General features: G+C 36.0%; 35 protein-coding genes (1 of these 35 only partly in view). 28 read left to right on the forward strand and 7 right to left on the reverse strand.

The window, feature by feature from the left end; genetic code table 11:
- The first annotated feature begins 261 nt into the window (after positions 1-261).
- The 20 genes from HNP25_RS11835 to HNP25_RS11930 all read left to right on the forward strand — a co-directional run bounded on the left by HNP25_RS11835 (position 262) and on the right by HNP25_RS11930 (position 39,680).
- Positions 262-3,435, forward strand: a complete 3,174-nt coding sequence (locus HNP25_RS11835; RefSeq protein WP_229202846.1) for a DUF6298 domain-containing protein — start codon at positions 262-264, stop codon at positions 3,433-3,435.
- Complete coding sequence (locus HNP25_RS11840; RefSeq protein ID WP_184134381.1) at positions 3,432-4,829, forward strand: glycoside hydrolase family 140 protein; 1,398 nt, start codon at positions 3,432-3,434, stop codon at positions 4,827-4,829. Before HNP25_RS11835 ends, HNP25_RS11840 begins: the two co-directional genes overlap by 4 nt.
- Positions 4,830-4,841: 12 nt before the next feature.
- The gene (locus HNP25_RS11845) at positions 4,842-5,762 is read left to right on the forward strand and encodes a glycoside hydrolase family 43 protein (protein ID WP_184134382.1); all 921 of its coding nucleotides are present in this window, start codon (positions 4,842-4,844) and stop codon (positions 5,760-5,762) included.
- 6 nt (positions 5,763-5,768) lie between these two features.
- Complete coding sequence (locus HNP25_RS11850; protein ID WP_184134384.1) at positions 5,769-7,613, forward strand: sialidase/neuraminidase family protein; 1,845 nt, start codon at positions 5,769-5,771, stop codon at positions 7,611-7,613.
- Between the two features lies 1 nt (position 7,614).
- Complete coding sequence (locus tag HNP25_RS11855; RefSeq protein ID WP_221432456.1) at positions 7,615-9,030, forward strand: sialate O-acetylesterase; 1,416 nt, start codon at positions 7,615-7,617, stop codon at positions 9,028-9,030.
- On the forward strand, positions 9,030-11,804 hold the full coding sequence (locus HNP25_RS11860; RefSeq protein ID WP_184134387.1) for a glycoside hydrolase family 2 protein: 2,775 nt from the start codon (positions 9,030-9,032) through the stop codon (positions 11,802-11,804). The genes HNP25_RS11855 and HNP25_RS11860 overlap by 1 nt, the downstream gene beginning before the upstream one ends.
- Before the next feature lie 26 nt (positions 11,805-11,830).
- A complete protein-coding gene (locus HNP25_RS11865; protein WP_184134388.1) occupies positions 11,831-14,587 on the forward strand; it encodes an alpha-L-rhamnosidase in 2,757 nt (918 codons plus the stop codon).
- Positions 14,588-14,637: 50 nt separating this feature from the next.
- Positions 14,638-15,768 (forward strand): sialidase family protein, encoded by a 1,131-nt coding sequence (locus tag HNP25_RS11870; RefSeq protein ID WP_184134390.1) that lies wholly within the window; start codon positions 14,638-14,640, stop codon positions 15,766-15,768.
- Positions 15,769-15,772: 4 nt separating this feature from the next.
- Positions 15,773-17,161 (forward strand): alpha/beta hydrolase family protein, encoded by a 1,389-nt coding sequence (locus tag HNP25_RS11875; RefSeq protein ID WP_184134391.1) that lies wholly within the window; start codon positions 15,773-15,775, stop codon positions 17,159-17,161.
- A 5-nt stretch (positions 17,162-17,166) separates the two neighbouring features.
- Positions 17,167-18,045 carry a sugar phosphate isomerase/epimerase family protein gene (locus tag HNP25_RS11880; RefSeq protein WP_184134393.1) on the forward strand — a complete coding sequence of 293 codons (879 nt, stop codon included), beginning with the start codon at positions 17,167-17,169 and terminating at the stop codon, positions 18,043-18,045.
- Positions 18,046-18,048: 3 nt separating this feature from the next.
- On the forward strand, positions 18,049-20,565 hold the full coding sequence (locus HNP25_RS11885; RefSeq protein WP_184134395.1) for an L-rhamnose mutarotase: 2,517 nt from the start codon (positions 18,049-18,051) through the stop codon (positions 20,563-20,565).
- 36 nt (positions 20,566-20,601) lie between these two features.
- Positions 20,602-21,690, forward strand: coding sequence for a Gfo/Idh/MocA family protein (locus HNP25_RS11890; RefSeq protein WP_184134396.1), 1,089 nt, complete (start codon positions 20,602-20,604; stop codon positions 21,688-21,690).
- On the forward strand, positions 21,690-23,273 hold the full coding sequence (locus HNP25_RS11895; RefSeq protein ID WP_184134397.1) for a sodium:solute symporter family transporter: 1,584 nt from the start codon (positions 21,690-21,692) through the stop codon (positions 23,271-23,273). The genes HNP25_RS11890 and HNP25_RS11895 overlap by 1 nt, the downstream gene beginning before the upstream one ends.
- A gap of 18 nt (positions 23,274-23,291) precedes the next feature.
- A complete protein-coding gene (locus HNP25_RS11900; RefSeq protein WP_229202847.1) occupies positions 23,292-25,484 on the forward strand; it encodes an alpha-L-rhamnosidase-related protein in 2,193 nt (730 codons plus the stop codon).
- A gap of 323 nt (positions 25,485-25,807) precedes the next feature.
- Positions 25,808-28,570, forward strand: a complete 2,763-nt coding sequence (locus HNP25_RS11905; protein WP_184134398.1) for an alpha-d-galacturonidase — start codon at positions 25,808-25,810, stop codon at positions 28,568-28,570.
- A gap of 298 nt (positions 28,571-28,868) precedes the next feature.
- Positions 28,869-30,416, forward strand: coding sequence for an MGH1-like glycoside hydrolase domain-containing protein (locus HNP25_RS11910; RefSeq protein WP_184134399.1), 1,548 nt, complete (start codon positions 28,869-28,871; stop codon positions 30,414-30,416).
- A gap of 124 nt (positions 30,417-30,540) precedes the next feature.
- Positions 30,541-33,348 carry a glycoside hydrolase family 95 protein gene (locus tag HNP25_RS11915; protein ID WP_184134400.1) on the forward strand — a complete coding sequence of 936 codons (2,808 nt, stop codon included), beginning with the start codon at positions 30,541-30,543 and terminating at the stop codon, positions 33,346-33,348.
- The gene (locus tag HNP25_RS11920) at positions 33,348-36,866 is read left to right on the forward strand and encodes a malectin domain-containing carbohydrate-binding protein (protein WP_184134401.1); all 3,519 of its coding nucleotides are present in this window, start codon (positions 33,348-33,350) and stop codon (positions 36,864-36,866) included. Before HNP25_RS11915 ends, HNP25_RS11920 begins: the two co-directional genes overlap by 1 nt.
- Before the next feature lie 167 nt (positions 36,867-37,033).
- Positions 37,034-38,584, forward strand: coding sequence for a sodium:solute symporter family protein (locus HNP25_RS11925; protein WP_184134402.1), 1,551 nt, complete (start codon positions 37,034-37,036; stop codon positions 38,582-38,584).
- Between the two features lie 157 nt (positions 38,585-38,741).
- Positions 38,742-39,680, forward strand: coding sequence for a dihydrodipicolinate synthase family protein (locus HNP25_RS11930; protein WP_184134404.1), 939 nt, complete (start codon positions 38,742-38,744; stop codon positions 39,678-39,680).
- Between the two features lie 21 nt (positions 39,681-39,701).
- Here HNP25_RS11930 and HNP25_RS11935 read toward each other — a convergent pair whose 3' ends face one another.
- The 4 genes from HNP25_RS11935 to HNP25_RS11950 form a co-directional block, all read right to left on the reverse strand.
- Entirely contained in the window at positions 39,702-40,193 is a 492-nt protein-coding gene (locus HNP25_RS11935) for a Fur family transcriptional regulator (protein WP_184134406.1), read from the reverse strand.
- Between the two features lie 212 nt (positions 40,194-40,405).
- Entirely contained in the window at positions 40,406-40,804 is a 399-nt protein-coding gene (locus HNP25_RS11940; protein ID WP_184134407.1) for a hypothetical protein, read from the reverse strand.
- Between the two features lie 13 nt (positions 40,805-40,817).
- Positions 40,818-42,125, reverse strand: a complete 1,308-nt coding sequence (locus HNP25_RS11945) for a hypothetical protein (RefSeq protein WP_184134409.1) — start codon at positions 42,123-42,125, stop codon at positions 40,818-40,820.
- A gap of 7 nt (positions 42,126-42,132) precedes the next feature.
- Positions 42,133-44,445, reverse strand: a complete 2,313-nt coding sequence (locus HNP25_RS11950) for a TonB-dependent receptor (protein ID WP_184134410.1) — start codon at positions 44,443-44,445, stop codon at positions 42,133-42,135.
- Positions 44,446-44,532: 87 nt separating this feature from the next.
- Here HNP25_RS11950 and HNP25_RS11955 point away from each other — a divergent pair, with 87 nt between their 5' ends.
- Genes HNP25_RS11955 through HNP25_RS11965 form a run of 3 tightly spaced genes read left to right on the forward strand, consistent with a single transcriptional unit; the run spans position 44,533 to position 46,781 of the window.
- A complete protein-coding gene (locus tag HNP25_RS11955) occupies positions 44,533-44,844 on the forward strand; it encodes a hypothetical protein (protein ID WP_184134412.1) in 312 nt (103 codons plus the stop codon).
- Complete coding sequence (locus HNP25_RS11960; protein ID WP_184134413.1) at positions 44,834-45,115, forward strand: hypothetical protein; 282 nt, start codon at positions 44,834-44,836, stop codon at positions 45,113-45,115. The genes HNP25_RS11955 and HNP25_RS11960 overlap by 11 nt, the downstream gene beginning before the upstream one ends.
- A 1-nt stretch (position 45,116) precedes the next feature.
- Positions 45,117-46,781 carry a PepSY-associated TM helix domain-containing protein gene (locus tag HNP25_RS11965; RefSeq protein WP_184134416.1) on the forward strand — a complete coding sequence of 555 codons (1,665 nt, stop codon included), beginning with the start codon at positions 45,117-45,119 and terminating at the stop codon, positions 46,779-46,781.
- A gap of 10 nt (positions 46,782-46,791) precedes the next feature.
- Here HNP25_RS11965 and HNP25_RS11970 read toward each other — a convergent pair whose 3' ends face one another.
- Positions 46,792-47,667: a helix-turn-helix domain-containing protein gene (locus tag HNP25_RS11970; RefSeq protein WP_184134417.1), complete on the reverse strand. Its 876-nt coding sequence runs from the start codon at positions 47,665-47,667 to the stop codon at positions 46,792-46,794.
- Positions 47,668-47,808: 141 nt separating this feature from the next.
- On the opposite strand from HNP25_RS11970, the gene HNP25_RS11975 reads away from it, so the two are divergent.
- From HNP25_RS11975 to HNP25_RS11990, 4 genes are read left to right on the forward strand one after another with little or no spacing between them, the layout of a single operon-like run.
- The gene (locus HNP25_RS11975; RefSeq protein ID WP_184134419.1) at positions 47,809-51,030 is read left to right on the forward strand and encodes a DUF1553 domain-containing protein; all 3,222 of its coding nucleotides are present in this window, start codon (positions 47,809-47,811) and stop codon (positions 51,028-51,030) included.
- A gap of 3 nt (positions 51,031-51,033) precedes the next feature.
- Positions 51,034-52,551, forward strand: a complete 1,518-nt coding sequence (locus tag HNP25_RS11980) for a DUF1501 domain-containing protein (protein WP_184134421.1) — start codon at positions 51,034-51,036, stop codon at positions 52,549-52,551.
- A gap of 27 nt (positions 52,552-52,578) precedes the next feature.
- Positions 52,579-53,688: an NHL repeat-containing protein gene (locus tag HNP25_RS11985; protein ID WP_184134423.1), complete on the forward strand. Its 1,110-nt coding sequence runs from the start codon at positions 52,579-52,581 to the stop codon at positions 53,686-53,688.
- A gap of 25 nt (positions 53,689-53,713) precedes the next feature.
- Complete coding sequence (locus tag HNP25_RS11990; RefSeq protein ID WP_184134424.1) at positions 53,714-56,005, forward strand: DUF5703 domain-containing protein; 2,292 nt, start codon at positions 53,714-53,716, stop codon at positions 56,003-56,005.
- A gap of 45 nt (positions 56,006-56,050) precedes the next feature.
- On the opposite strand, the gene HNP25_RS11995 is transcribed toward HNP25_RS11990, so the two are convergent.
- Positions 56,051-56,326 carry a hypothetical protein gene (locus HNP25_RS11995; protein WP_184134426.1) on the reverse strand — a complete coding sequence of 92 codons (276 nt, stop codon included), beginning with the start codon at positions 56,324-56,326 and terminating at the stop codon, positions 56,051-56,053.
- A gap of 333 nt (positions 56,327-56,659) precedes the next feature.
- Here HNP25_RS11995 and HNP25_RS12000 point away from each other — a divergent pair, with 333 nt between their 5' ends.
- Complete coding sequence (locus HNP25_RS12000) at positions 56,660-57,394, forward strand: 3-keto-disaccharide hydrolase (RefSeq protein WP_184134427.1); 735 nt, start codon at positions 56,660-56,662, stop codon at positions 57,392-57,394.
- Positions 57,395-57,517: 123 nt separating this feature from the next.
- On the opposite strand, the gene HNP25_RS12005 is transcribed toward HNP25_RS12000, so the two are convergent.
- Positions 57,518-57,671, reverse strand: the end of a protein-coding gene (locus tag HNP25_RS12005; RefSeq protein WP_184134429.1) for a PhzF family phenazine biosynthesis protein. It continues 635 nt past the right edge of the window; only the last 154 of its 789 coding nucleotides appear in the window; its start codon lies beyond the right edge, outside the window — the gene reads right to left on this strand; its stop codon occupies positions 57,518-57,520.

The raw sequence follows: 57,671 nt of genomic DNA on the forward strand, positions 1-57,671 counted from the left end.
GAAATTATAGGGAATAACACTTCAAAAATCCAGTTGATACACATCGCTTTTGACCTGATTTATAGGGTAGTTTTCTAAGAAAAGATTTGATAATATTGTATAATAGCTTGAGAAAATGATATAAATACATGAGATTGATTCTTTCTAATTTTGTATTGAAGTATAGAAATAGCAAAATAATAAATCAAATAAATTATATTCTTTGACGAACTTGTGCCTGTTCTTAGATAAAGAGCTAATTACAAGCGAATTTTAAATAGATTGATTGGTAGAAATTACCCAAGTAATATGACGGGTTTAACATATAAAATATATTTTATTATCACGGCTGTTTTATTGAACAGCTTTCAAATTTTTGCACAAAAGCCAAAAGTTGAAAAGCCGCTTCCGCCTGTTTATCTTGGTGCTAATTCAACACTTGCCTATACTCCCGATGCCCAAGGTAATCGTATTCCAGATTTTTCATATTGTGGTTATATGGCTGGCGAACAAGCCATTCCTACAGTTGACATTAAAGTAATTGTTGCTGCCAAAGCTGGTGATGCAACGCTTCGTATTCAATCCGCCATTGATTACGTCGCTACTTTGGTTCCCGATAAAGATGGTTTTCGGGGTGCAGTTTTGTTGGAAAAAGGAATTTTTGAAGTATCAGGCAGTTTAAAAATAAATACTTCAGGAATTGTTTTGCGTGGAAGTGGAGTCGGAGAGAAGGGAACAATAATTTTAGGAACAGGCGAAAGTCGTGAAAACTTGATTACGATTGCTGGGAAAAATGATAAGTTAAAAGAAACAGAAGATAAAATTATCAATCCATATATTCCTGTCAATTCAACTAAAGTAAAGGTTGAGTTTGCTAGTAAATATAAAATTGGAGATAAAGTAATTATTCATCGTCCTTCCACAAAAGAATGGATTGGAAAATTAGGTACAGACCATTTTGGCGGTGGAGTAACAGCTTTGGGTTGGAAGGCTGGTCAGCGAGATATTTTTTGGGATAGAACCATTGTTGCCATCGACGGAAATGAAATTACGTTAGACGTTCCTCTCACCACTGCTTTAGACGAAAATTATGGTGGCGGATTTATTTCAAAATATGCTTGGAATGGAAGAATAGCCCAATGTGGCGTTGAGAATCTTAGTTTAGAATCAACTTATGACATTGCAAATCCCAAAGATGAAGACCATCGTTGGGTGGCGATTGCCTTTGAAAATATTACGGATGCTTGGGTAAGACAAGTTACTTTCAAGCATTTTGCAAGTTCAGCAGTAAACGTGTTGGAAACGGCAAAAAGAATTACGGTAGAAGACTGCCAATCTTTAGCACCAATTTCAGAAATCGGTGGTCAGCGTCGTTTTACTTTCTTTACAACTGGTCAGCAAACACTTTTCCAAAGACTGTATTCCGAATTTGGCTATCATGATTTTGCGGTTGGTTTCTGTGCTGCCGGCCCAAATGCTTTTGTGCAATGTGAAGCACATTTACCTTTTAGCTTTAGTGGAACGATTGATAGTTGGGCTTCGGGAGTTTTGTTTGATATTGTCAATATCGACGGACAAGCTTTGAGTTACGCTAATCGTGGACAAGACGGACAAGGTGCAGGTTGGACGGCAGCGAATTCTGTTTTTTGGCAATGTTCAGCTTCAAGAGTTGACTGTTTTCAAGCACCAACAGCACAAAATTGGGCATTTGGTACTTGGTCACAATTTACTGGAAATGGTTATTGGGATATGTCAAACGAACATATCAATCCAAGAAGTTTATATTATGCACAGTTGAAAGACAGAATAGGTTTGAAATTAGCCAACAGAGCCATTTTATTTGCTGTTCCTTCAGAAGCATCAAGTAGCCCGAAGGTGGAAGTAGCAATGGCTTTGACGAAACAAGCAGAAAATCCAGTTCAAACATTGCAAGAATTTATTGCTCAAGCTGCGACTAGAGAAAGTATTCCCACCCAAGCCAATGTATCAACTATCGACCAAATCGGCATCAAAAAAGTTAATCCAATCAAAAAATCTGACATTTTACAGATTCAAAATGGTTGGTTAGTCCGTGGCAATCGTCTTGTTTCAGGCAGAAAACAAGAAGTACCTTGGTGGTCGGGAAGTGCCAGACCTTATGCTTTAGAAAATGCAAAAGCACATATTACACGTTTCGTTCCGAGACAAACTGGCAAAGGATTGACGGATAATTTGGAAAGTTTAACGGATTGGATGAAAGAAAATAACGTAACTGCCATCGACCATAATTATGGACTTTGGTATGAACGTCGCCGTGATGACCATGAACGAATCCGTAGAATTGATGGTGATGTTTGTCCACCATTTTATGAATTGCCTTTTGCTAGAAGTGGGAGAGAAACAGCTTATGATGGTTTAAGTAAGTACGATTTAACAAAATACAATAAATGGTATTGGAACAGACTAAAACAATTTGCCGATTTAGCTGACCAAAAAGGATTATTACTAATACACCAAAATTACTTCCAACATAATATTATTGAGGCTGGCGCACATTATGCCGATTTCCCGTGGCGACCAGCCAATAATATTAACAATACAGGTTTCCCCGAACCTGTACCTTATGCAGGCGATAAACGGATTTTTATGGCGGAACAATTTTATGATGTTTCGCATCCTGTTCGTCGAGAAATTCATAGAGCTTATATCCGTAAATGTCTTGAAAATTTCAAAGAAAATGATGGAGTAATTCAGCTTATCAGTGCTGAATACACAGGGCCATTACACTTTGTACAGTTCTGGATAGACGTTATCAAAGAATGGGAAAAAGAAACAGGAAAAAAAGTAATTGTTGGTTTAAGTACCACAAAAGATGTACAAGATGCGATTTTGGCGGATGCAGAAAGAGCTGCTGTAATTGATGTAATCGACATTCGTTATTGGCATTTTCAAGCAAATGGAATGACTTATGCACCTTTAGGCGGACAAAATTTAGCACCACGCCAACATGCAAGATTGTTGAATCCTAAAAAAAGCTCGTTTGAACAAGTATATCGTGCCGTGAATGAATACAAACAAAAATTTCCAGAGAAAGCTGTGATGTATTCTGCCGATAGTTTTGATGCAATGGGTTGGGCAGTTTTAATGGCAGGAGGTTCTCTACCTAATATTCCTGTCGTTCAAAATCCTCAATTTTTACAGGATGTAGCAACGATGAAACCTGTTGAATTGGCTGAAAAAACTATCAATCAATGGGCAATGGCTAATCCTGAAAAAGGCTATTTAATTTATAATGAAGGACAGAACGCTGTAAAACTTGATTTAACCCAGCAAAAAGCGACTTTCAAAGTAAATTATATCAATCCTAAAACTGGAGAAATTAGCAAACAAGAAGAGAAAGTAAAAGGCGGAAAAACGGTTCAACTAAATAATAAATCCTCTGAAACAACAGTCATTTGGCTTAGAAAAATATCATGAAACACTATTCTCTATATAAAATATTAAGTATTCTTTTTAGCTGTTTGATATTGCTTTCAGCTTGTCATTCTTCAAAACTAGCTGATTTAAAAGTATCAGAAAATGGAAGATTTATTGCCACAAAAGATGGAAAACCTTTCTTTTGGTTGGGTGATACAGGCTGGCTTTTATTCAATAAATTAACTCGTGAAGAAACCGAAACATATCTTGAAGACAGAAAACAAAAAGGTTTTAACGTAATTCAAGTAATGGTTTTACATACCACAGAAGCCGTAAACGCTTATGGAGATTCTGCTTTGGTGAACCGAGATGTAGCAAAACCAAAATTGACAAAAGGCAATAATTCTACGAATGAAGAGGAGTATGATTTTTGGGATCATGTAGATTTTGTCATCAAAAAAGCGGAAGAAAAAGGCATTTATATGGCATTGGTTCCTGTGTGGGGAGGAAATGTAAAAGCTGGTCATGTTTCACAAAAACAGGCTGAAATATATGCGTCTCTTTTAGCGAATCGCTACAAAAATCAATCAAATATTATTTGGCTAAATGGCGGAGATATAAAAGGAAGTGACTCGTTGGCTGTTTGGAAAAAGATTGGAAAAACCATCAATGATATTGATAAAAAGCATTTAATTACTTTCCACCCAAGAGGAAGAACGTCTTCTTCTGATTGGTTTCACAACGAAAATTGGTTGGATTTCAACATGGTTCAATCAGGACATAAATCGTATGAACAAGATACTTCTGCCAACGAGAAACGTCATTTTGGGGAAGATAATTGGAAGTTTATCAACGATGATTATCGCATGAATCCGATTAAGCCGACTATTGATGGTGAACCATCTTACGAAGGAATTCCACACGGTTTACATGATTCTCTAGCAACAAGATGGACGGCAGATGATGTCCGTCGATATGGATATTGGTCGGTTTTTGCAGGAGCATTTGGTTATACTTATGGGCAAAACGAAGTAATGCAAATGCACAAAGGTTATTCTAGCTCTACTTCTTTTGGCCCAAGAGAAAAATGGTCGGTTGGGATAAAAGCTTTAGGTTCAAGCCAGATGATTCATTTAAAAAATCTCATGCTTTCAAAACCATTTTTTGATTTTGTACCAGACCAAAGTTTAGTACTAGACCAAGGTTCAAGATATGATTACTTAGTGGCAACGAAAGCGAAAAGTACCGCTTTGATTTATACTTATACGGGTAGAAATTTTAAAGTAAATATGGAAAAAATAGCTGGAGAACAAGTAAAAGCTTCTTGGTATAGTCCAAGAGATGGGAAAACGCTTGAAATTGGTGTATTCGATAACAAAGGAGAACAGGCATTTAATCCGCCAGCTGAACCTAAAAATGGCAATGATTGGGTATTAATCTTGGATTCAAAATAGCCTGAAAATCAAATGAAACGTTTATTCGGAATATTATTAATTACGCTTTTATTGAGTGCTTGTTCAAAAGAAGTTTACATGTTTAGTTCATTTCACGAACCAGCAACCGACGGTTTACGATTTTTATACAGTGAAAATGGCTACCAATGGAAAGACTTAAATCATGTTTTTTTGAAACCCAATGTCGGTACTCAAAAAGTAATGCGTGACCCTTCGATTGTACAAGGATCTGACGGAACATTTCATTTGGTTTGGACAAGTAGCTGGAAAGGTGATAAAGGTTTTGGTTATGCGAGTTCAAAAGATTTGATTCATTGGTCAGAACAAAAAATGATTCCTGTCATGGAACATGAACCTACTACAGTAAATGTTTGGGCACCAGAATTATTTTACGATGATGAAACAAAACAATTTGTAATTATTTGGGCTTCGTGCATTCCTTTTCGTTTTCCAAAAGCCTTGGAAGCAGAAGACAATAACCATCGAATGTATTATACAACGACAAAGGATTTTAACAATTTTTCGCCCACAAAACTGTTGATTGATCCCAATTTTAGTGTAATTGATGCCGTGATTGTGAAACGAAAAGCAAAAGATTATGTCTTGGTTTTAAAAGATAATACTCGTCCGAACAGAAATATTAAAGTTGCTTTTGGCGAAAGTGCAATTGGCCCTTTTACAAATGTTTCAGCACCATTTACGAAAAATTTTACAGAAGGACCAAGTGTTGAAAAGGTAGGAAAAGATTGGCTGATTTATTATGATTCTTATCAAGATAAAACTTATGGGTCGATGAAAACGGCTGATTTTAAGACTTTTACTGAAGTTTCGGCACAAACATCCGTTCCAGAAGGGCATAAACACGGAACAATTTTCAAAGTAAAAAAACGAATCTTAAAAGCTATTCAGCAAGAGATTCAATCAAAGAAATAATCAAGCATGAATCATTTAAAATATATACTTTCTTCTTTGTTGCTTATCTTGAGTTTTGCCGCTACAAATGCTCAAGATACGGTGCGTTATACTGGTGAAACACTCTCAAATGTTGATTATCATCACGGACAATTAAGTCCAGCCGTTGGTGTGCATAATATTCAGGTTTTTCATGCGAACAGAGAAAACTCTGCATTGGCTGGTGGGAGTAATTGGACTTACAATCATGCCCCTATGTTGGCTTATTGGAATAATACTTTTTACTTACAATACCTCAGCGACCCCGTTGGTGAGCATATTCCTCCTGGACAAACACTTTTGTTGACTTCAAAAGACGGTTATCATTGGTCAAATCCTACTGTTATTTTTCCTCCATACAAAATTCCTGACGGCTGGAAAAAAGAAGGCTATCAAGGTATAGCCAAAGATTTATATGCCGTAATGCACCAACGCATGGGCTTTTTTGTATCGAAGAAAAAACGCTTATTGACTTTAGCGTATTATGGTATTGCGATGGATGCCAAAGACGACCCAAATGATGGAAAGGGCATTGGAAGAGTAGTGCGAGAAATTTATGCAGATGGGAAATATGGCGAAATTTATTTTATCAGAAATAATTCTTCTTGGGATAAAAGTAAATCGATGTATCCTTTTTACAACACAAGTAAAGACAAAGGCTTTATCGAAGCTTGCGACGAATTGTTGGCAACGCCTTTGATGATGCAACAATGGGTAGAAGAAGCCGACCGAAACGACCCATTGATTCCACTAAAAAGAGAAGCAAAAGCTTTTAGTTATTATCATTTGCCAGATAATAGAGTAGTTGGTTTATGGAAACACGCTCTGACTTCTATCAGTAATGACGAAGGAAAAACGTGGCAATATAATCCTTTAAGAGCACCAGGTTTTGTGAATAGCAACGCTAAAATTTGGGGACAAAAAACTTCTGATGGAAAGTATGCAACTGTTTATAATCCCTCAGAATTTCGTTGGCCTTTGGCGATTTCAACCAGTAAAGATGGTTTGAATTATACGAACTTATTATTGGTAAATGGAGAAATTTCTACCATGCGTTATGGTGGGAATTTTAAGTCTTACGGCCCACAATATGTTCGTGGAATTATTGAAGGAAATGGCTTTGTGCCTGACGGAAATATGTGGCTTACTTACAGCATGAACAAAGAAGATATTTGGATAAGTAAAGTGCCTGTGCCTGTAAGCGACGAAGTAAAAAGTCATCCGAATGAAGTTTTTGCACAAATGAAAAATGGTGAAGAACTAAAGTATTGGAATATTTTCAGCCCAATGTATGCACCTGTGGCAATTGAGAAAATCGCTGATGGAACGAAAGCCTTGGTTTTGAGAGATAAAGATAAATTTGATTTTGCCAAAGCAGAAAGAGTAATTCCCGAATCAAAAAAAGTAGCGGTTGAATTTACCATTATTCCGCAACAAGCGGACAAAGGTTTGCTACACATTGACTTCCAAGATGCTAAAGGAACAACGGCGGTAAGATTAATTTTTGATGCCGACTCCGCTTTTAAAGCAAAAGTAGGCTACAGAAATTCTGGTATTATGAAGTACGAAGCAGGAAAAGAGTACAACGTTCGCATTGAATTAGACCGTCACAAACGCATGTTTAACATTTTTGTCAACGGACAAAGTAAAGGGACAAAACTCTTTTTTGCACCTTTAGCTACTTTCAAAAGAGTAACTTTCAGAACGGGAGAAATTCGTCGATTCCCTGATGCAGATACGCCAACTGACCAAAATTTTGATTTGAAAAATGCTGGAGAATTAGACAAAGAAGCGGTTTACATCATCAAATCATTCAAAACGAGTCCATATTAAGATGTTCAAAAAAAGTATCATATTTTTCCTTTTTTGTTTGCTTTCGCTGAATGTTCAAGCACAAATTGTGTTGCCTAGAATTCTGGGACACAACATGGTTTTGCAACAAAATAAACCGATTACCATTTGGGGAAAAGCTTCTGTGGGCGAAAGAGTAAGTGTACAGTTTGCAGGACAAGAAAAAACAACTTTTGCCGATGAAAATGGAAAATGGGCGATTGTCTTAAAACCTTTGAAAGCGTCTTCTACAGAATCCGAAATGACTATTTCTGGAAAAAATGTTATCAAGCTTGAGCATATTCTGGTGGGTGAAGTATGGCTGTGTTCGGGGCAGTCGAACATGGAATATACCATGCGTAAAAATAGCAAAGTAAAACGACCGAATATCGCCATTGAAAATCCTGTCGATGAATTGGAATTTGCTAAAAACCCACAAATCCGTATTTTTTTAGTGAATCGTAAAGAATTAATTAAGCCAGATTCACTGCATTGTGGTTGGAGTATTGCCAAAGATTCTGCCTTGCGTTCATTTTCTGCGGCAGCTTACTTTTTTTCGAAAGAATTACACAAAAATCTAAATGTGCCTATCGGAATGATTTCTTCGGCCATTCCGGGCAGCAGAATTGAGCCGTGGATTTCGGAAGAAGCCTTTGCCGAATCTGCTTACTTCAAAGGGCAAAAAGTAGAAGGTGAACCAGCCAAATTTTACACGCCAATGATTAAGCCACTTGTTCCTTTTGCACTAAAAGGTTTTTTGTGGTATCAAGGCGAAACCAATTGTTTTTTGAAAGAAACGACTGAATACTCTCAGAAACTAACAACATTAATTAACAGTTGGCGAAAAGCTTGGGACGATAAAAAATTAGCTTTCAATTTTGTCCAAATTGCACCGCATAATTATTCGGATGCAAAAGGAAAATTGGTAATAACGAGAGAAACCTTGCCAGAATTCAGAGAGGCACAAACGAATGTATTGAAACTTCCGAATACTGGAATGATTATCTCGACGGATTTGGTCGATAGTATTAAAGATATTCATCCTTCATATAAATGGGAAATTGGCAGACGCTTGGCACTTGTTGCTTTGAATCAGGATTATGGTATGAGAAATATTGTTGCTTCTGGTCCAATCTTTAAAAAAGCGAAAGTAAAAGGTACTAAAATTTACTTAACTTTTGATGGAATCGGAACAGGTTTAATCAGTAAAGATGGAAAAAAATTAAGTGATTTTCAGCTGGCTGGCGAAGATGGAAATTTTGTAAATGCCGAAGCGACTTTGAAAGATAACAAAGTAATACTTTCGTCGCCTCAAGTTTCCAAACCCGTAAAACTCCGCTTTGCTTGGGACGAAGCCGCTCAACCAAACTTATTTAATCAAGAAGGCTTACCAGCCCGACCTTTTAGAACCAATTTATAATGAAGCGTAATTTTTTAATCATATTTCTTTGCTTGATTTCTTGTTTTGTGAAAGCACAAGAAACTCAGAAACTGTATTTGTCTGGAACAGGAAATGACAAAACTGTTAACTGGGATTTTTTCTGTACAGCAGGCAATAATTCAGGAAAGTGGACAAGTATTCCTGTGCCTTCAAACTGGGAATTACAGGGTTTCGGAAAGTATAATTATGGTTTTGCTAAAGACAGTTCAAGAGGAAAAGAAAAAGGTTTGTACAAACATACTTTCAAAGTACCGAATGCTTGGAAAGGCAAAACAATTAACATCGTTTTTGAAGGTGTAATGACTGATACCGAAGTGAAAATCAACGGAAAATCGGCTGGAGTTACGCATGAAGGTGCTTATTACGCTTTTCGTTATGACATTACTTCATTGGTAAATGTTGGTGAAAATAATTTGTTGGAAGTAACTGTTGCTAAACATTCAGCCAATGCTTCTGTGAATGAAGCAGAGCGAAAAGGCGATTTTTGGATATTTGGAGGCATTTTTCGTCCTGTTTACTTAGAAACTTTACCGACGCAACATATTGAAAGAGTAGCTTTGGATGCCGACGACAAAGGAATTTTCAACGCCAATATTTACTTAAAAAATGCTAAAGTTTCACAACTAATTTCAGCCCAAATTTATACGCTTGATGGAAAGAAAATTGGTTCGCCAATCCAACAAAAAGTAAGTAAAGCGAATGAAATTGTAGGATTAAAATCACAAGTAAACTCGCCATTATTATGGTCGTCCGAAAAACCAAATCGTTATAAAGTAATCCTTACTTTGTCGGAAAATAATAAAGTAATTCATTCGGTTGAGAAGAAATTTGGCTTTCGTTCGGTATTGGTCAAACAAAGAGATGGTGTTTACGTAAATGGCAAAAAGATAAAATTCAAAGGTGTAAATCGACATTCTTTTTGGCCAACTTCTGGTAGAACAACCAGTAAAGAAATTAGTCTTTTGGATGTAAAATTGATGAAAGACATGAACATGAATGCCGTGAGAATGTCTCATTATCCGCCAGATGACCACTTTTTAGAGGTTTGTGATTCTTTGGGTTTGTATGTGATGGATGAATTGGCAGGCTGGCATGGCAATTATGATACGCCAACAGGTACAAAATTATTGAAAGAATTGATGGTGCATGATGAAAATCATCCTTCGGTAATTTTCTGGATTAATGGTAATGAAGGCGGTCATAATTATGAATTAGACCCAATTTTTCAGCAAGAAGATATTCAAAAACGTCCTGTAATACACGCTTGGGAAGCTTTTGCAGGTTTCGATACCCAACATTATCGTGAATATAATTACGGAATTGGGAATTACGATAACGGACATAATATCGTAATGCCAACAGAATTTTTACACGGAATGTACGATGGCGGTCACGGAGCAGGTTTAGAAGATTACTGGGAAAAAATGTGGGTGAGTCCTTTGTCAGCTGGCGGTTTTCTCTGGGATTTTGTCGATCAAGGAATCGTAAGAACGGATAAAAATGGAGTTTTAGATACAGACGGGAATCATGCAGCTGATGGAATTGTTGGCCCATATCGTGAAAAGGAGGGAAGCTATTTTACCATTAAAGAAGTTTGGAGTCCGATAAAGTTTGAAGCTAAAGAAATTACTCCAGATTTTGATGGAGTGTTAAATATTGAAAATCGCTATTCGTTCACCAATATCAACGAATGTACTTTTTCGTGGAAATTGAAACAATTTGTAAGTAAAAGTTTAGTAGAAAAATCGGGTTCTGTTGTTTCTCCTAATATTAGACCAAATGAAAAAGGCATTATTAAATTATCTCTTCCAGCAGATTGGCAAACTTATGATGTGTTGTATGTAACTGCAAAAGATGCGAGCAAACAAGAAATTTTTACTTGGAGTTTTAAGATTTCTTTACCTAATAAAATTGCAGAAAGTATTGTCAAGAAAAGTGGAAGTGATGAAGTGAAAATTACAACAATAGATTCACTTTATACCATTTCTGTAAAAAGTTTACAGCTTTCAATCAATAAATTCACAGGACTTTTACAGAAAGTACAGAATGAAAAAGGCGTAATACCATTCAATAATGGTCCAATTGTACAAGAAGGTGCGACTAATTTCAAAAATTTCTCGCAACGTGTTGAAAATGGAAATGTAATTATTACTTCTACTTTCGATAGAAAAAATAGCTATAATACCTTGGAATGGACAATTTATCCATCTGGTTGGGTAAAAATGAAGGTAAATTATTTTCCGGGAGATTACTTCACCACTTTTTTTGGAGTAAATTTTTCGTTTCCTGAAAACCAAATTAAAGGTATTGAATACATGGGAAATGGACCTTTCAGAGTTTGGAAAAATAGAATGAAGGGAAATCAATTTGGAGTTTGGCAAAAAGAGTACAACACTACAGAAACGGGCGAAATACCTTTTCTTTATCCAGAATTTAAGGGTTATTATTCAAATATGTACTGGTGTAAATTTATAGGGAAAGAGCAAAATTTTACAGTAGTTACTGAAAATGAAGATATCTTCTTCCGTTTGTTTACGCCAGCTTTTAAACAAGATCCTTACAAAAATTATCAAATTAATTTCCCGAATGGAGATATTTCATTTCTACAGGGCATTGCAGGAATCGGTTCAAAAACCAATAAAACGGAAAACTCAGGCCCAATGGGCATGAAAAATATTTATTACGATTACGAAAAAGAACCAGCAAGAGCTAAAGAGTTGATTTTGTACTTTGATTTTGTTGGGAACAAGTAGCATTTATATCAATTGATTATAAAAAAATGAAAATTACAACACACATTTTCCTTTTGGTAGCCATGATACTTTTTGCTTCGTTTAATAAGCAAGAGACGGGCATTCAATTACAAAATTTACGTTGTGAGATGCTCGTGAATCCAGAAGGGATTGATGTGGTAAAACCACGTTTGAGCTGGGAAATTATTAGTCCACAAAGAAATGTCCAGCAAACAGCTTATCAAATATTGGTAGCTTCTAGTCCAGAAAAATTAGCCAATAACGAAGCAGATTTATGGAATTCTGGAAAAGTAAATTCTGATGAATCCATTCATGTAAAATACGCTGGAACGACTTTGAAAAGTAAAAAAAGAGTTTTTTGGAAAGTAAAAATCTGGACGAATAAAGGTGAATCTGCTTGGTCGGACAATGCTTTTTGGAGTATCGGTTTACTGAATTATGTAGATTGGAAAGGAAGATGGATTGGACTCGACCGCTCTTTTGAATGGGATAACGAAACGCAATTTTCAAGACTTTCTGCGAGATATTTTAGAAAAGAATTTCAAGCGAAAAAGACCATTAAACAAGCAACGGTTTATATCGTGGGCTTGGGTATGTACGAATTGTACTTAAACGGACAAAAAGTAGGCGACCAAGTATTAGCACCTGTGCCAACAGACTATACAAAAGGAGTAAAATACAATACTTTCGACGTTACAAAATTGTTGCAAAAGGGCAATAATGCTATTGGAACAGTGTTGGGAAATGGACGTTTTTACACGATGCGTCAAGATTATAAACCTTACAAAATCAAGACATTTGGTTATCCGAAAATGTTGTTGAATTTGGATGTAGAATATACAGATGGTACAAAAGAAACGATTTCGACTGATGATAGTTGGAAAGTAACTGCGGATGGTCCCATCAGAACCAATAATGAATATGATGGAGAAGAGTACGATGCAACCAAAGAAATGCCTAACTGGAATAAAGTTGGCTTCTCTGATAGCAATTGGTTAAAAGCTCAATTGGTGCAAGAAGCTGGAGGAATGTTTGAAGCACAGATGACAGAGAACATGAAAGTAATGGAAACCATCAAACCTGTATCAATTAAAAACCTGAAAGATAATACTTATATTTTGGACATGGGACAAAATATGGCGGGCTGGTTGAGATTGAGAGTAAAAGGGAAAAAAGGAGATAAGGTTACTTTACGTTTTGCTGAAACTTTACAAAGTACTGGAGAATTGTTCGTCAGAAATTTAAGAGATGCAAAAGTAACTGATGTTTATACGTTGAAAGGCGATGGACAAGAAATTTGGGAGCCATCATTTGTATATCACGGTTTTAGGTATGTAGAAATTACAGGTTTCCCGACTTTTCCAACGATTGATGATTTTGATGGAAGAGTAGTTTATGACGACATGGCAACGATTGGTGAATTTGAAACTTCTGATAAAACCATCAACCAAATCTACAAAAATGCTTATTGGGGAATCAGAAGTAATTATAAAGGAATGCCTGTTGATTGTCCACAAAGAAATGAGCGTCAGCCGTGGTTGGGAGATAGAACTACTGGAGCTTATGGCGAAAGCTTTATTTTCGATAATGTTCGTCTTTACTCAAAATGGTTGAATGATATTGAACAAGCACAAAAACCAGATGGAAGTATTCCAGATGTTGCCCCAGCTTTTTGGCGATATTATGGCGATAATGTTACTTGGCCCGGTACTTATATCACCATCGCTGACATGTTGTATCATCAATTTGGCGATAAAGAAACCATTAAAAAGCATTATCCTTCCATGAAAAAATGGATAGATTATATGCAAGAAAAATACTTGGTCGATGGCTTGATTACCAAAGATAAGTATGGCGATTGGTGCGTTCCGCCAGAATCTTTAGCATTGATTCATGCAAAAGACCCAGCTTTACAAACAGATGGCATTTTGTTAGCGTCTGCTACTTACGTGAGGCTCTTGGATGTAATGCAACAATTTGCTCGTTTGTTGAATAAACCTGAGGATGCAAAAGCATATTCAAAAGTTGCTGAGGAAATAAAAAAAGCTTTTAATCAAAAATTTCTGAATACTCAAAAAGGACAATACAGTAACGGAACAGTTACAGCCAACCTTTTGCCTTTGGTGTATGAAATGATTCCTGCGAACGAAAAAACTAAAGTTTGGAATAATATTGTCAACAAGATTTTGGTCGATAATAAAGGTCACATCAGCACTGGTGTAATTGGTACACAATGGTTAATGCGTGGTTTGAGCCAAAATGGTCGTGCAGATATTGCCTATAAAATTGCTTCAAATCGTTATTATCCAAGTTGGGGTTATATGGCTGAAAATGGTGCTACAACAATATGGGAGCTTTGGAATGGCGATAAAGCTAATCCAGAAATGAATTCAGGAAATCATGTCATGCTTTTGGGCGATTTGATTATTTGGTATTATGAAAACATTGCAGGCATTAAATCCGCAAAAGATGCTGTGGCTTTCAAGAAAATAATCATGAAGCCAGAAATGATTGATGGCTTAAATGCAGGAAAAGCATCTTATCATTCCATGTACGGAACGATAAAATCTGATTGGAAAAAAGACGGAAACAAATTTCAATGGAATATCTGTATTCCAGCCAATACTAAATCCTTAGTTTACTTACCAACCAATTCTTTGGAAAAAGTAACAGAAGGGGGCAAGAAAGTAGCAGGAATTGAAGGAATTAAATTTGTGAAAACGGAAGGGAAGCAATTGATTGTAGAAGTAAGCTCTGGCAATTATTCGTTCAGCGTCAATTAGTGATTTTCAGAAAAAATACTCTCAAAATATTAAAATTTAATACGAATATCATGTTCAAAAAAAGCTTATTTACGATACTATCGGTGATTTGCGTACTTGTAGTAAACCAAACGACTGCACAAAAATGGAAATCGGGATTATTGGTGGATGAATTTGTGGTTGAAAATCCGCCTTTTCCTGAAAGTCATGCCGCCACCATTGCCGAAACGCCCAAAGGTTTGGTTGCCGCTTGGTTTGGTGGTACGAAAGAGCGAAATCCTGATGTTTGTATTTGGGTAAGTAGCCATAAAAATGGTAAATGGCAAGCACCACAAAACGTTGCGAATGGCATCGTGAACGATACTTTACGATATGCTTGCTGGAACCCAGTATTATTCCAAATTCCGAATGGCGATTTAATGCTTTTCTACAAAATAGGCCCAAGCCCTGCGAAATGGAAAGGTTGGTTAAAAACATCTTCAGATAATGGTCTTACTTGGTCGGAAGCGAAAGCTTTACCAGAAGGTTATATCGGCCCCGTAAAAAATAAGCCAGTTTTATTGAGTAACGGAAACCTGTTTTGTCCGACAAGTACAGAAGGTTCAGGCTGGAAATTGCATTTTGAAGTAACGCCAGATTTTGGGAAAACATGGAGAATCGTTGGCCCAATCAATGATGGAAAAACTTTTAATGCCATTCAACCAAGTATTTTAGATCATGGAAAAGGTAAATTACAAATTTTAGCAAGAAGTAGAGACAGAGCAATTATTGAATCGTGGTCAACTGATAATGGAGAAACTTGGTCGCCTTTAGCAAAAGCTAGTTTACCAAATAATAATTCTGGAACAGACGCTGTGACTTTGAAAAATGGGAAACATTTATTGGTTTATAACCATGTTTTACCGCCGGGCGATTTAGCAAAAGGGCCAAGAACACCCTTAAACTTATCGCTAACGAAAGACGGAAAAGAATGGTATGCAGCTTTAATTATTGAAGATTCGCCAATAAGTCAATATTCATATCCTTCCATCATTCAAACGTCAGATGGTTTGGTTCACGTAATTTATACTTGGCGAAGAAAGAAAATTAAACATGCCGTAATCGACCCTTCTAAATTGAAATTGAAGAAAATTACCAATGGAGAATGGCCGAAAATCAAAGGATACGAAGCACCAAAGGGCGGAGAAATTACTAAAGACTAAGCGTATGAAATTCCTAAAAACTTGCTGTTTCTTGTTGTTGAGCTATTGTTCTTTGGCTCAAAATGCTGATAATGCTTTCAAAAAACCTTTGAAAGAGGTCATTGCTCAAATTGAAACTCGTTTTAAAGTGAAGATTCGCTACCCCGAAGATTTAGTAAAAGATAAATGGGTGACGTATGCAGATTGGCGTTTCAGACCAGATTTTGAAAAAACGATGACGAATGTATTGTCTTCGCAAGATATTACTTTCGCCAAAGAAGCCGAGAAAAAGTATAAACTTCAACCTTATCAATATCATTTAAAAACTCCCGAAGAAGGCGAACAACAGCTTACGTACTTATCTACTTTATACAATGATGAAGCCAGTTGGGAAAAACGTAAAGACGAATTACAAGCTTGTATGTGGAAAGCGCTGAAACTTTCACCGTTGCCAGCGAAGCCAACAAGTAAAGTAATTACGAATAATAAACGCATCATGAACGGCTATACCGTTGAAAATGTGGCGATTGAGACGATTTCTGGTGTTTATGTTTGTGGCTCTTTGTACATGCCTTTGGAAAGTAAAGGGAAAATTCCTGTGATTTTAAATCCTGACGGTCACTTCGGGGATGGTCGTTACCGTGCTGATTGTCAGTATCGTTGTGCGATGCAAGCTCGAATGGGAGCTATCGCTTTTAGCTATGACCTTTTTGCTTGGGGAGAATCTACTTTACAATTTAAGTCTGAAAATCACAGAAAAAGTTTGGCACAAACCATGCAGACGTTAAACAGTATCCGAATTTTAGATTGGTTATTGTCATTTAGTAATGCAGATGCTAGTCGTGTGGGCATAACTGGTGGTTCGGGCGGTGGAAGCCAAACGATGTTAATTACCGCTTTGGACGATAGAATTACTTTGAGTGTACCCGTCGTAATGTTGTCCTCATACCACAGTGGTGGCTGTCCTTGCGAAAGCGGAATGGGCGTACATCTTTGCGGAAATGGGACAAATAATGTAGAAATTGCCTCAATGGCAGCACCAAGACCACAATTAATTTTATCAGACGGAAAAGATTGGACACAACATGTTCCCGAAACAGAATTTCCTTTTCTTCAAAAAGTCTATGGTTTTTACGGAAAAACAGACGAAGTAAAAAATGTACATTTTCCCGAAGAAGGTCATGATTATGGAAAAAGTAAACGCTTGGCATTGTATGATTTTCTAGCAAAAAAATTCCAGTTGGATGTGAAAAAATTGAAAGATAAAACGGGAGTAATGGATGAATCCAAAGTAACGGTTGAGCCATTTTCAGCCATGTATGTTTTCGGTGAAAAAGGTGAAAATCTGCCCAAAAGTGCGGTGAAAGATTTTGAAACATTAGAGAAAGTATTCGCCGAAGCGATAAAAAATTAGATAAAATGAGAAAGCTATCCATAGCGGTTTTAGTAACGACAGCGACTTTTCTCTGTTCGTTACCATTGAAGAGTATTGCCCAAATAAATCAAAAATATAAAATTGGTGTCGTAGATTTGATGCTTTTGAAAAGGCAAAAACTAGGTGCATTGACGCTCACGAAGGAAATTGGAGCAGATGGAGTAGAAATTGACATGGGAGGTTTGGGCAAACGCCCAACATTTGAAAATGCCTTGGCGAATGATTCTATCAGAACAGTTTTTCTGAACAAAGCCAAAGAATTGAACATTGAAATGTTTTCATTGGCGATGACTGGCTATTATGCTCAGTCTTTTTGTGGAAGAGAAGAGTACAAAAAATCAATTGAAGATTGTATCAAAACGATGCAATTGATGAATATCAAAATTGCCTTTTTGCCTTTAGGCGTTCAATGTGATTTAAAAAAAGACCCAGCCCTGATAGATTCGGTAGTGGCTAGATTAAAAATTGCAGGTGAAATGGCAAAAAAAGCTGGAGTTATAATCGGTATAGAAACAGCATTGAGTGCGACCGAAGAGGTAAAATTATTAAAGGAAATAGGTTCGGAAGGAATTAAAATTTACTTCAATTTTTCTAGTCCTTTAAAAGAAGGAAGAGATTTATACAAAGAGTTGAAAATATTAGGCAAGAAAAACATTTGTATGATTCACTGCACCAATAAAGATGGCGTTTGGCTACAAAACGACCCAGAAATTGACATGAAAAAAGTAAAAGCCACGCTTGATAAAATGAAATGGACTGGCTGGTTGGTTATTGAGCGTTCAAGAGATGCGAATAAACCAAGAGATGTCAAAGGAAATTTTGGTGCAAATACTGCTTTTTTGAAAAGTATTTTCCAGCAATAAATTATGAAACATTACCACTACATACTTGCTTTTTTGAGCTGCTGTTTTTCAACACAAATTCAGGCACAGACGGATATTTGGGTTGCCCCAAATGGTGCTGATACTAATTTAGGGACAAAAGAAAATCCGCTTCAAACGGTTTCGATGGCGATTCGAAAAGTCCGTGAAATGCGTAGATTGTCAGAAAACAATTTCTCAAAAGCCATTCATATTTATGTTCGTGAAGGAAATTATCAATTATACGAACCTATCACGATTCGTCCAGAAGATGCTGGCACTTCATTGAGTCCAACGATAATAGAAGCAGCTCCAAATGAAAAACCAGTCATCAGCGGCGGTATTTCATTAAGTGGCTGGACAAAAGTAAAAGGTAACGTTATCGGTTTGCCAAAAGAAGCGATTGGAAAAGTTTGGGTGGCAGATGCACCAAAAGTTGGAGGAAATATATTGGATTTCAGACAATTGTGGGTGAATAATCAAAAAGCGATTCGTGCAAAAGATACTCCTTATCCAACAATGAATCGTATTTTATCTTGGAATAAAAAAGAAGAAACCTGCTGGATTCCAACACCAAAATTCCCAGAAATAGCAAAAGCCAACGGTGTAGAAATGTTTATTCACCAATGGTGGGCGATTGCCAATTTACGGATCAAAAAAATGGAAGTTCAAGGTGACAGTACAAAGCTTTCTTTTTTTCAACCAGAAAGTAAAATTCAGTCTGAGCATCCTTGGCCTGCACCGTGGATTTCAAAAGAAACAGGAAATTCCGCTTTCTATTTAACCAATGCCATCCAGTTTTTGAACGAAGCTGGCGAGTGGTTTTTGGATAAAAAAGCTGAGAAATTATACTATATTCCACGAGCCAATGAAGTAATGGAAAAAGCGGAAGTAATTGCTCCTTCACTTGAAACTTTGGTGAGAATGGAAGGTACAATTGATCATCAAGTATCACACGTTTTCTTCAAAAATATTATTTTTTGTCATACTTCATGGTTGCGTCCTTCTCAGCAAGGGCACGTTCCGCATCAAGCTGGTTTGTATATGTTGGATGCTTACAAACTCAAAATGCCTGGAACGCCAGACAAAAAAACCTTAGAAAATCAAGCTTGGGTTGGTCGCCCAAAAGCTGCGGTGGAAGTTTCTTATGCCAATCATACAGGTTTTGAAGCTTGCCGTTTTGAACATTTGGCTTCTACTGGTTTAGATTATCACAAGGGCGTTCATGATAATTCTATCAAAGGAAATCTCTTCAAAGATATTGGCGGAACGGGTATTCAAGCAGGTGTTTTTGCAGATGAAGCTACCGAAATACATTTGCCTTATAATCCTTCTGATGAAAGAGAAATTTGTACAAACTTGCTGATTAGCAATAACTTAATTTCAGATGTTACCAACGAAGATTGGGGTGCTGTTGGTATCGGAGCGGGTTTTGTAAGAGGCATTAATATCGAACACAATGACATTTCGGAAGTATCCTATTCAGGCATAAGTATGGGTTGGGGCTGGACAAAAACCATCAACGCCATGAAAAATAATTACATTTCAGCCAACAAAATTCATCATTATGCCAAACACATGTACGATGTTGCGGCAATTTATACTTTGTCGGCACAGCCCGGTTCTGTCATTTCCGAAAACTATGTCGATAGCATTTACAAAGCTCCTTACGCACACATCCCTAACCATTGGTTTTATTTATACACAGACGAAGGCTCTTCTTATTTTACGATAAAAGATAATTGGAGTCCCTCAGCAAAATTTCTACAAAATGCCAATGGCCCGGGAAATACTTGGCAAAATAACGGGCCACAAGTAGCAGACAGCATTAAAGTAAAAGCTGGAATTCAGACAGAATATGCCTATTTGTTAAAAGACAAAAAGCAAGCAGATAAGTATTGGGAAATCAATGTTGAAAAACCAGTTATTGTAGAATTGATTTCAGAAAATGGTCAGACGATAGACCGAAAAAAATTAGATGAAATACTCTTGAAAAGTAAGGTTTCGCAAGAAGCACTATTTCAATGGGAAAATCATGTAGTGATTTTTGATAAAGTACAAGATGTGTATTTGCTGCGAGAAAGACTGAAAAATGCTTTTCCGAAAATTCAAATCAAGACTTATGATGATTTGTTTTATGAGTTCAATCAAGAAAAATGTAAAAATGGGAAGTCGGTAAAAGAATGGTCGCATACAATACTCACTGCCAATTTAGTAGCTGATACTACTTTACAAAAAGAGTATTTAAACTATCATGCTACACAGTTTGAAAAATGGTCAGAAGTATCACAAGGTTTTTGTAATGCTGATTTTCAACAATTATTGATTTATAAAAATGGCAGACAATTGATGTTGGTCATCAGTATTCCTAAAGGTGAAAGTTTGGATAAGCTCAATTCCAAAACGATAGAAAATAATCCTAAAATGGTAGAATGGAATCAATTAATGACAAAATATCAAGAAGGAATTTCTGGTACAAAAAAAGGTGAAACGTGGGTTTTCTTGAAACCAGCGAGTAATTAAAAATTAGATTCTCAAAATTAAAAAATAGCAATACAAATGTTGAAATTAGGAATTTTAGGTTTAGGAGAAGGAAGAAGTACGATGTCGGCAGCCTTGGCAAGTACAAAATTAGAACTGGTAAAAGTATGCGACCGCAACATTGATTTGTGTAAGCAAAGAGCCAAAGAATTTGACTTTCATAATTATACAACTGAATATCAAGATTTATTAGACGATGAAAGTATTGATATTATTGCCATTTATACGCCCGATAAATTTCATGCAGAACATACCAAACAAGCTTTATTGCATGGAAAACACGTTGTTTGCACTAAGCCTTTTATTGATGATTTATCGAAAGCCAAAGAACTAATTGAACTTTCAGAAAGTACTGGCAAGAAAGTATTTGTAGGGCAAAGCTCTCGTTTTTTCGAACCTATGAAAAAGCAAAGAGCTGACTTTGAAGCAGGATTAATCGGTGAATTAATTACGATTGAAGGCTATTATCATGCCGACCACAGATGGTTTTTAGACAAAGGTTGGTCGCTAGAAAATGCTTTTAAATGGCTTTATGGCGGTTTAAGTCATCCAGTAGATTTTATCAGATGGTATTTGCCAAACATTGAGGAAGTAATGGGTTATGGCATGTTGAGTTCAAACGGTTTGAAGGGCGGTTTGAAAAATGCAGACACCATGCACTTTATTTTTAAAGCGACTGACGGAAGAATAGCTAGAGTAAGTGGTGCATATACTGGACCAGTTCAGCCAGTGGTGCGAGATAGCGAAATGAGTTGTATTTTAAGAGGAACAGAGGGCTGTAGCCAAGCCGATTATATGGATTTACGTTATGCGGTTACTACCAACACAGGAGAAGAAATTGTACAAACTTGGGAACATAAGCTTAAGCATTATTTCCGTTTTGAGGGTAAAAGTCATCATGCTGGCGAGTACCAAAACTATTTAGAATACTTTGCCGATTGCCTTGAAAGTGGCGAAACAGCTTATCCAAACATCAAAGAGGGCGTTGGAACTGTGGCTTTATTGCAAGCAATGGATAAATCTTTACAAACAGGTTTACCCGTAAAAATTGCTGATGTTTTGGCAACACATCAATTAAGTGCAGACATTTTAAATAATCATAAATAATGGGAAGCATCGTAGAACGCCTAACCATTTTAGATTATAGCATCGTTGTTGCCTACTTGGTGATATTGATTGTTATTGGTTATCGAGCAAGTTTTTCAGACAAATCTGATAAAGAAGGAACCTTATTTTTAGCCAATAAATCGTTGGGCTGGTCAAGCATTGGCTTTAATATGTGGGGGACAAACGTGGGACCTTCTATGTTACTTGCTTTTGCCAGTATTGGTTACAGTACTGGAATCGTAGCTGTTAATTTTGATTGGTACGCTTTTGTATTTTTGTTTTTGCTGGCAATTGTTTTTGCACCAAAATACTTAGCTGCAAATGTAAGTACCATGCCCGAATTCATGGGAAAACGTTACGGCGATTCTACCCAAACAATTTTAGCTTGGTATGCCTTGATTAAAATCTTAATCTCTTGGTTATCATTGGGTTTGTTCGCTGGTGGATTTTTAGTAAGACAAATTTTAGGCATTCCGATGTGGCAATCTGTGATTGTCTTGGTATTATTTGCTGGACTTTTTGCTTTTGCGGGTGGACTCAAAGCCATTGCCAAAGTAAATGTTTTTCAAATGATTTTACTGATTGCAGTTTCACTGACGCTTACTGTTTTGGGTGTTATTAAAGTAGGAGGAATTTCCAAAGTATATCACAGTGTTCCTGCAGATTATTGGACATTGATTCATCCTGCAAGTGACCCAAAATATCCTTGGTATGCCATTTTATTGGGGTATCCAGTAGCAGCAGTGGCTTTTTTCTGTACCGATCAAGCAATGGTGCAATCGGTGTTGGGAGCGAAAAATTTAGAACAAGGTCAATTAGGCGTGAACTTTATCGCTTGGCTTAAAATACTTTCTTTGCCTTTATTCATCCTGACAGGAATTTTATGCTACATACTTTTTCCAAATTTAAAAGACCCATCTGAAGCATATATGACGATGGTGACGAATCTTTTCCCGCCCGGCATGAATGGTTTGGTCATCGTTGTGCTGATTGCAGTACTTGTCGGAACGATTGGTTCGTCATTGAATTCTCTAAGTACCGTTTTTACGATGGATGTGTATTTGAAGAAAATCAATCCTCAAGCTACCAATAATGAAATTATTAGGGTTGGTCGTATGACGGTAATTGCGGGTTGCTTTTTTGCCATCATGATGGCTTTGGCAATTGATACTATCAAAGGCTTGAATTTATTCGATGTTTTTCAATCGGTTTTGGGTTTTATTGCACCTCCTTTAGCTGTTGTTTTTTTATTAACTGTTTTCTGGAAAAGAACGACCAAGAAAGCAGTAAACTTTACACTTTCGGCGGGTTCAGTGTTTAGTTTGGGTGTAGGAGTAATGTATCTCTGGGTTTTTACGCCTGATAAATATCCTATTTGGCCGCATTATTTGTTACTTTCTTTTTTCATTTTTGCCTTTTTAACGGTGTTATCTATCATTATTTCATTATTAGACAAAGCTCCAACTGTTTATTTGGCAACATTAGACGAACAAAATAGCATAGAAAAACCAAGTAAAAAAGTATGGATTTCGTGGCTTTTATTAACGATTGTCATGATTGGGCTTTACCTTTTTTTTAACTAATGAAAATTCAATTTTAAAATGATGAAAATACTTTCCACAAAAATCTCTCTAAAAACAAAGCTGTTAGCTTTCTTGACTTTCCTGACTTTTTGTTCGCCTACTTTGGCTCAAAATCAAGCTACTTGGATTTGGTATCCGGGTGATTTTGAGGTTTGGTTGAGTAACAAAATGCAAAATAGAAGAACAGAGCGTGGTTCGTTTTTCCCGCCATTTTGGAAATTGGATAGCCATTACAATTTAGTTGATTTTCATAAAGATTTTGATTTGCTCATTGCGGAAGAAGTTTTATTGGCTGTAGAAGGACAATTCAATGTAAAAATTGATGGAAAAGCGATTACGGGTTTTCCGAAAAAAATCACTGTACCCGCTGGAAAACATAAAGTGAGTTTGAAAGTATTTTGTCAAGACCGTGTGCCAGCCATTTTTGTGCAAGGCAAAAAAGTGGTTTCGGATGCTTCTTGGCTCGTTACTTTTGAAGACAAAGAATGGATTGATGAAACAGGAAAAGCTTCTGACCAATCTGGTACAAATTGGCTAAAAGCAGGTTTCTGGAATTTTAATTCAGCTTTAACGCCTCCTTCAAAATTCAAATTAGAAACCAAAATTCAGCAAGCTGTAAAAACAGAAAGAAAAGCACAAAGCCTTTTATTGGACTTTGGCAAAGAGACTTTTGGTTTTATCAAATTACAAGGGTTAAAAGGAAAAGGGAAACTGAAAATTTACTACGGAGAATCTAAAGAAGAAGCTTTGGCGACTGAAACGTGCGAGACTTTAGACGAAATTGAAGTAAATGAAGCCAAGAAAAAAGACATAACGATGGAGCTTTCAAAAGCTTTTCGTTTTGTCAATGTGCAATTTGAGGCTGGCGTTTCGCTTGATGAAGTATCGATGTTATATGAGTTTTTACCTGTAGCCGACCGTGGCGGATTCCGTTGTTCGGACGAACAAATCAATAAAATTTATGATGTTTCAAATTATACTTTTCATTTGAATACCCGTGAGTTTTTCATTGACGGAATCAAACGTGACCGTTGGATTTGGTCAGGCGATGCTTACCAAAGTTATTTGATGAACTATTATTTATTGTTCGATTCTCCTTCGGTTACTCGTACTTTATTGGCACTCAGAGGAAAAGACCCTGTAACAAGTCACATCAATACCATCATGGATTATACTTTTTATTGGTTTATCGGTATCAACGATTATTACCAATATACGGGCGACAAAACTTTTATTCAACAGTTTTATCCAAGAATGCAAAGTTTGATGGATTACTGTTTGTCAAGAAGAAATAATAATGGCATGATGGAAGGCTTAACGGGCGATTGGGTTTTTATCGATTGGGCAGAAGGGTTGAGTAAAAAAGGAGAAGTAAGTTTTGAGCAATTGCTTTTGGCGAGAAGTTTAGAAACGATGGCAACTTGTGCCAATATTGTAAACGATACCAAAAATGAGGTGAAGTACAAACAATTGGCGACGGAGCTAAAAGCAAAGCTTTTCACCAATTATTGGAACAACGAAAAACATGCTTTGGTACATAGCCGAGTGGATGGAAAGCAAACCGAAAATGTAACTCGTTATGCCAATATGTTTGCAATTTTCTTCAATTATCTCGACGAAGCTCAAAAGCAAGACGTTAAAAAACACGTGCTTTTGAACGATAAAATTCAAAAAATAACAACGCCATACATGCGTTTTTATGAGTTGGAGGCACTTTGTGCTTTGGGCGAGCAAAATTATGTGTTGAAAGAAATGAAAGATTATTGGGGCGGTATGTTGAATTTAGGGGCTACTTCTTTCTGGGAAGAATACAATCCCAACAAAAAAGGCGATGAACATTATGCGATGTACGGTCGCCCATTTGGGAAAAGCCTTTGTCATGCTTGGGGAGCAAGTCCAATATACTTATTAGGGAAATATTTCTTAGGTGTAAAACCTACTTCTGCGGCATATAAAACCTATTTAGTAGAACCACAATTAGGCGGTTTGGAATGGATAGAAGGAAAAGTACCAACACCCGATGGCGATGTAAAAGTGTATTGTAGCTCCAAACAAATCAAAGTAACTGGTGCAGCTGGAGTAGGAACGTTAAGATTTAAAAGTAAAATAAAGCCCAATAGCAAAGATGGAGAAATCAAAGCTTTGACAAACGATTTATACGAGTTAACACTTGAAAAAGGCAATACTTACGAAGTATTTTATGAGTTATAATATTTAGGAATATTGATTAAAAACGGATGAATTTTCGTCCGTTTTTTTATTGTTCATACTCAAGAGAGATACTTGGATTAAATATTGGGGTTGGAGAATTCTTTTTCTAAGAGAGTTGAAATCTTTTTATCAAAAAATCATTGTCATTTAGAAATGATAAAATTGTACAATAGTTAGAAAAAATGATAGAGTAAAAGCCCTAGCTTTAACAATAAATTTGTAACGTTATTTTGGGGAAGTTGAATTTTATTAATACTTTATTAGATTTTTCTTAAAAGTTCAAAGGCTGTCCAATTGTTTTATCAATACATCAACTCATTTCTATGAATAAGTTTTTGAAATATATTATCCTTAACCTGCTCATTAGCTGTAGCTTCAGTGCGATAACATTCGCTGAGATAATTCCACAAAAAAAACGTTTAGCTACCATTTTAGTGACGGATGCTAGTCAAATTCGTATCAAATTTGGTGTGGAGAAGCTTCGTTCCGCTTTAATAACAATTGGCTATGAAGTTAAGATTAAACCTGTTTCAAAAACAAAAGAAATAGGAAATGTCATCGTGATAAGTACTTTATCTGACGAAAAGCTTCAAAATATACTTTCTTTATACAATCTTGACAATAAGAAGGATTTAGGAAAAGAAGGATTCTCTATCTCAAAAGCAATTAATAAACCCATGCTAATTGTTGGGAAAGATGCTTCTGGCGTTTTGTATGGTTGCTTGGAATTGGTAAATCAAATTAAAGAAACAGGAAAATTATCCGAGGAAATAAATATCAGTGAACAACCAGAAATGGTTTTGCGTGGTACTTGCATCGGTTTACAAAAACCAACTTTATTGCCTGGAAGAGGAACTTACGAATATCCATACACGCCCGAAAGTTTTCCTTGGTTTTATGATAAAGCCATGTGGATTCAGTATTTGGACATGATGGTTGAAAACCGATATAATTCTTTGTATTTGTGGAATGGGCATCCTTTTTCATCTTTAGTGAAATTAAAAGAGTATCCTTATGCCGTAGAAGTTGATGATGAAACTTTTAAAAAGAACGAAGATATTTTCCGTTTTCTAACTCAAGAAGCCGATAAAAGAGGTATTTGGGTGATTCAGATGTTTTACAATATTATCATTCCAAAACCTTTTGCTGAAAAACACAATCTTGAAACACAAGACCGCAATCGTCCGATTATTCCAATCATTGCAGATTATACTCGTAAATCTATCGCCGCTTTTGTCGAAAAATATCCAAATGTTGGTTTACTGATTACTTTGGGCGAAGCCATGGAAGGTGTTGGTCAGGATGATGTTGATTGGTTTACAAAAACCATTATTCCGGGCGTGCAAGATGGTTTGAAGGCAATCGGGCAAACGACAGAACCGCCAATCGTTTTGCGAGCACACGACACCGATGCACCAAGAGTAATGAAAGAAGCATTGCCATTGTACAAAAATTTATTTACCATGGCAAAATTTAACGGAGAAGCCTTGACTACTTATACACCAAGAGGTTCTTGGGCAGAATTACATAGAAAGTTAAGTAGAATCGGAACGGTTCATGTAGAAAATGTACATATTTTAGCCAATCTTGAGCCTTTCCGCTACAGCTCGCCCGACTTTATCCAGAAATCTGTTTTGGCAATGCACAGTGTTTATGAAGCTAATGCTTTGCACTTATATCCACAAGCGTCTTATTGGGATTGGCCATTTACGGCTGATAAAGCGGATAAGCGTTTATTACAAATTGACCGTGATTGGATGTGGTATAAAACTTGGGCAAGATACGCTTGGAATTCAAATAGAAAACGTGAAAATGAAGTAAACTATTGGGGGAAAGAATTGGCTAAAAAGTACGGTTTACCGCAAGAAAAGGCCAAAAATGTCTTGGCAGCGATGGAAGAAACAGGAGAAATTTCTCCGAAATTACTTCGCCGTTATGGCATTACGGACGGAAATCGCCAAACTCTTACTTTAGGAATGTTGATGACACAATTTATAAATCCTTTCCGTTATGGTTTGTTTACGATGTTGTATGAATCGGAAGCACCAGAAGGCGAAATGATTATAGAATATGCCGAAAAAGAATGGAAAAATGAAAAACACATTGGCGAAACGCCTGTAAGAGTAGCGGATGAAGTTGTGGCACATGGAAAAAAAGCCGTTGAAGCCATTGATAAAGCTTCCAAATTTGTAACGAAAGATAAAACAGAATTCGCACGTTTGAAGAATGATACTTATTGCTACAATGCGATGGCGAATTTTTATGCAGAGAAAGTAAGAGCGAGTCTTTCGGTACTTCGTTATAAATATTCAAACGATGTGAAAGATTTAGAAAAAGCTTTACCGCTTTTGCAAAGTAGCGTAAATCATTTTACGGATTTAGTAAAATATACTAAAAATGCGTATTTGTATGCCAACAGTATGCAAACCAAACAGCGCAAAATTCCGATGCGTGGTGTGGATGCAACTTTTATACATTGGGAAGAAATGTTGCCAGTGTATCAAAAAGAATTAGTTCGTTTTAAGTTTTCAATTGATTCTCTGAAATCACAAAAAAATGTTTCAGTAAAACAAGCTACACTTTTTGAAAACGTGGAAGTAAAAATTTCTGCTGGTTCAGAAGGCTTTTATCAAAATGAAAAAGGTCAGGAAGTATTTACGGATACTTTATCAGCGATTTCTGATTTGGCCGTTCAATTAAAGCAATTAAAAGGCTTGAAATTTAACCGAGAAAAGCAACAAATCGTTGGAACCAGTTTGACATTTACGACAACAGAATCCGTAAAACTTTTGGTAGGTTTTTTCAATGACAAAAATCGTAAATTCTTGCAAGCACCTGAATTAGAAACAGATGCAAGTGCAAATGACTATGGTCAGTCGGAAATTAAGATTTCAAATGCAGTACTGATAGCAGGATTTCCAGCCGTAAATATTCATGCTTATTCTTTCAAACCTGGCACGCATACCTTGAATGTAGGAAAAGGAGCTTGTTTGGTTGTAGGTTTTATGAAAGGCAATCAAGAAATTCCAATTTCAGATGCAGGTTTAGCTGGAAATAAGAAAAATATTGATTGGCTATTTGAGTAATTAATCTAATCTCAAAGATGAGTCATCCCGAATTTTAAAATCACAAAAAAGCGGTCAAAAAACTAATTTCGACCGCTTTTTTGTGATTGATGGGCAACGAATTCCTACTGTTTGAGCGAAGCGAGGCGGTTCGCCGCTGCGATTAGGAATTCTTGAATTTCTTTTGTTACTTTTCTTGTTTCAAGACAAGAAAAGTAAGGATTGTACAATAATAAATATAAAAACCTCTCAAATCGTCCTAAATCTCACTATTCTAAGAAAAAATTCGGGATGACTCATGTTTAAAGGTTCAAAAAAAATGAAATATAAATCAAATCTTATCACCATACTTTTACTCTTTGTAATAAGTAATACTTTCGCCCAAAAAGTAAACATTTTATCGACTGATAAACTTAAAAACTTTGTCAAAGAATTTAACGCCTCAGACGATGAAGCAGTCGTAAACTTTGTGCCAAATGCCCAATCTTTTGAATGGCTTTCACAGAATATTCCAATTTTTGAATGTCCAGATTCTGTCATTCAAAAAGTATATTATTATCGTTGGTGGGCATTGCGTAAGCATCTCAAACAAACACCCGATGGCTTTATTTTCACCGAATTTATCACCAAAGTAAATCATGCAGGCAAGCACAATGCCGTAAGTAGTGCTTTGGGACATCATATTTATGAAGGACGTTGGTTGCGTAATCAGCAATATATCAATGAATATATTTCCTTCTGGTTGGATGTTGACCCAAAACATACTGTTCAGCGTTTTCATGGTTTTAGTAGCTGGATTGACGATGCTGTTTATAATCGTTATTTGGTCAATTTAGACAAAGCTTTTATCGAAAAAAATCTTTTGACATTAGATGCCGATTACAGAAAATGGGAAGTAGAAAAGCAATTGCCCAATCAACTTTTCTATCAATTTGATGTAAAAGATGCGATGGAAGAATCTATCAGCGGGGGCAGAAAAGAGAAAAATATTCGTCCGACCATCAATAGTTATATGTACGGAAATGCTAAAGCATTAGTTGAAATGGCGAAGTTGGTACAGAATGATACTTTAGCCCAAAAATATGATGTAAAAACAATGGAACTTAGAAAATTGACGATTGATAATCTTTGGGATGAAAAAGCTAGTTTCTTCAAAGTAAAGCTTGAAAAGACAAAAGGATTTTCGGATGCTCGTGAGGCAATTGGCCTTATACCTTGGTACTTTAATTTGCCTGAAGACAAAGCCAATATTGCCAAAGCATGGAATCAATTGATTGATACAACGGGTTTTAAAGCACCTTGGGGACTTACCACCGCCGAACGTCGTCACCCATTATTTAGAACACACGGTTCTGGTCACGGTTGCGAATGGGACGGCCCACTTTGGCCTTATGCCACGACCCAAACCCTAAAAGGCTTATCAAATTTGTTGACAAATTATAAAAATCATGGAGCGATGAACGCTCAAGTTTTTTACGATGAATTACACAAATATGCCAATTCGCATCAAATGAATGGCAAATTGTATTTGGGAGAATATCAGGATGAAAAAAATGGCGAATGGCTTAAAGGCGATAATCCAAGAAGTAAATTTTATAATCACTCAAGCTTTGCAGATTTGATTATCAATGATTTGGTTGGATTAAAACCAAGAGCAGATAATATCCTTGAAATCAAACCATTAATTCCTGAAAAACAATGGGATTGGTTTTGTTTAGACAACGTTTTTTATCACGGAAAGAATCTTACAATTCTTTGGGATAAAACAGGTAAAAAGTACGGAAAAGGTAAAGGTTTTATAGTATTTGTTGACGGAAAACAAATCGCTAAAGCTAAAAAGTTAAAACAATTGGAAGGGAGTTTATGAGTTCATGAGTTTAAGGTTTATGAGTAGATTTTATTCACTCATAAACCTTAAACTCATGAACTTTTTACTGATAAATCCTAAACTCATAGACTCATAAACTTATAGACTCACAAACCCTGAACTCATGAACTTAAAAAGTCTTGCTCTTTTCATTTTATTGCCATTGCTGACCAAGGCTCAAGCGTATAAACTTTGGTACCAAAAGCCTGCGGAAAAATGGACAGATGCTTTACCAATTGGAAATGGAAGACTTGGTGCTATGGTTTTTGGAGGTGTCAAAAAAGACAGAATTCAGTTTAATGAAGAAACACTCTGGACGGGCGAACCACGCAATTATAATCATCCAGACGCTGCTAGATACTTAGGTAAAATCCGACAATTATTGCAAGAAGGCAAACAAAAAGAGGCAGAACAATTGGCGGAATCAAAATTCATGGGAACTAAAAGTAATGAAGGGAAACGTGAAGAATGGTTTGCAGAAGTTCGTCAATTAAAAGGCTTTTCGGGAAATCCAGCCGCAGAAAATTTTGATGATTCAGCTTGGAAAACGATTAAAGTACCAACTTATGAAGGTTGGGAAACCGTAGGTTTTGAAGGTTTAGACGGTGCGCTTTGGTTCAGAACCACTTTTGATTTACCTGAAAACTGGAAAGGCAAAAACCTGATATTAGATTTAAACCGAGTACGTGACCAAGATTTTACTTATATCAACGGAAAATTAATTGGCAATACCAATAATACAGATGTTAGAAAGTATGTAATTCCTGCTGGATTATTGAAAGTTGGGAAAAATAGCATCGCCATTCAAGTAATAAATTATTTTGATAAAGGAGGAATTGCGGGTTATAAAGACACAACTCGCCACATCGGAATTTATCCAGCCAATGAAAATGGAGAACAAAGAATTTCTTTGGTAAAAGATTGGAAATACTTTATTCAAAACGATGAACCGCCAGCCGTTGGAAAATATCAAGCTGATTATCAGCCTTTTGGAGATTTGTTTCTTGATTTTAAAGGACTTCAAAATTTCGCCAATTATAAACGTGAATTATCGCTTTCGGAAGCGGTTGTAAGAACCATTTATACTTCAAAAGGTATTCAATTTACGAGAGAATACTTTGCCAGCGAACCAGACCAAACCATCGTTATTCACCTTTCTGCCAGTCAGTTAAAAAGTATCAGTTTTGAGGCAAGTTTTAGCAGTCCGCATAAAAAATATGTTGTTCGTCAGCTTGATAAACATACTTTAAGTTTATCTGTAGCGGTTAGAAATGGCGTTCTGAAAGGAGAGAGTAATTTATTGATTCAAGCGAAAAACGGAAAAATTTCGATAGAAAATAACAAGATTTCAGTCGAGAATGCAGACGAAGTAAACTTGTATTTAGTCGCTGCGACAAATTTTATCTATTATAAAAATACTTCGGGCAATCCTGTAGCTATTTGTCAGCAAAGACTAGCCAATATTCAAAAAAGTAAGCTTACTACTTCGCAAAATTTTGCCAAAATCAAACAAAAACATTTAAAAGAGTATCAGCGATATTACAATACTTTTTCGATTGATTTTGGAAAAGACAAGTACGAAAACCTTCCAACCGACGAAAGAATACAACAATTTCAACATCATTCAGACCCCTCATTTGCTGCGTTATATGTGCAGTATAGTCGCTACTTGTTGATTTCTTCTTCCAGATTAGGCACGCATCCAGCCAATTTGCAAGGCATTTGGAACGATTTACTAACGCCTCCTTGGGGAAGTAAATACACCACCAACATCAATGCAGAAATGAATTATTGGCCAGCCGAAGTACTCAATCTTTCGCCAATGCACGAGTCACTTTTCAAGATGATTGAAGAATTGGCAAAAAATGGCAAAGAAACTGCCAAAACACATTACGATGCACGTGGTTGGTTGGTACATCATAACACGGATATTTGGCGAGGAACTGCTCCCATCAATGCGTCAAATCATGGGATTTGGGTAAGTGGTGGCGGTTGGTTGAGTCAGCATCTTTGGGAACATTACTTGTTTACCCAAGATAAAAACTTCTTGAAAAACAAAGCTTATCCTATCATGAAAGGAGCTGCGGAATTCTTTGTTGATTTTCTGGTAAAAGATCCAAAAACAGGTTGGTTAATCAGTACACCAGCGAATTCTCCAGAAAATGGGGGTTTGGTGGCTGGTCCAACAATGGATCATCAGATTATCAGAAATCTGTTTAAAAACTGTATAGAAGCGAGTAAAGTATTGCATTTAGACGAAAAATTTCGGGATACTTTATTGACAAAATACAAACAGATTGCACCAAATCAAATTGGGAAATACGGTCAATTACAAGAATGGTTGGAAGACAAAGATGATACTACGAACAAGCATCGTCATGTTTCGCATTTATGGGGCGTGCATCCCGGCAATGATATTACTTGGGAAGAATCTCCTGAAATGATGAAGGCGGCTAGACAATCCTTAATTTATCGTGGCGACGAAGGAACAGGCTGGAGTTTAGCGTGGAAAATTAATTTTTGGGCAAGATTCAAAGACGGTAATCATGCCATGAAAATGGTAAAAATGTTAATTCGTCCTGCCAGTGGAGCTGGGGGTTCTTATGTCAATTTATTTGATGCACATCCGCCTTTTCAGATAGATGGAAATTTTGGTGGTTCGGCTGGTATTGCTGAAATGCTTTTGCAAAGTCATACCAAATACATTGATATTTTTCCCGCTTTACCCTCTGATTTACAAGAAGGAAGCGTAAAAGGCATTAAGGCAAGAGGCGGTTTTGAATTAGATTTTACTTGGAAAAATGGTAAGTTGACAAAACTAAAAATTCTTTCAAAAGCAGGAGAACGTTGTTACTTGAGATACGGAAGTAAGGAAATTGATTTCCAAACGACAAAAGGGAAAGTTTACACATTTAATGGGGAATTGGAATAATGAAAAAATGCTTTTATAGTTTATTTTGTTTGGCTTTTTTGTTGTTGAATTCAATGCAACCCAAAGCACAAACACTTCTTCGGAAAGATATTTCATTAGATAATAATTGGTTTACTGCTGCTAAAGATTCGCTTGATAATTTTTCAGGTTTTGAAATAAGCACATTTTCGGTGAAAAATTGGAAAAAAGTAAATGTGCCACATAATTGGGATCAGTACGAAGGTTATCGCAGAATGCTTCATGGCAATAAGCATGGTTATGCGTGGTATCGTAAAACGTTTAAAGTACAAGAACTCAAAAATGGAAAACGCTTTTTTCTGTACTTTGAAGGCGTAAGTTCTTACGCAACCGTTTGGCTGAATGGGAAAAAAATAGGTACTCATGCAGGTGGAAGAACTACTTTTACGTTGGATGTAACGGATGTTATTTTAAGTCAGAATCAAGATAATACTTTAGCGGTTCGAGCCGACCATCCAGCCAATATTCAAGATTTACCTTGGGTTTGCGGTGGCTGTTCTCCAGAACGTGGTTTTTCGGAAGGTTCGCAACCGATGGGTATTTTTCGTCCTGTGCATTTAGTCATTACGAATGAAGTACGGATTCAACCTTTCGGAATTCACATTTGGAATGATTCCACTGCTTCTGAAAAATCTGCTTTATTGCATCTTTCTACAGAAATTAAAAATTATGGGAACAAGCCTAAATCATTGATAATCCTGAATGAATTATTCAATAAAAATGGTCAGAAAGTAAGTGAAATAAGTTCAAAAATCACACTCGCCACCAATACTGTCGCTAATGTCAATCAGCAATTTCCCGAAATTAAACATCCCATACTTTGGTCGATTGAGAATCCATATTTGTATCAAGTACGCACTAAAATCATTGAAAATGGCAATTTGATTGATGAAATAAAAACAGATTATGGCATTCGTACCATTAGTTGGCCAATTGGTAAAAAAGGTGCAAAACAGTTTTTATTGAATGGAAAACCTGTTTTTATCAATGGAATAGCCGAGTACGAACACCTGATTGGCAATAGTCATGCCTTTAGCAAAGAGCAAATTCATGCCAGAGTACAGCAAATTAAAGCGGCTGGTTTCAATGCCTTTCGTGATGCACATCAACCTCATAATTTACGCTATCAGCAATATTGGGACGAATCGGGAATTTTGTGGTGGCCACAAATGGCGGCACATGTTTGGTACGATACGCCTGCCTTCAGAGAAAATTTCAAAACACTTCTAAAAGATTGGATTAAGGAACGTAGAAATAGTCCTTCGATTGTGCTTTGGGGTTTGGAAAACGAAAGTACTTTGCCCGAAGATTTTGCGAAAGAATGTACAGCATTGATTCGTCAGTTAGACCCAACGGCTTCTTCTCAAAGAAAAGTAACGACTTGCAACGGAGGAAAAGGAACCGATTGGGACGTTCCGCAAAACTGGACTGGTACTTATGGTGGTGACCCAAATTTATATGGTGAAGACGTTGAAAGACAAGTATTAATTGGTGAATATGGTGCTTGGAGAACCATAGATTTACACAAAAATCAAGGTTTCTGCGAAGACAAAATGACCAATTTGATGGAATTGAAAGTGCATTTGGCGGAAGCGGCGAAAGATAAAACGGCGGGACATTTCTTTTGGTTATTAAATTCACATGATAACCCTGGAAGAGTACAAGGCGGAGAAGGTTTACGAGAAATCGACCGTGTTGGGCCAGTTAATTACAAAGGCCTATTAACGCCTTGGGAAGAGCCATTGGATGTTTTTTATATGTTTCGGGCAAATTATGCTTCCAAAACAAAAGAGCCGATGGTATATATTTCTTCGCATACTTGGGCAGACCGTTGGACGAAAACTGGCAAAAAAGATAGCATCGTTGTGTATTCTAATGCCGATGAAGTAGAATTATTTAACGACGTCAATCATGTTTCTTTAGGAAAAAGAAAACGAAATGGCATAGGAACACATTTTCAATGGGATGGCGTAGATATTCAATACAATGTTTTGTATGCAGTAGCTTATGTAAATGGAAAAGCTGTGGCAAAAGATTATATCGTACTCAATCATTTACCGAAAGCACTACATTTTCAGCGTCTTTATTCGGCTAAATCAGAAGTAGTGAGAGCCAAAAAAGGTTACCAATATTTGTACAGAGTAAATTGTGGTGGGAATCAGTACATCGACCATGAAGGAAATACATGGTTAGCCGACCAGCATAAAACCGATAAAAATACTTGGGGTTCAAGTTCTTGGGCAGATGATTTTAAAGGAATGCCAAGTTTTTTTGCCAGTCAAAGAAAAACGAATGACCCAATTACTGGTACAAAAGATTGGCAATTATTTCAAACATTTCGTTACGGTCGTGAAAAATTGAAATATCATTTTAATGTTCCTGATGGAGAGTATTTAGTGGAATTGTATTTTACCGAACCTTGGCTTGGCACGGGTGGTGGCATGGATTGTTCGGCTTGGCGTTTATTTGATGTTTCAGTAAATGAGCAAACGGTTTTGAAAAATGTAGATATTTGGAAAGAAGCAGGACACGATGGTGCATTGAAGAAAACAGTGAAAGTAAAAATTAAGGGTGGTCAATTAGTGATTTCATTCCCGAATGTTAAGGCTGGTCAAGCACTTATTTCAGCCATTGCGATTGCTAGTTTGGATAAAAAATTAAGCACAGTTACCCAAAATTCAGGCTTGATTCAAATGAAAGAAGTAAAAACTGATACAAAAATGCAATACTGGTTGGATACTGGCTATAAAGTATATTCAGACGATGATGCACAATTTGTATCCTTGCCATCAAATTTGTACAGTGCAACATCCCTACAGTTTGCCCAAAATCAGAACACAGAAAAGCTTACATTTACAGCCACAGAAAATATTGATGTTTTTGTGGCGATACCAACCAATTTGATTCAAAAACCAAATTGGTTGACTAGTTTTGAGGAAACGGGTACTTTCATCGAAAGTACTTATCAAAACAATACAGCTTATAAAGTTTTAAGAAAACGCTTATCGGTAGGAGAGGAGTTAACGTTGGGTAAAAATCCTGAAAATTCAGCACATTACTTATTGATGATTAACCAAAACAGTACTATTGAACCTGCTTATGATTTAAAAACAGTAAAAAGTTATAAAGCCATTGAAGGTAAATTGCTAGGAGGTGCAGTGAAAGAAATATTGATGGAAAAAGAAAGAGTATCTTTCAAAAAACCATCTGGTGATGCTTTGGAGTGGACAATTTCAGTGGGTGTTGCCGATACTTATTCCTTAATGATAAAGTATCATAATTCAAGTGATAAAGTTTTGCAGGCAAGGTTAGCCATTGTTGCAACGAATGGAACGGTGATAAAAAAAGGAGATTTAATTTCTTTTCCACCTTCCAAAAAAGGGAAATGGAGTTATTATAACACAAGTACTGGAACAATGATTAACGCAGGAACTTACCAAATAAAATTGATGGCTGAAGATGCTGAAAATCTGAGCATTGATGCTATTGATGTGCAATAAATTGCTGGTTTGTCTAAAAAATCAGCAAAAATTTTCAGAAGAAGATAATATCGTATAATACAAAAGAAAAATCCTATAAATAACCAGAGAAATACTACTGTATATTTGTCCTGTAGAATATAGAACAAAATACAGTTTTATAATCATACAATCCTGATTTAGCATACATGAAAAACCTTCCATTTTTTGATTTAGCCATCATTATTATCTACTTAATAGGGATGGTTTTGGTAGGGTTTTATTTTTCGAGAAAGAATAAAAACGCTGAGCAATTTACAACAGCCTCTGGTAAAATTCCAGGTTGGGCAATCGGAGCATCTATCTATGCTACTTTCTTGAGTAGCAATACATTTTTAGGTGTACCGGGCAAAGCCTTTGGTTCAAATTGGAATGCTTTTGTATTCAGTTTGTCGATGCCTTTGGCAGCTTGGGTTGCGTCGAAGTATTTTGTGCCTTTTTATCGAAATACGGGAGAAGTATCCGCTTATACGCACCTCGAACATCGATTTGGTGCATGGGCTAGAACTTACGCCGTTGTTTGTTTTTTATTAACACAATTGGCTAGAATGGGTTCCATTTTTTTTGGAATAGCCCTTAGTTTACAGGCACTTACAGGTTATTCAATGGAAGTAATTATGTTGGTGATGGGTGTTTGTATCATTATTTACACCGTTTTAGGTGGAATTGAGGCAGTTATCTGGACAGAAGTAGTTCAGGCAGTGATAAAAACCTTTGGTGCAATCTTGATTTTGTACCTGATTATCAACGAAATGGACGGCGGAGTTGGTAAAATCATTGATATTGGTGTTGCTAATAATAAGTTTAGCTTAGGCAGTTTTTCGCTTGATTTTGTGGATTCATCGTTCTGGGTGGTTTTGTTGTACGGTTTTTTTATCAACCTCAATAATTTTGGGATGGATCAAAATTATATACAGCGCTATCATACAACAACATCGGTGAAAGAAGCGTCAAAATCGCTATGGCTTTGTGTGTGGTTATACGTGCCGGCTTCATTGATTTTCTTTGTAATAGGTGCATGTTTATTTGCCTATTATCAGGTAAACCCGGAACTGATTGAAGCTGTAAAACACCAAGTAGCACTTGAGCGATTGCCCAAGGCATCGCTAACAGAAATTAAGGCAATGATGGCAACTTTACAACCAGCAGATTATGGCGATAAAGTAATGCCACATTTCATGGTAACGAAAATCCCAGCGGGATTAATGGGCTTAATTATTTCCGCAATTTTATCAGCGGCAATGAGCACTATCAGTTCAGGGATGAATTCATCGGCAACGGTTTTTTCTGTAGATATTTATCAACGATACATCAGTAAAAACAATAGCGAAAAGAAACAAATGAATTTACTTCATATAGCTACGGTTGTATTTGGTTTGTTGGGAATGGGAACGGGAATTGCGATGATTGGCGTAAAAAGTATTTTGGATGTTTGGTGGCAATTATCAGGAATCTTTGCAGCGGGAATGTTAGGTTTATTTTTATTAGGAATCATCAGCCGTCAAACTAAAAACCATGAAGCATTTTTAGCAACGATTATTGGAATTTTAGTCATTATCTGGATGACATTCTCTTCAAATTTGCCAGAAGAGTATGCTTTTTTAAGAAATACACTCCATAAAAATATGATTATCGTAATAGGAACACTAAGCATTTTTCTCTCAGGAATTCTTATTACAAAACTTAAAAAACGAGCTTAAAAAGAAATAATAATATTTAATCTTTTAAATTTTTGGTGTAAACGTTAGTGTTTTTCACCCTGAAATTCTGTGCTCTTTTGGTTTCAAATGAAAGGCTGTAATTGTTTTGCTAACCGTTGAAATTCATTGAGAGAACAACTTATCTAATTTAATCACGATGGAAAAATCGAAAAAAGGTTTTATCCCTGTCATGCTTACGCCTTTTAATGACAACGGATACATTGATTTTGATGCTTTAACAAAACTCACAGAAATCTATTTAGAAGCTGGAGCGAGCGGTTTGTTTGCCAATTGCTTATCTAGTGAAATGTTTGAGCTTTCAGATCAAGAAAGAATTGCATCAATACAGCACGTTATTAAAGTAGTGAATGGAGCAGTTCCTGTTGTAGCAACTGGAACTTTTGGTGGAGCAATCGAAAAACAAGCGGATTTTGTAAAGAGAGTAAACGATACTGGAACAGAAGCTGTCATCTTGATAACCAGTTTGTTAGCGGATGAAAACGATGCCGATGAAGTATTTAATGAAAGAATTTTTGCTTTATTAGATAAAACAGAAAAAATTCCTGTAGGCTTTTATGAATGCCCCGTTCCTTATAAAAGAGTACTTTCTCCTACACAATTACAGGGTTTTGTTGAAACTGGGAGAGTAATTTATCACAAAGATACTTGTTTGGATATTGAACAAGTAAAAGAGAAAATTAAGCTGACAGAGGGATATAAATTTGGTTTGTACGATGCTTATATGGCTCATGCTGTGGATACACTGAAAGCGGGTTCAGCTGGACTTTCTTGTATTCAAGGGAATTATTTTCCTGAGTTGATTGTGTGGCTTTGCGATAATTATGAAGACGAATCTCAACAAAGTGAAGTAGCAAAAGTACAACAATTTTTGATTGATAACATGGATGTAATGCACAACGTATATCCTATAGTTTCAAAATACTTCTTACAAAAAAGAGGATTAGATATTTCAACTTTTACTCGCAGAAAAGTGGGTAATTTTACTGCTTCAGTCACCAAAGAAATCGAAACACTTTATAATAATTACGGACTTTTGCAGGATGAGTTAGATTTAAAAATGGCTTTGAATTACTAAAAACACATTTTTAGACCAATATTACTTTTCAGGATTTTGTTCTTTAAGATTCATCTTCATTCTTTCACTACAGTCAACTTGTTTGCATTTGCTGTAAAAAGTGAGAGAATGATGAAGAATTTCACAATTAAAAAACTCTCCGACCATATTCTGGATATTCTGAATTCTTGGGTCACAAAATTCCGTAACTTTTTGACAATCAACACATACGATATGGTCGTGTTGACGTCTTCCATAAGCTTTTTCGTATCTTGAAGAAATTTTATTCCCAAATTGATGCTTAATAATTAATTCTGCTTCAACAAGTAATTCTAGGGTATTATACACTGTAGCTCGGCTAACATGATAATTCAGTTGCTTTAAAGCCAAATACAATTCATCCGCTTCAAAATGGTCATTTCTTTCATAAATATGCTCTAGGATTGTTAGTCGCTCATGCGTTTTGCGGTATCCTTTTGTATCAAGAAATTCCTGAAAGGATTTTTTAACAGTATTAATGTTTGATAATGCCATGCACTATTAATGATATAGTTTACAGATTGATCCCCTAAATTTTTGAACGGTGTAAAACAGATTTAACACAAGCACAAATCATTGATTGTGTACTTGTGTTAAATTCTTCATACTCTAATCGTTGTGTGAAATTAGACTAAATCTAAATAAAAAACAACAAGATTATATTGAAATTATTTTTTAATCAACCTAGCCTTAAATTAAAGCTGATTTTACTCTTTTTCTTTTATCCATCGCCAACTTGCCAGATTCAATAACAAACTGCTGATAAAAACAAAACTCAGTAAGTTCAGTTGAGATAAATCCAGTTTTGGACTCATAAATTCTTCTACTAAATGAGCCAAGTTTGCCAAGCTAAAAAGTATTGAAAGATAAAAATTGATTTGGCGAATGATTGGTTTTTCGATAAAAAGTATGAAAATCACCAGCATCATCGGTAATATTTCAAAGACAAATCTGATAATGGCGGCACTTGTGGGAACAACACCATTGGCATTTGGTCTTTTAATATCAACTCCATAAAAAAGTTCACCAACGTGATAATTGAAATGGAGAATCATACACACCACGAATAATATCCAAAGTGTTACTATTTTTTGTGAATTGTTCATCTGAGTAAAAGGTTTATTTGCTTAGTTTAATGAAATAATTTGTCATTCCTCCTTTAGCGATATTAATACTTTTTGTGGCTTTTCCTGTCGCTGGGTCGTAAGCATAAAAGCCATTTAAACCCAAACTCGTATTGTTTACATTGAAGTAAAATTTGCCGTCATATTTATACGAAAATGGATAGGCATAAGCGGCAGTTAGAGGAATATCTTGAATTATACTTGCTGTTTTTGCATTCAAATCCAACTTTACCCAACGTTGGTCTGGGTCATTAAATACGCTATTCGATAATTCTTGATACTCCACGGCTGTAATTGTTCCGTTCGCCAATTTTCCTACTAATTCTAATACTCTTGCAGAGTTTGATTGTCCAGAAACTGCGGCAAAAGCAATGCCATTTTCATGATAAATTGTACCCATTGCTAATTGTACCAAGAGTGAGTTTAGCCCAATTGCATCAACAGGATTAAATTTATAGGTAGTATCAAATTCAGTATTGTTTGCTGGGATTTTCAGAATTTGCGGACGAGAACGCTTGGCTGCATTAATGCCAAGTTGGTTATCAAGTCCATAAGAACCTTGTGTTAAAATATAAATATTTCCAGTTTCATCGACCATACTATTCTCTAAACCTCTTGATACTGGATACATTGCTTGTTCCATCATCAAGGTTTTTTCCCATTGTTTCGTAGTCAAATTGATTACTTCAACATAAACATCCTGTGCATCATAAAAAGAACCCGTTTTAGTATTGTCTGTATAAAGTGGAAGAAACAACTTATTATCTTGTTTTCTATAAATAATGGTGTTATAATTATTTCGCTCATTTGCAGGGAAATCCTTCGCTTTAGACATATCAATATCTCCCAACTTTTCCATCGTTGTTGGATTAAACAAATGTACCGAATGGTTTACGCCCGTAGTATAAACGCCAAGATTTTCATTAATGATTTCAACATCCCAAACGTAACTTAGCAGAGGAATTGAAGCAACTTCGGTCAATAAACCTGTCGCTTTTGAAACCGCTATTTTAGAAAGCGTTTGTTCTCCTTTAAGCGATTGCCCAAACATAAAATTTTTCCAAGTAGCTCTTGGATAGAAGTATTCATAAGAAGATTTGGTTGTTAAATCAAGGTTTTCTTCCGGAGTACTACTGTAATAGCCAACATAATAAGCACGACTGGCTGTTGATTCCGAAAGAGAACTAACTACATAGCCTTCTTCCATATAAAGTGATGTGGATTCCGTTACAGGCTCGTCTTTTTTACAAGCACTTATTGAAAACAGAAGAGCAGCGAAAAGTAATAATTGTGTTTTTTTCATGGGTTTATTAAAAATTATTGATTTCATAAATGATTTTTCCGTTGAAATTAATGCCCGCTTTAGGCACTAAGAAGTTATCATAGAGTTCTGCATTCAATAGGTTTTGAATATTGAATGAAAGGGTTAAATTTTGTTTACTTAGTTTGTAAGAACAACCTAAATCAACACGGTGCTGAACAGGTACATAGGCATCTGGCGTGGTTGATGGAGAATTGTTTGCTGCCACCAAAATGTGATTAAATGCACCGATATAATTATAAAAAGTATAGAATCGTATTTGGTTTTTTTGATTCAAAAAATTACTTTTTTGCCAAGATAATTCTACGTTGCCAAAGGTGGTTGGGTAATTTGGGAAAGCCGTTCCGATTAAATAACTATTGCGTGAATCCAAAACAGCCGTAAAGGTTTTACTGAGTAAAGTAAGGTTTGCCTTGAGGTTGATTGCTTTTTTGTACCAAAGTGAAATGTCTCCTTCACCGCCTAAAGTGCGTACTTGGTCGGCATTTTCATATCTTCTGAAAACGGAACTTCCTAAATAAATGATATTATATTGTTGACGATAAAATCCACTTAATGAAGTACTTAAGCGAATGTTTTCTCCAATTTGATGGTTTGATGAAAGTCCAATATTTAGATTATCGCTACTTTCTGGCGAAAGGTCAGTATTTCTAAGAATATCGCCACCATTTCCCACAAATTGATAGAAAAGAGGAATTAAAAAACCTTTTTCAAAAGAGGCTCTCAAGAAAGTATTTTCATTGAAATTATACTTTAAACCCGCATTCCAGCCCCAAAAATTCCCTTTCTTTTTTACCAATAAAAAAGTATTGTTTTCTGCACCGTCGAGTATATAATCATACTTTTTTACCGCTCCCGACAAAGTAATTTTTTCACCAAAAAGACCTTCGTATTGCAAACCACCGATATTTTTAGTCAGATACTGAGGAATGGTGAGGTAATCTATTTCCCCATTTTCATTCAAGTAATCTGTTCCTGTTAACTTTTGTTTTGCATAAAGGTTAGACAGCAATAATTTATGTTTTTCATTGATTCTGTATTCAATGCTGGTTCTGTTAGTGATTCCTTCATTGTAATTAATGCTATTTCCCAAACTATATTCGCCCGCTTGGTTCTTTCCAACGATGCTACCGCTCCAACTATATACGTTTGTCGTGGTGTCAACAAATCGTAAAGATTGCTTCGTGAAATTACCAAGAGTACGCAACCAAATTTTTTCGTTCAAGAATGATTTTTCATATTTCAATACTGCCGATAAATTTTTTGCTGTATATTTTGCTTCACCAATGGCAGTATTGGTAATTCTGGCACCATTTTGCATTTCTTTATCTCCACCAGAAAGATTTAGCGAAACCCTGAATTCATCCGCCCAAGCTTTGCTATGTGTCCCCAAAGTAAGGCTTCCGTACAAAAAGCGATAAGTATCATGAAAGCGTTTTACTTGTTCATACTTATTAGTTTCATAGACCAAAGCCCTCATTTTGTAACTATTGTCAGAATAATTATAGCCCAATGATGCATTCAAAAAATAATTGTTTTTGTTGGCTAAACCAAGATTTACGTCACTCAGATGAGTGTTGAAAGAAGCAATATTATAAGAAGCCTTTAACGTATTGTAGGCTTTTTGTTCAGTGATAATATTGATTCCGCCACCCAATGCGTCAGAACCAACATCAACAGGTAAAACGCCTTTATAGACATCCACACGCTTGATATTGCCCAGCGGTAAGTTAGAAATATCAAAAGATGGATACATAAATTCCATCGGGATACCATCAATATAAACCCTAATGGCATTGCCTCTTAAACCGTTGATTGAAATATCAGAAGCTTCGCCTAAAGAACTTGAACGACGAATTCTAACACCTGAAATTTTATCCAATACGTCTGTTAAAAGTACAGTCTGATTAATCACATCTTTGATTTCGATGCTTTTAATGGATAATGCTTTTGTTTCTTGAACTTTGGTTTGTGCGGTTGCTTTTACCACTACTTCATTGAGTTCCTTCGTGGAAGATGTTAACTGGACATCCAATTTTTTAGGAGAATTACCTACAAGTACTTTTTGTTCGATACTCTGAAAACCCACTGCACTGAAAAGTAAAGTCTGTTCGCCCAAAGGTAATTTAGATAATTTAAAATAGCCATCCGTATTTGTGATAGTTGCATTTTTTGAATGTTTCAAGGATACAGTAACGAATGATAATACATGTCCTTCTGTATCTTTTACTACCCCTTCAACCACACTTTGTTGTGCATATAGCTGAAAGGTCATTAGCGTAAAGAGGAAAATTAGTCTCATTTTTTGGATTAGGATTATTGTGCAACAAAATTAGGACATTGTTTGGAAATAGTCTAAATAAAAATAATATTTGTAAAAAATATTTTTATGATAGCTATATACTTTAATCTAATGGGAATTTTGTTGTATTATTCTGAGACCAAATACTTTCCGAAGAATATACAAATCCCAAATTTATCTTACCAAAAACCTATCAGTTTATTGATTTGTATCATTGGACTTGCCATTTTCATTAACCAATGGGGCTGGATGATGGGTTTGTTAATGAGTTTGTGTAGTCTGGTTTTATTGGCATCTGTTTGTCAATTATTTGCTGTTTTAGGAAAAAAATGGTTTATCGCTTTCTTGGTTTTTGTTCATTGTTTACTCATTCTAAACCTTTTCAGTTATGCCAGCTAAAAAAGAGTACTTATCAACTTCAGGGCAAAGAGTTTTGAAAGCATCGGCAGGAATCTTAGGCGGATTATTCCTTTCAGTGGCGATTCATTTATTGTTAGGAATCCTTTTTAAAAACAAAGTTGCAGTAATGCTTACGGGAACTTTTACAGCGTTTTTACTGTGGGCAGCTCTGCTTGCCATTGCTTTTTTAGCTAAAAACGGCTGGAAAATTTGGGGGATTTACTTAGTAGGAATTCTAATTTGTTCATCAATTATTTACTTAATTCGCTAAAATGAAGTTAAAAGGACTATCAAATCGAGCATTTAATATTTTTTTTCATACACATACTGTCGCTGGAATTGTGATAAGCTTTGCCTTGTACATCATATTTTTTGCGGGAGCATTCACTATTTTCAGAAGTGAATTTTATCAATGGGAAAACCTAGAAGCAAGAATTCGTTTAACAAAAAATGCTGTTGAATATGACCAAATAATACAAAAATTAAAACAACAATATCCTGATGTAAATACAGAAAAAGATATAATTATGAGACCTGGAACAGCCAAAGAACCTTTAACGACAGTTTGGGTTTCGATGAAAGATAAGGTTGGAAAAAATAAAAATCCGAAGAATGAAGTTAAAAAGGCAAGAGCCGAGTCATTGGAATTGGTGTATCATCCTATAAATAAAACTTTGAAAGTTTCAGAAGGAAAATTCCAAAAAGAAGGAACTACAACCATTGGCGAAACCTTATTTCGTTTGCATTATTTTAGCCAGATTCCATTAATTGGCTCGTATTTATCTGGTTTGGTGGCTTTTTTCTTTTTGTTTGCGAGTATTACAGGGGTGTTGATTCATTGGCGAAATATCATCACAAAATTTTATGGCTTTTCAATCAGAGGTACTTGGAAACAAATCTGGACGAATGCACATACCGTTTTCGGACTTATCGGATTGCCTTTTCAAATGATGTATGCCGTTACTGGAGCATTTTATTGTTTATCAATTTTACTGTTAGCTCCCGCCACTTTGGTTTTTTTTAATGGTGACCAGAAAGCAGCACTCGCCGCATTCAGACCTGACAGAGTGATTGAAGTAAACGAGAAATCACCTATCAGTACAAACCTGAAAACCATAAATAGCACAGTGAATGAATTCTATAAAACTATTCCTGATATTGAAGTAACGAGGGTTACTGTTAAACATTTAGGAAGAGAAGACGCTATTTTAACAGCTTATTTGCAAGATGAAACTATTTTTAATGGTAATGGAGTAGTAGGCGTTACATTGAAAGATGGTAAAAGAGTAATGGAAGTATTGCCGAAAGAAAAAACTTATACACAAGCTGTTTTAGGAGCAATCGGAACAATGCATTTTGCAGAATTTGGTGGAATTTCCTTAAAAATCATGTTCTTTCTTTTAGCATTAATTACTTGTTTTATCATCATCAGTGGCGTACTAATTTGGAAAGAAGCCCGCAACAAAAAAGAATATTCTGAGCAACAAAAAAGATTTCATCATCGAGTAACTATTTGGTATTTAGCTATTTGTTTTGGTTTGTTTCCAGCCACAGCTATTTTATTTATGGCTGAACGATTTATCCCGATGACATTAACAAACCATAGTTTTTGGGTAAATACCAGCTTTTTTAGTGCTTGGCTTTTGTTGATGATATTGGGTTTATTTGCGAAAAATGAATCAATCTTAACAAAGCGATATTTATACATCAATGGCTTTTTATCTTTGATTGTGCCAATTTCAAATGGAATTTCAACAGGCGATTGGCTTTGGAAAACACTTGTTAATCAGCAATACTATGTGGCTGCTGTTGATATTTTTTGGTTATTAACAGCTTTGATAAGTATTGTTTTAGCCAGTACTATTTTGAATAAATCTGATGAAACGAAAAAAATTAAAACAGTATCAACAATAAAAACTAATGAACAATTAGCTTAAAATGAGTGATTTACACCACACGATTATTCTTTTTATATTCACTCGGTGTTTGTTGCGTTACTTGTTTGAAAGTTCTTGAAAAATAAGATAAACTCTCAAAACCTGTTTTGCTGGCGATTTCCAAAAGTGGTAAATCAGAAGTAATCATTAGTAATTGTGCTCTTTCAATGCGTTTAAATTGTATATAACTCAGCGGTCTTTCTCCTGTATTTTCATTGAAAATTCTGGAAAAATAATCTGGACTTAAATTCGCACGGTCAGCTAAATGTTCAACCGTTAAATTTTCTTCAAGATGAGTCTGAATATAATTAATAGTTTCTAAAATTTTGGATGGAATAACAGTTTTCTCTTCAGAATCAAAATACTCTCTTGCCAAAAATCGAGAGAGTAATTGCATAATAATTCCTTGAGTTTCCATCAAAGCGGAAGCTTCTAAAGCATCATTTTGCTGTTTAAATTCTTGAAGAATTGGATACTTTTCATAATCTTTTGGGTTGTTAGATTGCGATAATCCTCTTCCTTTATTCAAGCTTAATAGTCTTTTGAAATGTGTAAAATCTTGGGCTTCAGCAGGTACTTTGAAGAGCTTTCGATGATTCGAAAATAGGGCATTTCCATCAATAGATTCTTCAATGAATTGTATATAATATTGGCTCAAAGCATCATTACATTGATAATTACAAATGGTAAAACTTGGCACCAAGTATAAAAAATTAGGTGCTAAAGTTTGACTTTCTTGTGCATTAAAAAGTAAACCTTCGCCTTCATCTATCAAATACATTCTATAAAATGGACTAATTACATGTTTGAAATTCCAAGTTTTGTTCAACTTTATGTAATCAGCATTTAAGAGGGAAAAAGTATTTTTTAATGATTTCCTGAGCATTTTGTTTATTTTATCTGCTTAAATTCTTTTTGTAAAAATATTCATAAAAGTCGGATTTGTGAAAATATTCGTCAGTTTTGTATAATATTAATAATATATTGTATTATAGATTTGTAGGATTGTTTGCTCAATTTTATGATAATGAACCGACTCTTATTGATATTAATTTTCTTGGCAAATTTTACTTTACTTTCCTGTTCGCCGAAATTGCCCGAAGAGGTTGAAGTCGTCATGAAAGAAATCCCAGATGAATTGGATTATAATATTCATGTAAAACCCATTCTTTCGGATAAGTGTTTTGCTTGTCATGGGCCTGATAAGGCTAAACAAAAAGCTGGGTTAAGATTAGATTTAGCTGAATTTGCGTATGGAGATTTACCAGAAAACCCGAACAAAGTTGCTATTAATCCAGGCAATTTGGCAGATAGTGAATTCTTCCACCGAATCATTTCCGACGACCCAAATTATGTAATGCCCACTCCTGAATCGCATTTAAGTTTAAGTGCCAAAGAAAAGGCAATTTTAATTCAATGGATAAAAAAAGGTGCTGAATATAAACCTCATTGGGCTTTTGTGAAGCCAGAAATGCCAGATGTGCCTGAAGTAGAAAATGAAGAATTGGTTAACAATCCGATTGATAATTTTATTCAGGAGAAATTGAGTCAAGAAAAATTAGTCCCTTCAAAAGAAGCACCCAAAGAAATTTTATTGCGTCGTTTATCGCTCGATTTAACAGGGTTACCGCCTACAGTACAAGAAATAGACGCTTTTTTAAAAGATAATACTTCAAACGCTTACGAAAAGCAAGTAAACAGATTGCTGAATTCGCCACATTATGGTGAAAAAATGGCTGTGGATTGGCTAGACTTAGCTCGTTTTGCAGATTCACAAGGTTATACGGTGGATAGATTGAGAGATATGTCACCTTACCGTGATTTTGTCATTAATGCTTTCAATAAAAATTTGCCTTACGACAAATTTGTGCATTGGCAACTGGCTGGAGATTTAATGCCAAAACCTACCAAAGAAATGATGATTGCCACGGCATTTAACCGAAATCATCAGCAAAATATGGAAGGTGGAATTGTGGAAGAAGAATTCCAAACCGAGTATGTAATTGATAGAACCAATACATTTGGCGATGCCTTTTTAGGGCTTTCTGTTGGCTGTGCCAAATGCCATGACCATAAATATGACCCTATTTCTCAGAAAAATTATTATCAATTATTCAGCTTTTTTAACAATGTAAAGGAAGCTGGACAAATTTCTTGGGATGATGCCTTGCCTACGCCAACGATGATGTTGCCAAGCAAGGAACAAGAACAAATACTTCATTTTATCAATACCAAAATTGCCCAACAAGAAAAAGTAATTGCCCAAACAGTTACTCAAGAAAATCCTAATTTTCAGCAATGGCTCGCCAATAAAAGCTATCAAAATCTTGCGAATGAAAGTATTCCAAAGGCGAATTTGCAGGCATTTTTTACTTTTGACGACGGTTCTTTGAAAAATTTAGCAAACCCAAAACAAGTGGGTGTGATGAAAAGAGAATCGGGACAATTGGGCGATAAACCTGTTTTTGAAAACACTGCGAGCGGAAAATCAATGCTGATGAATGGCGATGTTTTTTTGGATTTGAGCCAAGTGGGTGTTTTCCGAAAATCTCAAGCATTTTCTGTTGGTATTTGGGTGAATATTCCAAAAGATTTGAAAGAAGGAGTAATTCTACACAAGAGTCAAGCAGAAAGATTGTATAATTTCAGAGGCTATCATTTGTACTTGAAAAACAATCGTTTAGAAATAAACATGGCACACACTGCTCCATCAAATGCCATTACAAAAATTTCAAAACAGCCAGTCATTCGTAATCAATGGATTCAATTGACGATTACTTATGATGGTTCGTCAAAAGCAAATGGCTTTAGGTTGTATCAAAACGGTGAAGAAATGGCGATGGAAACCACGACAGACCAATTGACCAAAGATATTTTGTTTGGTTTTGATGTACAACCGGGCTTGCAAATTGGTGCTTGGTGGCGTGGTTTAGGTTTCAAAAATGGAAAAGTTGATGACATATCAGTCTATAACCGTGTATTGAGTCCTTATGAATTAAAAATATTGGCTCGAAAAGCTAATTGGTCGAGTTTAGCCAATAAAAATAGCAATCAACTTTCGGTTCAAGAAGTAGCAGCTTTGAAGCAATATTACTTATCAGCTGTTTCGCCAGCATTACAAAACTCAAGGAAAATATTAACACAATTGCGGACTACTTTGGCAGATTCAACAGAAAAAATTGATGAGTTGATGGTGATGCAAGAAACGCCCAAATCTAAAAAAGCACATATTTTACTTCGTGGGAATTATGATGCTTTTGGAGAAGAAGTATTTCCTAATACACCAGAATCTATTTTAAGTTATCCTGAAAATTTACCTAAAAATCGTTTGGGCTTAGCTCAATGGCTTACTCATGAAGACCATCCGCTGACGGCAAGAGTAGCTGTAAATCGTTTTTGGCAAAATTTCTTTGGCGTTGGTTTAGTAAAAACTACAGAGGATTTTGGAAACCAAGGAGAAATGCCAACGCATCCAAAACTATTAGATTGGCTGGCGATTACTTTCAGAGAATCGGGTTGGGATGTTAAAAAGCTCAATAAATTAATCGTGATGTCGGCTACTTACAGACAAGATTCCCGTGCGACGAAAGAAGCTAGGGAAAAAGACCCTGAAAACCGTTTATTGGCACATGGGCCAGTCAACAGAATGTCGGCAGAAATGATTCGAGATAATGCACTCATGGCAAGCGGATTGCTGAATCCTACGATTGGTGGGAAAAGTGTAAAACCCTATCAGCCCGAAGGTCTTTGGGAAATTAATAACACTACTTATAAGGCAGATTCTGGGAAATCGGTCTATCGTAGAAGTTTATACGTTGTTGTAAAAAGAGCCGTTCCGAATCCTACTTTAGCTACTTTTGATGCTACTTCAAGAAGCTTTTGTGTAGTGAGACGACAAAAAACAAATACGCCATTGCAAGCTTTGGTAACATTAAACGACCCAACTTTTGTGGAAGCGAGTAAAGTAATGGGTGAGCAGATGGCAAGAATTCCAGATGTTAAAAAAGCAATTATTGATACTTATAGAAAGCTAACAGGAAGAATTCCACAAAGTAATGAAGTAATATTATTAGCAAAACTTCAACAAGTATCGTTGGCGAAGTTTCAGCAAAATCCCCAAAAAGCAAGAGGCATTTTGAAGGCTGGACAATATCAAGTAGATAAAAAAATGGATACTTCTTTGATTGCAGCCAATGCTGTGGTGGCGAATACAATTTTAAATTCTGATGCTACTTTAACCAAAAGATAGAAAATGGCACATCATCATGACGAAGAATTTAGGCTTCACACGCCAGAATTCAACCATTTACATAATAAGTTAGACAGAAGAAATTTCCTGACTAAAACCTCTTTGGGTTTAGGCTCTTTGGCAGTTGGCTCATTGCTGACTGGTGTATCGGGCTTTTTCGATTCGCCCAAAAAGATTGTTCAAGAAAGTACTCCTAATCTTGAAGACGAAATTCTAAAGGCTTTGCCACACATTGCTCCCAAAGCCAAAAGAGTAGTTTATTTGTTTATGAGTGGCGGTCCTTCGCAGTTTGAAACTTTTGATTATAAGCCTAAACTCATCAGTTTAGCAGGACAAAATTTACCAGATTCTGTTAGAAAAGGACAAAGATTGACGGGCATGAGTGCCAATCAAAGTGCATTGCCGATGGTGCCTTCTGCTTTTAAATTCAATCAACATGGGCAAAACCAAACGTGGATTAGTGAATTATTACCGCACACTGCCGAAGTGGTAGATGAATTGTGTATTATTAAATCCATTCACTCCGAAGCCATCAATCATGACCCTGCCATTACTTTTTTTCAGACAGGAAATCAACTTCCAGGACGACCATCCATCGGTTCTTGGGTGAGTTATGGTTTGGGTTCTGATAATCAGAATTTACCTACTTTTATTGTACTGGTTTCTAAAAATGGTCAGAAAGACCAGCCACTTTACGCCCGTTTGTGGGGAAATGGTTTTTTGCCTTCCAAGCATCAAGGTGTTCAGTTTAGGTCTGGCAAAGACCCTGTTTTGTTTTTAAATGACCCTGAAGGATATGATGGCAAAGACCGGAAAGAAATGTTGGATTATCTTTCTAAACTCAATAAACTGCAAAATGATACTTATGCCGACCCAGAAGTAGAAGCCAGAATTGCACAGTACGAAATGGCATATCGTATGCAAACTTCTGTACCAGAAGTAATGAGTACAGCTGATGAACCAGACGAAGTATTTGATTTGTACGGTGCTGATAGTCGTGATGCGGGAACGTATGCGGCGAATTGCCTTTTAGCCAGAAAATTGTTGGAGAAAGATGTAAAGTTTGTACAATTATATCATCAAGGTTGGGATCAACATGGTGGACTGCCACAAGGAATTGCCCAACAATGTAAAAGCACTGACCAAGCTACAGCAGCACTTATCAAAGACCTAAAAAGAAGAGGAATGCTAGAAGATACTTTGGTGATTTGGGGCGGTGAATTTGGCAGAACGGTTTATTCGCAAGGAAAACTGAGTGCGAATGATTATGGTCGTGACCATCACCCAAGATGTTTTACCATGTGGATGGCAGGAGCTGGCGTAAAAGCTGGGTTGAGCTACGGAGAAACGGATGATTTTAGCTATAATATTGTAAAAGACCCTGTTCATGTGCATGATTTTCAAGCTACATTGATGCACTTGATGGGTGTTGACCACGAACGTCTGACTTATAAATTTCAAGGAAGAAGATTTCGCCTAACGGATGTTCATGGAAAAGTAGTGAAGGATATTTTAGCTTAATTTCAAAAAAATCAGAACCTAATAACTATGACAACCAGAAGAAATTTTATTAAAAATACAACGCTCGCTACGGCTACTACTTTGTCGAGTTCAAACTTTGGTTTTTCTATCTTGCACCAAGATAAAAAAGCGGAAGAATTAATCATTGGTCACGGAGATTTTAAATATAAAGTAGATAAAAGTTGGGCAAAAATCAGTGCGAATTCAAATCCAATTTTCAATTGCCACGAAATGGTGCAAGACAGCAAGGGGCGATTGATTATGTTGGGTGATAATGTCAGAAACAATATTTTAATTTTTGATAAGTCAGGCAAACTCCTTGATTTTTGGGGAACTGCTTTTCCAGGTGGTCATGGTTTAACATTGACCAAAGAAGGTGGAGAAGATTTTTTATTGATTGTAGATTGCGGTTGGTATCAAGATAAAACTGGAAAATGGAATCCTCAAGCTGGACAAGTACTAAAAACTGATTTGAATGGAAGAGTAATTTTTACAATCGGTCACCCACGTACCATTGGTATTTATAAAGATAATCAGCCATTTATGCCAACCGAAACAGCCGTTGCACCCAACGGAGATATTTATGTGGCTGATGGTTATGGCTCAGATTATATCATTCAGTACAATAGTCGAGGGCAGTATATTCGTCATTTTGGCGGACAACATAATGCAAATAAAGAACATAATTTGTACAATGCTCACGGTGTGGCGATTGATTTAAGAGACAAAAATAATCCAGTATTGATTTGTACTTCTCGTGATGAAAATTGCTTTAAATTCTTCACTTTAGATGGAAAGTTTATCAAAAGAGTAGATTTGCCGGGAATGTACGTTTGTCGCCCCGTACTTGATGCTGAAAATATTTATGCAGGAGTATGTTGGTCAAAGGATGCTAACGGACAAAAATTAGGAGGGGATTCTGGTTTTGTGACCATTTTGGATAAAAATAATAAAGTAGTTTCTAGTCCGGGAGGAACAGCACCAACCTATAAAAATGGAATTTTGCAAGCTACTTTACAAGCGACAAATCCTATTTTCCAACATGGACATGATGTTTGTGTGGATGAAGACAAAAACTTGTACATCTGTCAATGGAATGCCAATCACACAGCACCCGTAAAATTAACAAGAGTATAAAATCGTAGCAGAGGAGACGTTTAAAATGAGAAAATATATTCTTTTAGTAGTTTTTATTGGTTTGTTTTTGAGCCTAAAAGCACAAAATAAATCTATAAGTGATTACAATGTCGTTTGGAATAGTCAGAGTAAAAACTCGTCAGAATCAATGCCTTGTGGCGGTGGTGATATTGGGTTGAACGTTTGGGTTGAAAATGGTGATGTTCTTTTTTACCTTTCCAGAAGCGGTACTTTTGATGAAAATAATACTTTCCTCAAGCTTGGTCGTGTTCGTCTTCAATTGTCTTCCAACCCTTTTAACACTTCTGATTTTAAACAGGAATTACATTTAGAAGAAGGTTTTGTGAGTATTTCGTCAGGGAAAACTAAATTGAAAATTTGGGTAGATGTTTTTCGTCCAGTTGTTCATCTTGATTTACAAAGTGATAAAGCCATTACGCTAAAAACTTCCTTTGAATCTTGGCGAAACGAAGACCATCTTATTACAGATGCAAAAGAATTAAGAGCCAATTCTTATAAAGTAAAACAGAAATTTGAAGTAAAAACTTTTAAAGATAATATTGATTTTCAAGGAAATAACATTCTTTTTTACCACAGAAATAGGAGTGACGTAGAAAACGTTTTTGATTATACCGTGAAAATGGAAGGGATGAATTCGGTGAAAGACCAACTTTACAATCCTATCAAAAACAATACTTTTGGCGGAATCATCACAGGAAAAAATCTAAAAGTTGCAGGTAATACTTTCGGAAAATATGCCGATACTGATTTTAAAGCTTGGTCACTGGAAAGTATCAAGGCTAGTCGTTCACAGCAAATTGATATTGCTTTGCATGTGGCACAAACCGAAACTTTTGAAGAATGGCAAAAAGGATTAAACAATATTTTAATCGAAGCAGTAAATCATAAAAAAGAAGCTTTTCAGCAAACCATTACTTGGTGGAAGAATTTCTGGAACAGAAGTTATATCTACATCGAAGGGAAAGACAGTACTGTTTCTCGCAATTATCAACTCTTTCGTTATCAGTTAGCTTGCAATGCTTATGGCAGATGGCCAACTAAATTCAATGGCGGATTATTTACTTTTGACCCTGCCCATGTCGATAAAATATATCCTTTTTCGGTAGATTTCAGACTTTGGGGAGGCGGAACGATGACGGCACAAAACCAGCGTTTGGTTTATTTTCCGATGTTTAAAAATGGGGATTTTGATATGCTAAAACCTCAATTTGATTTTTATTTACGTTCGCTGAAAAATGCGGAATTAAGAAGTAAAGTCTATTGGAATCATGCAGGGGCTTGTTTTACTGAGCAAATTGAAAACTTTGGTTTACCCAATATTTTTGAATATGGTTTGAAGCGACCAGAAGGCTACGATGCAGGCATGGAGTATAACGCTTGGTTAGAATATCAATGGGAAACCGTTTTTGAATTCTGTTTGATGATGCTAGAAACCGAGCGATATGAAGGCAGAGATATTTCGGAGTATGTGCCTTTTATAGAAAGTTGCCTTACTTTTTATGATGAACATTATCAGCAATTAGCCAAAAAACGTGGTGCAAAAACCTTTGATGAACAAGGACAATACATTTTTTACCCAAGTTCAGCGGCAGAAAGCTATAAGATGACTTATAATTCTACGACAGTGATTTCAGCATTAAAAGTAATTTTATCAAGAGTGATTGAACTTCCTGAAAAATACATTGACAGTACTAGCAAGGAAAAATGGACGATGATGTTAAAACGTATTCCGCCGATTCCTTTGCAAGAAATAGATGGACATAAAACGCTGGCACCAGCGCAAACTTGGGCAAGAATCCAGAATTCGGAAGCACCACAATTGTATCCTGTGTATCCTTGGGGACTTTATGGACTTGGAAAATCGAATCTTGAAACGGCGATTAATACTTATCGTTTAGACCCACACGTGCAGCAATATCGAACGCATATCGGTTGGCGACAGCACAGTATTTTTGCGGCACGTTTAGGCTTGAAAGAAGAAGCACAAGAACTGACAAGAGAGAAATTCAAAGATGCCAATCATCGTTTTCCTACTTTTTGGGGACCAGCTTTCGATTGGACACCCGACCATAATTGGGGCGGTTCGGCAATGATTGGTTTACAAGAAATGTTGATGCAAGTGGATGATAAAAAAATCTATTTATTACCCGCTTGGCCAAAAGATTGGAATGCTCAATTCAAATTACATGCACCTTACAACACAACGATTGAAGGCATCGTGAAAAATGGAAAGATTCAAAAGTTAACTGTTTTGCCAGTTTCTAGGAAAAGTGATGTGGTGGTGATGGAGCAGTAATCAATAGGGGTGAACTTAAGTCCACCCCCATTGATTGACAAGGGTTTATTTATCTTTTTCCCCATTTTTGTTGTTGATTTCTGCTTGAATATCTTTAAGATTTTGTTTTTGAATCTTCGAATTTTGATAAATTCCGCCTATCAAGATTATCAGAATACTAATGAAGAAGAAACCAGAGCCATTTTTTAAAAGTCCATAAAGCATTGTGCCAACCAATATACCTATTGATACTGGTGTGAAACTTTCATTTTTCTTCATCTTTTTTTCTTCAATGAGTAACTCTTCGAGCGTCAGTTGAGTGTAATCTTTTTTTTCAAACATAGCTTACTTTGGTTTTAGGATTGGCAATTGATGTTTTGCACAGTTGTTTCTTAGGATAGAAATATACTTATTTTTTGTAAACATTCGCTTCTAAACGTTGAAGTTATATAATTCCAATTAAATTTTCTTACTGGTTCAAGCCTGTGGCTTGGACTTTTCAATCATTTCAGTTTTAAAAGAAATACTACACATAAGTATAAGTGACGCTTCGCTTAATACTTACACTATTGGTCAATCATAACGGGTCTTTCCTAACTAAGCGGGTCATAATCTTAGAACGTTATTTGTATTTTTGAATGAAAAAATATTCTTAAACAATCAAAATACAGCTTTATGAAAAAGAAAATCATTTCCTTACTTTCGTTTGGTTTAATCGTTACACTATTAGGTTCATGTTCTGAAAAAAAAGTTGCTAATAATGAATTAAGTGACCAAGAAAAAGAAGAAGGTTGGACTTTGCTTTTTGATGGAAAAACCACAAACGGTTGGCATTTATACAACCAAGCAAAAGCACCTTCGACTTGGATGGTAAATAACGAAGAATTAGTGTGTATTCCAGATTCGATAAACTTACTGCATGGCGATTTGGTTTCAGACAAAGTTTATAAAAATTTTGATTTAAAATTTGAATGGAAAATCTCAAAAGCAGGTAACAGTGGTGTTTTTATCAATGTAATTGAGCAAGATACAATTCCGACGGCTTGGGCTTCTGGGCCAGAATATCAGCTACTCGAACACGAAAATATTGGAGCAGACTATTTAAAAGATTCCACTAAATGGTCTGCCTGTTTATATAGTTTTGCACCCCAAAAGAATATAGCAAAACTCAAACCATTTGGCGAATGGAACGAATCGAATATCAAACAAAACAACGGGAAAATTGAATTTTATTTGAATGGCGTACTAACAGCCGAACAAGATTTAACCGCTGAAACGTGGGAAAATATGGTCAGCAATAGCTATTTTAAGAATTTTCCGATATTCGGTAAAAATACCGCTGGTAGAATTGCCCTTCAAGAATGGTCGAAAGGGGTGGCTTTTAGAAATATTAAGGTGAAAGAATTGTAGGTGATTTCGCAATGGGTGGTGTATTTACCGCCCATTGCGAAAATAATTTTATTAATAACTTAAATTTATTTTGATAATGTTTGAGTTGCCTCAGTTGTTCAAAAAATAGAAAAACCAATCAACTTATTCCATCCATAAACTACCAACAGAGTACGTTTTAGCTTGACCACTGATGAGTACTCTATCATCCATTAATTCGCAAAATAGTTTTCCGACTCTTTTAGAAACTTGTTGGGCTGTGAATGCTTTTTTGTTGAGCCTGCTTGCCCAAAATGGA

Source organism: Arcicella rosea (assembly GCF_014204325.1).
GTDB lineage: Bacteria > Bacteroidota > Bacteroidia > Cytophagales > Spirosomataceae > Arcicella > Arcicella rosea_A.

Bases quoted from the DNA above. Each gene is read 5' to 3' on its own strand.
- HNP25_RS11945 (WP_184134409.1), bottom strand. From the start codon at position 42,125: ATGAAAAAAACACAATTATTACTTTTCGCTGCTCTTCTGTTTTCAATA.
- HNP25_RS12000 (WP_184134427.1), top strand. From the start codon at position 56,660: ATGAAAAAGAAAATCATTTCCTTACTTTCGTTTGGTTTAATCGTTACA.
- HNP25_RS11985 (WP_184134423.1), top strand. From the start codon at position 52,579: ATGACAACCAGAAGAAATTTTATTAAAAATACAACGCTCGCTACGGCT.
- HNP25_RS11940 (WP_184134407.1), bottom strand. From the start codon at position 40,804: ATGAACAATTCACAAAAAATAGTAACACTTTGGATATTATTCGTGGTG.
- HNP25_RS11965 (WP_184134416.1), top strand. From the start codon at position 45,117: ATGAAGTTAAAAGGACTATCAAATCGAGCATTTAATATTTTTTTTCAT.
- HNP25_RS11855 (WP_221432456.1), top strand. From the start codon at position 7,615: ATGTTCAAAAAAAGTATCATATTTTTCCTTTTTTGTTTGCTTTCGCTG.
- HNP25_RS11875 (WP_184134391.1), top strand. From the start codon at position 15,773: ATGAAATTCCTAAAAACTTGCTGTTTCTTGTTGTTGAGCTATTGTTCT.
- HNP25_RS11975 (WP_184134419.1), top strand. From the start codon at position 47,809: ATGAACCGACTCTTATTGATATTAATTTTCTTGGCAAATTTTACTTTA.
- HNP25_RS11950 (WP_184134410.1), bottom strand. From the start codon at position 44,445: ATGAGACTAATTTTCCTCTTTACGCTAATGACCTTTCAGCTATATGCA.
- HNP25_RS11885 (WP_184134395.1), top strand. From the start codon at position 18,049: ATGAAACATTACCACTACATACTTGCTTTTTTGAGCTGCTGTTTTTCA.
- HNP25_RS11995 (WP_184134426.1), bottom strand. From the start codon at position 56,326: ATGTTTGAAAAAAAAGATTACACTCAACTGACGCTCGAAGAGTTACTC.
- HNP25_RS11935 (WP_184134406.1), bottom strand. From the start codon at position 40,193: ATGGCATTATCAAACATTAATACTGTTAAAAAATCCTTTCAGGAATTT.
- HNP25_RS11865 (WP_184134388.1), top strand. From the start codon at position 11,831: ATGAAAATTACAACACACATTTTCCTTTTGGTAGCCATGATACTTTTT.
- HNP25_RS11980 (WP_184134421.1), top strand. From the start codon at position 51,034: ATGGCACATCATCATGACGAAGAATTTAGGCTTCACACGCCAGAATTC.
- HNP25_RS11925 (WP_184134402.1), top strand. From the start codon at position 37,034: ATGAAAAACCTTCCATTTTTTGATTTAGCCATCATTATTATCTACTTA.
- HNP25_RS11850 (WP_184134384.1), top strand. From the start codon at position 5,769: ATGAATCATTTAAAATATATACTTTCTTCTTTGTTGCTTATCTTGAGT.
- HNP25_RS11955 (WP_184134412.1), top strand. From the start codon at position 44,533: ATGATAGCTATATACTTTAATCTAATGGGAATTTTGTTGTATTATTCT.
- HNP25_RS11900 (WP_229202847.1), top strand. From the start codon at position 23,292: ATGATGAAAATACTTTCCACAAAAATCTCTCTAAAAACAAAGCTGTTA.
- HNP25_RS11840 (WP_184134381.1), top strand. From the start codon at position 3,432: ATGAAACACTATTCTCTATATAAAATATTAAGTATTCTTTTTAGCTGT.
- HNP25_RS11910 (WP_184134399.1), top strand. From the start codon at position 28,869: ATGAAATATAAATCAAATCTTATCACCATACTTTTACTCTTTGTAATA.
- HNP25_RS11895 (WP_184134397.1), top strand. From the start codon at position 21,690: ATGGGAAGCATCGTAGAACGCCTAACCATTTTAGATTATAGCATCGTT.
- HNP25_RS11870 (WP_184134390.1), top strand. From the start codon at position 14,638: ATGTTCAAAAAAAGCTTATTTACGATACTATCGGTGATTTGCGTACTT.
- HNP25_RS11915 (WP_184134400.1), top strand. From the start codon at position 30,541: ATGAACTTAAAAAGTCTTGCTCTTTTCATTTTATTGCCATTGCTGACC.
- HNP25_RS11845 (WP_184134382.1), top strand. From the start codon at position 4,842: ATGAAACGTTTATTCGGAATATTATTAATTACGCTTTTATTGAGTGCT.
- HNP25_RS11905 (WP_184134398.1), top strand. From the start codon at position 25,808: ATGAATAAGTTTTTGAAATATATTATCCTTAACCTGCTCATTAGCTGT.
- HNP25_RS11970 (WP_184134417.1), bottom strand. From the start codon at position 47,667: ATGCTCAGGAAATCATTAAAAAATACTTTTTCCCTCTTAAATGCTGAT.
- HNP25_RS11930 (WP_184134404.1), top strand. From the start codon at position 38,742: ATGGAAAAATCGAAAAAAGGTTTTATCCCTGTCATGCTTACGCCTTTT.
- HNP25_RS11990 (WP_184134424.1), top strand. From the start codon at position 53,714: ATGAGAAAATATATTCTTTTAGTAGTTTTTATTGGTTTGTTTTTGAGC.
- HNP25_RS11890 (WP_184134396.1), top strand. From the start codon at position 20,602: ATGTTGAAATTAGGAATTTTAGGTTTAGGAGAAGGAAGAAGTACGATG.
- HNP25_RS11960 (WP_184134413.1), top strand. From the start codon at position 44,834: ATGCCAGCTAAAAAAGAGTACTTATCAACTTCAGGGCAAAGAGTTTTG.
- HNP25_RS11920 (WP_184134401.1), top strand. From the start codon at position 33,348: ATGAAAAAATGCTTTTATAGTTTATTTTGTTTGGCTTTTTTGTTGTTG.
- HNP25_RS11880 (WP_184134393.1), top strand. From the start codon at position 17,167: ATGAGAAAGCTATCCATAGCGGTTTTAGTAACGACAGCGACTTTTCTC.
- HNP25_RS11860 (WP_184134387.1), top strand. From the start codon at position 9,030: ATGAAGCGTAATTTTTTAATCATATTTCTTTGCTTGATTTCTTGTTTT.